Raw genomic sequence first — 55,597 nt, 5'->3', positions numbered from 1 at the left:
GACATGCCGGGCACGCTGGGCCGGCTGGTGGTCACGCCGCAACTGCACCGGTTCCACCGCGGCTATCCCGACATCGACCTGATGGTCAGCCACAGCGACCGGATCGTCGACCTGATCCAGGACGGCGTGGACTGCGCCATCCGCGTCGGCGAGCTCGACGATTCCAGCCTGATTGCGCGCCGGCTGGGCGAAATGCGGTTTTCCACGGTGGCGTCGCCGGCTTATCTGGCGCAATACGGTATTCCGCGCACTTTGTCCGATTTGCAGCACCATACCGCCATTCACTATGTATCCAATAGAACCGGCCGGATAATCGACCTGGCTTTTATGGTGAACGGGGAAATGACGGAAATCCGCATGCCCGGAAAAGTCAGCTTCAACGATGCCGATTCCTACGTCACTTATGGATTGAGCGGCACCGGATTGCTGCAGGCGCCGCGCTTCATGCTCAAGGAATATCTGCAATCGGGCGCGCTGGTGGAGATCCTGCCGCAATGGCGCCCGCGCTCGCTGCCGATCTCGATCGTCTATCCGCAGAACCGGCACCTCGCGCCCAAGGTCCGGGTCTTCGTCGACTGGGTGGCGCTGGTGTTCGAGGAATGTCCGCTGGTGGGCGACGACTGCGCCACGATGCCCGCGGACCCGACGCTGCTGGCGATGACCGAGCCGCGGCCCGCGTAGAGGCGGATGCGGTACGGGCCAACACGGGCCATGCGGGCCAACGCGGGCCGGCGCCCGCCGCGCCGCTACTCCATCGCCGCGACGAGGTTGGCTCCCGCGCCGGCGCCCTTGACCGGCGCCGTATCGGCCTCCCGCACCAGCGCGAACGCCAGCACGCCGGCAATGGCCGCCACCGCCGCGGCAACGAGGCTCGCCGCGGCGAAGCCGCCGGCGAACGCGCCGGCGGCCGCGGCATGCACCTGCGCCTGCAATCCGGCGGGCACGGCACCGAGGACGCCCGCCGTGTCGCCGGAAGCCACGCGCCTTGCGGCTGCCGCCGCCACGCCGGGATCCAGCCCCAGCGCCGCGCCGGCCGCCACGAAGCGCTGCGTGACGCCGTGCGACAGGACCGCGCCGAGGCCGGCCACGCCGAGCAGCAGTCCGACGAAGCGCGTGGTCGCCGACAGCCCCGACGCCATGCCGGCGCGCTGCACCGGCACCGCGCCCTGCATGACCTTGGCCGTTTCGCTGTTGAGCAGCCCGGCGCCCGCGCCGGCCACCAGCATGCTGGCGACGAACAGCGGATACGCCGCGTGCGCGGAGGCGAACGCCCACAGCAGCAGGTCGCCGCCCACGGTGGTCGCCAGTCCGAGCGCAAGCAGCGTCCGGCCCGAATGGCGCGTCGCCAGCCCCGCGCCGAGCCGCGGCGTGAGGAACATCGGCAGCGCGAACGGCAGCATCGCCAGGCCCGCCGCCGCGGGCGCGAAACCGTAGGTGTTCTGCAGGTATAGCGGCAGGAAGAAGATCAGCACCTGCGCGCCCGCGGCATAACCGAGCATGGCGAACGCGGCGCCAAGGAACGTCGGCTGCCGGAACAGGCGGAAATCGACCATCGGCCGCGCCTGCCGCAGCTCGATCGCGACGAAGGCGGACAGCAGCGCGGCCGAGCCCGCGATCCGGCCCAGGATCGCCGCCGAGGTCCAGCCCGCGCCGGTGCCGTCGATCAGCGCCCAGATCAGCAGGAAAAGCCCGCTGCTGAAGGTCAGGATGCCGGCGAGGTCGAGCCGCTTGGCGTCCGGGTCGCGCGATTCGGTCAGCACCGCGGCGGCCGCGACAAAGAGCACCGTGCAGATCGGCAGGTTGATGAGGAAAGCCCAGCGCCAGCCGAACAGATCGGTGATCACGCCGCCCACGACGGGCCCGCCCGTGATGGCGATGCCCAGGCACGCGCCCCAGAACGCATAGGCCCGCGCGCGCTCGGCGCCGGCGAAGGCGTGGTTGATGATGGCCAGCGAGGCGGTCAGCAGCAGGCTCGCGCCGATGCCCTGCAGCGCGCGCGCCAGGTTCAGCATCAGGGCGGTCGACGCCAGCCCGCACAGGCCGGACGCCACCGTGAAGACGGCCAGCCCGATCAGCGTGGCGAGCTTGCGCCCGTGCCGGTCCGCATACGAGCCCGCCGCCAGCAGCAGCGCGGCGAAGGTGAGCACGTAGGCGCTCACCACCCATTCGATCTCGGTGAAGTTCGCCCCCAGCGTCTTCGCGATCGACGGCAGCGAGACCGCCACGATGTTGGAGTCCAGCATGATCAGCGAAGACACCAGTCCCGCCGTCAGCAGGACCAGGAATTTCTTCTTCTTGTCTGCGGCCGCCTCGTCGGGCTCGGGCCGCTTTGCATCCGTGACCATGGCGGCCTTTTTCAATGTGGGGTGGGACCGTTCTAGGCCGGGTTGACGAGGGTCTCGTCGGCGGCGATGTCGAGCAGCACCGCGCGCAGCGCCGCCGCTTCCGCCACGCCGAAACGCTGCTCGAAGCGCTTCTGTACTGCCTGCCAGAGCCGCCGCGCTTCGGCGAGCCTGGCGCGTCCCTGCGCGGTAAGGACCACATGCTTGCTGCGGCGGTCCGTCTCGCTGGCCGCCAGCGCGACCAGGCCGTCGCGCTCCAGCGGCCCCAGGTTGTGGCCCAGAGTGGAGCGGTCCATGACCATCGCGTCGGCCAGCTCGCGCATGGTCGGCGGCTCGCCGCGCCGCCTGATCTCGGCCAGGATGGAGTACTGGGTGGACTTCAGGCCGGTCGGCGCCAGCGCATTGTCATACATCTGCGACAGCCGCCTGGAGGCCTTGCGCATGGCCGTGCAGTTGCACGGGCTGGCTTCCGGGATGTCTGGGGAGCTTGTCATGTATCCGGTCGGGTGCGGTTAGGTGTATATGCACCTTTTAAGAGGGTATATGCCCGTATTGGGGGAGTCAAGGGATTTCGCCGCGCGTGCCCGGTGCCGGCGGCGAGGACCGGCGCCGCATTTGTAGATGAGTGCAGTCCCGCAGGAAGCGTCAGTGGCCAGCCTGATTGGCGCAACCAGCGCCGCGGCCGGACGCGCGGCGACACGGGCCAGCCCCCGGTCGGCGCTATACTTCCGCGTTTTCATTGTCGCCGCCAGGCCCAAGGATGACCCATGAGCACATTGCCCTCTTGCCCGAAATGCAACTCCGAGTTCACGTATGAGGACGGCGGCGTCTACATCTGCCCGGAATGCGCGCATGAATGGTCGGCGCAAGCCGCCGCGCCGGCCGAGACCGGCGAGCGGGTCTATCGCGACGCGGCCGGCAATGTCCTGCAGGACGGCGATACCGTCACCGTCATCAAGGACCTGAAGCTGAAGGGCTCGGCCGGCGTGGTCAAGATGGGCACCAAGGTGAAGAACATCCGGCTGGTGGACAGCGATCACGACATCGATTGCAAGATCGACGGCTTTGGCTCGATGAGCCTGAAGTCGGAGTTCGTCAGGAAGGCCTGATCGCGCTCGCGCGCATGGCGCGTGGCGGCTGCGGGGGCGGTCATTCCTGCCGGCGCAGGTCCGCCGGAAGGTCGATGCCGCCGATGCCCTGGCGCTCGCGCGCGAAACGGCCCGGCGGCTGGCCCACGTGCCGGCTGAACGCGGTGCTGAAGGTGCTGGCCGAGCCGTAGCCGACGCGCTCGGCGACCTCGGCGATGCCGCAGTCGTGGCGGCGCAGCAGGTCCTTGGCCACCGCCATGCGCCAGGCGAGCAGGTATTCCATCGGCGGCATGCCCACGGCGCGCAGGAAGCGCTCGAAGAATGCCGAGCGCGACAGCGCGGCTTTCCTGGCGAGCTGCGCCACCGTCCACGGGCGCGCGGGATCGGCGTGCATGTGGCGCAGCGCCTGGCCGAGCCGCGCGTCGGCCAGGCCGCGCAGCAATCCGGGCGGCGCGTCGTCGCCCGAGGTCGCGCGCAGCGCTTCGATGAGCAGCACTTCCACCAGGCGCGTGAGCACGAGCTCGCGGCCCGAGCGCCGTTCCCCCGCCTCCTCGCCGACTAGGCGCACCAGCACCGACAGCCGCGCGGCGCCGCGCACGTGCACGAGCGCCGGCAGCAGCGGCACCAGCAGCTCCGCATCGGACGAATCGAAGACGAAATAGCCGCCGAGCAGCCGCACGTCGGGGCGCCCGCCGCGTGTGCCGTGGCGGACTTCGCCGGCCGGCGCGGGCTTTACCTTGGGGTCGATGCGCTCGGGCGTCACCGGCGCGAAGCCCGACAGCACGAAGCCCGGCGTTGCCGGCAGCAGCACGAAGTCGCCCGCCTCGAGCGTGAGGGGCGGCTGGCCGTCGACGGCGAGGCGGCAGCTTCCCTCGAGCACGGCGCAGAAGCTCGGCTGGCCGAAGTCGGCGTAGCGCACGCCCCAGCGGCCGGCGCCGCTGATGGACTTCGAGAACACGGCGCGCGGCTGAAGCAGCGAGATGACCTGCGAGAGAGGGTCGTTCATGGCTGGAATGGGCTGGAAGGATTGGACGATGGCAAACGAAATCTGGACTTTCCATTGTAGGAAGTCCGCCGTGCCGACGCTATCGTGGCGGACATCGCAACCACCAAGGGATGTCTGATGAAAACCGTGCTGATTACCGGCTGCTCCTCCGGCTATGGCCTGGAGACTGCGCGCCATTTCCACGCGCAGGGCTGGAACGTCGTCGCCACCATGCGCACGCCGGACGAGGATGTCCTGCCGCGCTCGGACCGCCTGCGCGTGCTCGCGCTCGACGTGACGAAGCCGGCGAGCATCGCCGCCGCGCTGGAGGCGAGCGGCCCCGTCGACGTGCTCGTCAACAACGCGGGCATCGGCCTGTTCGGCGCGTTCGAGGCCACCCCGATGGCCACGGTGCGCGAGGTGTTCGAGACCAACACCTTCGGCGTGATGGCGATGACGCAGGCGGTGCTGCCCGAGTTCCGCGCGCGCGGCGCGGGCGTGGTGGTGAACGTGACTTCGAGCGCGACGCTGGCGCCGATGCCGATGGTGGCCGTCTACACCGCGAGCAAGACGGCCATCGAGGGGTTCACCGCGTCGCTGGCGTTCGAGCTCGAAGCGTTCGGCGTGCGCGTGAAGCTGGTCGAACCGGGCTACGGGCCGGGCACGCGCTTCACCGCCAACGGCGGCGCGCGCATGGCCGGCCTCGTTCCCGAAGCCTACGCGCCCGCCGCGCAGCGCATCTTCGCCGCACTGGCGCAGCCGGCCGCGCTGACCACCGAGGCCGAGGTGGCCGAGGCGGTGTGGCGCGCGGCGAACGACAAGTCCGGGCTGCTTCGGTTTCCGGCGGGCGCCGATGCGGTGGCACTGGCCAATTCGAGGTAGACGGCGGCAATTGCAGAGAAGGGGCCGGCGCGTGGCGGTGGTGGCGGCATCCGGTCTCGGCTTGCCCGCCGGGACAGGCCGCCGTTTGCGCTAGGCCGTCTTCGCCGCCCAGTAATGCGACTCGACTTCGCGCAGATGCTCCAGCATCGCGGTTTCCGCCGCGTCCGGCTGGTGCGCGGCGATGGCCGCGTGGATGCGCTCATGGGCCCGGAAGGCGGCCTGCTCGGCGCCGGCCGATTGCAGGGAGGTCGCGCGCTGTTCTTCGAGCCAGCGGGCCATCGCGGTATGCAGCGCCAGGAAAATGGGATTGTTCGGAATCCTGGCAATGGCCAGATGGAATTCGACGTCGGTCCTGGTGAATTCCGCGGCGTTGCCCAGCGCGTTCCGGTTGGCTTCGAGCGCCTGCCCGAGCGCCGCGATGTCGTCGGCCGAGGCGTGCTGCGCGGCGTAGCGCACCAGCGAAATCTCGTGCATGGTCCGCGCCTGCTGGAAGTCCCGCACGCCTTCCGCGGTCGACAGCAGATGGCGCACCGCGCCCGACAGCTCTCCCACGAGGGCGTCGGCGGACGGCCGCGTGACATAGGCGCGCTCGCCGTTGCGGATCACGACCAGCCCCATCTTTTGCAGCGCGAACAAGGCTTCCCGGATGGACGAGCGGCCTACCTCGAACGTGTCCATCAGCTCGCGCTCGGGGGGGAGGGTGTCGCCCGGGCGCAGCACGCCGCTGAGCATCATCGATTCGAGGCGCGACGCGACCTCTTCGTAGAGCTTCTTGCGGCGAATCGGCTGGTTGGGGATCGAAGATTGCATCTTGTGCGGTAACTAGGTCGGCTGTCTGCCTATTAGACCATAGGCCCAACCTTCTGTGGGCCTGCCCGGCGCCGTGGTTCCGCGCCAGGCCGCGCGCGCCGCCACGGCCATCCGGCGGACGATGCGCCACGCGAAACCGCTTCCTTTCCGTCCGCCCGAGGGTATACCCGGTTTTGCGCAAAGATCCCTGGCGTTTGGTCTGATAGGTGGATAGGATGTGGTCTGATAGGTCCGAACAAGTCCGATTAACAGACGCTCGAACGCATTGGAGACGGCATGAAAGCGCGGAAGAAACTGATCATCGAGGCACGTATCAACGAGTACATGCCCAGGTCCGAAAATCCGAACATCCCCTACACCCCGGAGGAGATCGGACGGGAGGCCGCCAAGGCGCGAGAGGCCGGGGCCAGCATCATCCATTTCCACGCGCGGCAGCCCGACGGCAAGCCGGCCCACGACGCGGAGACTTTTGCCGCCTGCATCCGTGCCATCCGCGCCAACTGCGACTGCTTGGTGTTCCCGACGCTCGGCCAGATTTCCAACGAAGGCGAGATGAGCCGGCTCGCCCATATCGAGGTGCTCGCGCAGTCGCCGGAAACGCAGCCCGACCTGGCGCCGATCGACTGCGGCAGCACCAACATCGACCGCTTCGACTACATCGCGAACCGCTACCTGACGGGCCATCTGACCTACAAGAACGAGACCAGGATCCTCGAGGCATTCGCGCGGCGCCTGCCCGAGCTCGGCGTCAAGCCGCAGTTCGTGAGCTGGACGGTGGCGTTTACGCGCTGCTTCAGCGCGCTGCGCGACATGGGGCTGGTGAAGGACACGCCGTACTTCATGTTCGAGCTGACCGACCACGGCATCCTGGGCGGCCACCCCGGCACCATCCAGGGCCTCTACGCGCATCTGCCGTTCCTGCCCAAGGCGCCGCTGGAATGGACCGTGTGCAACAAGATCGGCAATCCCACCGCGCCGGCGGTGGCGGCGATGGAGCTCGACGGCCACATCGCGATCGGCCTTGGCGACTACGGCTGGCCGGAACTCGGCACGCCCAACAACGGCGACGTGATCCACCATTTCGCGAAGATCGCCAGGATGATGGGACGCGAGATCGCCACGCCCGCCGAAACCCGCGAGATGTTCCGCATGGCATAGGCAGCAAATCAAAATAAAGGAGACAAGACAATGCAGAAGCATCAAAAGATACTGGCCGCGGTAACGCTGTCCTTCTTCAGTGTGGTCGCTGCCGCGCAGGATTACCCCACCAAGCCGATTTCGCTCATCGTCCCGTTCTCGCCCGGCGGCACCAACGACATCGTCGGCCGGCTCGTGGCCAAGGACATGTCCACCACGCTGAAGCAGTCGATCGTCCCGGAAAACCGTCCCGGCGCCAGCGGCACCATCGGGGCCAACTACGTGGCGAAGGCGCCCAACGACGGATACACGCTGCTGGTCACGGACCTGTCCTTTGCGATGGCGCCGGGCCTGTACAAGCACCTGCCCTTCGATCCGGTCAAGGACTTCTCGCACATCACGACGGTGGCATCGGTGCCGTTCGTCATGGTCGTCAACCTCGGCGTGAAGGCCAGCACCGTCAAGGAGTTCGTGGCGCTGTCGAAGGCCGCGCCGGGCTCGATCAACTACGGCTCGGCCGGGCGCGGCACCAACACCCATCTGGGCGGCGAGCTGTTCCGGCTCAAGACCGGCGCCGATCTCACGCACATCCCGTACAAGGGCGCGTCGGCGGCGATGCAGGATCTGCTCGGCGGCCGCATCCAGGTCATCTTCACCGCGCTGCCGACCGCGCTGAACTTCATCCAGTCGGGCAAGGTGCGCGCGCTGATGGTCACGGGCGACAAGCGCGTGCCGATGCTGCCCAACGTGCCGACCGCCAGGGAGGCGGGCGTGCCCGACATGGCGCTCAAGTTCTGGGTCGGCATTGCCGCGCCGGCCAGCACGCCGCCGGCGGTCGTGGATAAGCTGAACAAGTCCGTGCTCGCGGGGCTTGCCGACCCGGAGGCCAAGAAGACCTTCGCCGACATCGGCATGGATGTGATCGGCGACAACCCGGCGCAGGCGACGAAGTTCGTGGAGACCGAAGTGAACAACTGGCGCCAGGTCATGAAGGCGGCAAACATCACCGCGGAATAACGCGCGCTTGAGGCCGGGCGGCCGCGCGCTCGCGCGCGTGCGCGGGCCGGTCATCGAAGGCGCCCCGGCTGCCGGGGCGCCCTGGGGATAGTCAATTCGTGGAAGGAAGGGCGAAGCATGGAAGCCGCAAACACAGTTCGCGTGAGCGAATCGAGCTTGAAGACATACTGCGTGGAGATTCTCACGCGCGTGGGCGTGCCCGCCGGCGAGGCAGTTGAGATCACCGACAACCTCGTCGAGGCGGATCTGCGCGGCGTCGATTCGCACGGGGTCGTGCGTTTCCCGATCTACATCAAGCGGATCCTGGACGGGGGAACGAACGCCACGCCGAAGATCTCGCTGGTCCGCGATGGCCTGACCAGCGCGGTCATGGACGGAGACAACGGACTTGGCCATCTGGTCGGGATCCGCGCGATGGCGCTCGCCATCGAGAAAGGCAAGGGCGGAAACTGCGCGTTCGTGGCGGTGCGCAACAGCAACCACTTCGGCGCCGCGGCGTACTACTCGGAGATGGCCGCGCGCAACAACATGATCGGCTTCAGCTTCACCATCGGCGCGATCAACCACATGACGCCGTGGGGCGGCGCGGAAGCCGTGCTGGGCAACAATCCGTTCGCGGTCGCCTTCCCGACCCCGGGGGCGTTCCCGATCGTGCTCGACATGGCGTGCAGCATCGCCGCGCGCGGAAAGATCATCGTCGCCGCCAAGGAGGGCACGCCGATTCCGGCGGAATGGGCCACCGGCCCCGACGGCCTGCCGACCACCGACGCGGTCGAGGCGCTCAAGGGCTTCGTGGTGCCGGTGGGCGGCCCCAAGGGATATGCGCTGACGCTGATCGTCGGCCTGCTCAGCACCATGCTGTCCGGCGCGTTCTTCGGCCGCGACGTGGGCGATCTCTACGAGAAGACCACCACCGCGCAGAACAGCGGCCACCTGTTCGGCGTGCTGCCGGTGGACGCCTTTGATGACGTCGATGCCTACATGCAGCGCATGCAGAAGGCCATGACCGACGTCACCGGCGCCCGGCGCGCGACCGGCGTGGAGCGCATCTACCTGCCCGGAGAGCGCGAGTACATTTCCCTGGGCGCGCGCCGCCGCGACGGCATTCCGCTCGGCAATTCCCTTCTCGGGGAACTGCAGGAGCTCGGCGCGCAATACGGCGTTCCGCTGCCGCTGGCCTGACCGTTCGACCCTGGCGCGCGCGCCCCGGACGGCCCGGGGCGTGCCGCCGCAAGCATGGCGATCCGCCTTTCTCCTGAACCTCCACCGACAACGAGGTTACGCATGCACGCAGTCGTCGTGACTATTGAGGTGCTCCCGGAAAAGCGCAATGCGTTCCGGGACGCGATCCTGACCAATGCCGCACAGTCCCTTGCCATCGAGCCGGGCTGCTTCACCTTCGACGTTCTCGAGAGCCCCACGGAGCCGGCGTTCCTGCTGTACGAGATCTACCGGGATGCCGCGGCGTTCAAGGACCATCTGGCGATGCGCCATTTTCACGATTTCGATCGCGCCACCAGCGCATGGCTGGTGAGCAAGAAGGTCGCCGAATATGGCAGGCTCGAAAGCGAAAGGCTCGAGAGCAAGCCGTAGCCGCGGCCGGCCATTGCTGCCGATGAGAAAAAGATAGACCGCTGTTTTCGATTCGCCGAAAGCCCCCGCGATATTTCCATCCTCGTTCCCGCCCCGGGAACGGATGCGCCTTTCCCGTCCAATCCAATTGGCTGCCGGTCCGATGCCGGAGGACCCTGCTTTCCCGCGGGGCCCGGCATGCCGGCCGCCGCCGCGGTCTTGTCACCGGAGAAACACATGAGCTTGCGTCGTGAACGCCACACAAAGATCGTGGCGACACTCGGGCCCGCCTCGTCGACCCATGAGGCGATCCGGCAGTTGTTCCTGGCGGGCGCGGACACCTTCCGCCTGAACTTCAGCCACGGCACGCAGGAAGACCACGCGATGCGCCTGCGCCTGATCCGCGAGATCGAGTCCGAGGTGGGCCGGCCGATCGGCGCGCTGCTCGACCTGCAGGGGCCGAAGCTGCGGCTGGGCACCTTTGCCGCGGGGCCGGTGGCGCTCGCGGCCGGCCAGCCGTTCAGGCTGCAACTCGCGCCGGTGCCGGGCAGCCAGGAGGTGGTTCAACTGCCGCATCCGGAAATATTCGAAGCCCTGCAGCCCGGCAACGCGCTGCTCATCGACGACGGGCGGGTCCGCCTGCGCGTGACCCGCTGCGGCGCGGACTTCGCGGAGACGACCGTGGAGACCGGCGGCAAGGTCTCGGACCGCAAGGGCGTCAATGTGCCGGACTGCGCGCTGAAGCTGTCGGTGCTCACCGAGAAGGACCGCCGCGACCTGGCCTTCGGCCTGCAGCTCGGCGTCGACTGGATTGCGCTGTCGTTCGTGCAGTCGGCCCGGGACATCGCGGCGCTGCGGCAGCTCGTCGGCCCCGGCATCGGCATCATGGCGAAGATCGAGAAGCCCGCCGCCCTTGCCGACATCGGCGCCATCGTCGCCGCGGCCGACGCGATCATGGTGGCCCGCGGCGATCTCGGCGTGGAAATGCCGCCCGAGGAAGTGCCGGCCATCCAGAAGCGCCTGACGCGCCTGTGCCGCGAAGCCGGCAAGCCGGTGGTGGTGGCGACCCAGATGCTCGACTCGATGGTGAGCGCGCCCGCGCCCACCCGGGCGGAGGCGTCGGATGTCGCAACTGCCGTCTATGATGGTGTGGATGCGGTCATGCTGTCGGCCGAATCGGCAAGCGGCAGTTATCCGGTGGAGTCCGTCCAGATGATGGCGAGGATCATCCGCAACACCGAGAAGGACCGGCTCCAGCGGGACATCATGGGCGCCGTTGCCGCCACGCGGCACGCGGACGCCATCGATGCCATCGGGGCCGCCATCCGCACCGTCGCGGACGTGCTGCCGCTTTCCGCGTGCGTGACGTACACGCTCTCCGGCGCGAGTGCCTTGCGCGTGGCCCACGAGCGGCCGAACGTGCCGGTCATCGGCATGACGCCAAGCATCGAAACGGCGCGCAGGCTGGCGGTCGTCTGGGGCGTGCATGCCGTCCACGCGGCGGATGCCGGCAACGTGGAGGAAATGGTCAGCCAGGCGACCGACGTCGTGCGCGCCGAAGGGCTCGAGCCCGGGTCCCGCCCGTTCGCGATCGTCGCGGGCATGCCGTTCGGCACCCCGGGGTCGACGAACCTCCTGCGCATCGTTTTCCCTCCAACCGATTCCGCTCACTGAGGGTGGCACAGATGAATGCTCTCCAGACACACGCCGGGCTGGCGGCGCGCTTTCCGCGCCTCGAGGACATCCCGCCCGAATATCGCCTGCCCGGGCCGCTGCACCAGCGCACCATCCTGATCGGCGGCCAGCTGCGGGAGTGGGCGGGGCCCGCTCACACGGTGCTCTCGCCGGTGCGCGTGCGCGATCCGGACGGCGGCCTGCGGCCGTTCGAGCTCGGCAGCTATCCGATCACCACCGCGGCGGAAAGCCGCGAGGCGCTCGCGGCGGCCGTGGCGGCGTATGCGTCCGGCACCGGCCTCTGGCCGACCATGTCCGTCGACCAGCGCATCGCCCACGTCCAGGACTTCACCTGCCGCCTGTGCGAGAAGCGCGAGCTGATCGTGAAGCTGATCATGTGGGAGATCGGCAAGTCGGCGGTCGATTCGGCCAAGGAGTTCGACCGCACCGTCGACTACATCCGCCAGACCATCGATGCGCTCAAGGAGCTCGACAACAACAACTCGCGGTTCCAGGTCGCGGAAGGCACCATCGCGCAGATCCGGCGCGCCCCGCTGGGCGTGGTGCTCTGCATGGGGCCCTACAATTATCCGCTCAACGAAACGTTCACCACCCTGATCCCGGCGCTGATCATGGGCAACGTGGTGCTGTTCAAGCCGCCCAGGTTCGGCACGCTGCTGTTCGCGCCCATCCTGGAGGCCTTCCGGGACGCCTTTCCCACGGGGGTCGTGAACACCGTCTACGGCCGCGGCGAGGAGGTCGTGCCGCCTTTGATGGCGTCCGGGCAGGTCAACGTCCTGGCGCTGATCGGGTCGTCCCGCGTGGCCGACAAGCTCAAGAAGCTGCACCCGAAGACCAACCGCCTGCGCGCCGTGCTCGGACTGGACGCCAAGAATGCCGCCATCATCCTCGCCGACGCGGACCTCGACCTGGCCGTGCGCGAATGCGTGCTCGGCTCGCTCTCCTTCAACGGCCAGCGGTGCACGGCGCTGAAGACGATCATGGTCCATCGCTCGGTCGCCGAGGCATTCCTCGCCAGGTTCTGCGCCGCCATCGCGGCACTGCGCATGGGCATGCCGTGGGAGGAAGGCGTCTTCATCACGCCATTGCCCGACAGCAACAAGCCGGCCTACCTCGCCGAGTGCCTGGCCGACGCGCAGGCGAAGGGCGCGACGATTCGCAACGCCGACGGCGGCCAGAGCTGCGAATCCTTGTTCGTCCCCGCGGTGGTGTATCCCGTGGACGAGACCATGAAGCTGTACCGGGAGGAGCAGTTCGGCCCGGTGGTTCCGGTCGTGCCGTTCGACGACATCGGCACCGCGCTGTGCTACGTGGAGAGCTCCGACTACGGCCAGCAGGTCAGCATCTTCGGCTCCGACCCCGACACCATCGCCACGCTGGTCGATCCGCTGGTCAACCAGGTCTGCCGCGTGAACATCAATTGCCAGTGTCAGCGCGGGCCGGACATCTTTCCGTTTACCGGGCGCAAGGATTCGGCGGAGGGCACGCTCTCGGTGTCGGACGCGCTGCGGGCGTTCTCGATCCGCACCATGATCGCCGCCAAATCGACCGCCGCGTCCAAGGCGCTGCTCGACGAGATCGTGCTCGGCCACAAGTCCGCGTTCATCAACACGCGGTTCATTTTCTGAAGGCCGCCGCTGCGGCCGGACCTGCGGGATTTCACTGGGAAGGACTGGATAGTGTCGAGACCACTGCTGGGCTGCATCGCCGACGACTTCACGGGCGGCACCGATCTGGCGAGCATGCTCGTCAAGGGCGGCATGCGAACGATTCAGACCATCGGCATCCCGCAACGGCGGCTGACCGGGACGGATGCCATCGTGGTGGCGCTGAAGACGCGCACCATGCCCGCCGCGCAGGCGGTGCGCGAGTCGCTGGACGCCCTGCGCTGGCTCAGGCAGGAAGGCTGCAGGCAGTTCTACTTCAAGTACTGCTCCACGTTCGATTCGACGCCGCGCGGCAACATCGGGCCGGTGCTCGATGCATTGATGCGCGAGCTGGACACGCGCTTCACCATTGCGTGCCCGGCGCTGCCCGAGAATGGCCGGACCGTCTACAAGGGCCACCTGTTCGTGGGCGACGAGCTGCTGAGCGAGTCCGGCATGAGGAACCATCCGCTGACGCCGATGACGGACGCGAACCTGGTCAGGCTGCTCGCGCCGCAGACGGCGCATCGGGTGGCGCTGGTCGACCACGGCGTCGTGGCCAAAGGCCATGAGGCGATCCGGGCCGCGTTCGACCGGTGCCGGCAAGGTGACGCGCGGATTGCCATCGTCGACGCCATCGACAACGACGATCTCCATCGCATCGGCGCCGCCGCGGCGGACATGCCGCTGCTGAGCGGCGGCTCCGGCCTCGCGCTGGGCCTGCCCGAGAATTTCCGGCGGGCGGGGCTGCTCGCCGCCTCGACGCGGGCGGCGCGCCCGCGGGCGCGCCCCGGGCGGATGGTTCTGCTGTCGGGAAGCTGCTCGGTTGCCACCAACGTTCAGCTGGAGCGGTGGCTCAGGCACCGTCCGGGACTGAAGATCGACCCGCTGGCGCTGCATCGCGGCGAGGATGTGGTTGCCGGCGCCGTCGCATGGGTTCTCGGGCACGACGAACCGGTTCTCGTCTACGCGAGCGCGCGGCCCGACGAAGTCGCCAGGGTGCAGGCCGAACTCGGCGCGGGGCCGGCGGGCCTGCTGGTGGAGGCGGCGCTGTCGTCGATCGCGGCAAGGCTGCGGCAGGCGGGATTCGACAAGTTCGTCGTCGCCGGCGGCGAGACCTCCGGGGCCGTGGTCAAGGCGCTCGAAGTCACGGGCCTGCGCATCGGCGAGCCGATCACGCCCGGCGTGCCGTGGACGCAATCGATCGACGCGGCGCCGCTTTCGCTCGCGCTCAAGTCGGGGAACTTCGGCACCGCCGACTTCTTCGCGGAGGCAATGCGGCAATGTCCGTAGGGGCGTGCCCGGCGCTTTGTCTGGGCGCCGGCCCGCATTGCCCGCACCGACCTGTCACTCGCGCGAACGCGGCGTGAAGACTGTCCGCGCGAGGCTGTCCGCGTTTTCCCAGTAGCGGCTCAATGCCGCGAGCGGGACCGCCTCGGTCGCGATCTGGAGTCCGGCGGGTACGGACGCGTCGAGCACCGCCTTCACCGCATGCAGCAGGCGCGGTAGGGCGATGCTGCCGATGCCGCTGCCCAGCAGGGTGATCGGGGCGGCGCGCAGCACCGCGCCCGGCAACTGGAGGTCGGCGCCGCTGACCGAGCCGATCTGGACGAAGCGGACCGGATCCGCCTCGGCGGCGGCTTTTCCCGCGGCGATCAGCAGCGCGCGCGCTGGCGCCCCACAGGTAGTCCAGCACCACGTCCACGCCCGCGCGGAAATGCGATTCGAAGGCCCGGCTCAGGCTGCTCTCGTCCTGCTCCAACAAATGCCATTCCATATCATCGACATGTTCCGCCGCGCTATGATCCGTTACCTTGCCGCGGCCACCGCGTTACCCCGATCCTGATGAACCACCGCCCTCCACCGCATCCGGCACAAGACCAGCCTACTTCGTACTTCTGGAGCGGCGACGCCATCCGCAGCCGGCGCGTGAGCGGCGTCGTGCTGGCCGGCACGGTCGACATACCCGCGCCGCCCGCGCGGCTGCTGGCGGACTGGAGCAGGGAATTGTCGTCCCGCCTGATCCTGGAACCCGGGGACGTCGAGGCCATGCCGCTGGCCCGGGCGCGGGCGCGCTGGCCGGACTACGCGCGCTGCGTGCAGGCGATGGCCGACTGGGCGGGCGCGCTCGGGCTGCCCGGCGTGCTCGCCGCCAGCGACGTCGCGCTCATGGCCTGCCGCGGCGCGCGGTATCACCATGACGGCACGCAATACGGCGGCGCGGCTTTCTGCAATCTCTTCGTGAGCGAGGACAAGGGCCAGGACGTACATTTTCCCGCGCTGGATCTGCGCATCCCGCTGACCCGCGGCACGGCCCTGATATTCGATACCTGCCAGCCTCATGGCGTCATCCGGCGCGGCGGCAGCGGCTTTCACGCGGCCGACTTCCCGGCCGGGCCGGACTGCACCCAGCTGTTCCTGACCTGGGAGCTTCCCATCGAAGACCCCCGCGTCGGGCAGGCGCTCGGGGTTGTCTTCGACGTGGCCTCCGCGACCGCGCCGCAGCCGCAGGAAGAGCAGGTCTGGCTGAACGGCGCCAGCGCCGGCGTGTGTCCGGATTCCGGCCGGTGGCGCCCGGCTGACGAGGCATAGGTCTGGCGGTCCGACCGTGGTGTGCGGCGGCGCGCCGCTCACTTGCGCTGTCCGGCACGCCACGCCGTCGGGAAGACGCCCGCGATCCTCCTGAACATCTCCGAGAATCCCGTCGCCGATCCGAAGCCGCACAGGCCCGCGGTCTCGGCGACCGAGTCATCTGCGGCGTCCTGAATAAGGCCGGGGCCACTATCCACCGGGATGGAGGATGTTTCCACCCGGCGGCATTTATCTCCATTGCCCGCTCACTTACACTGCGACGCAGTTGAAGCGTTGCCCGCCAGGCCGCGGGCGACGGGCGGCAATGCCGCGCGCGGGCGGCGCCCGGCGCTTTTTCGCCGGCGCGCCGAATACGCGCCGGCACCGACTCCCCAGGTCCGTCATCCGTCTCGTCCCCCGCAACTCCAGCGGGTCAGGGGCCGTGCCTCGCACGCCGCCCGTCTCCCGATTTTCCGCCGCAAGGTCCCGCAAAAAGGTGATTCACATGAAAGTACACGACATAACCGGTTTTCCCAATCCGGCACGCATCCGCATCGCATTGGCCGAGAAGGGAATGGAATCGCAGGTGGAATTCGTTCGCGTCAATCTCTACGGCGCGGAACATCAGCAGGGCGCGTTTCGGGAGAAGAATCCGACCTCGACCGTCCCCGTGCTCGAACTCGACGACGGCACGTTCATCTCGGAGTGCATCGCGATCACCGAATACCTCGACAATCTCGACGGCAATCCCATCCTCACCGGACGCACCGCGCGCGAGAAAGCCGTCATCCACATGATGCAGAAGCGCGCCGACGATCAGCTGATCAACGGGATAGGCGTATTCTTCCACCATTCGACGCCCGGCCTCGGCAAGGCCAACGAAGCGTTCAAGAGCGCCGACTGGGCTTTCAGGAAGCAGTGGGGCGACAAGCACGGAGAACGCGCGATGGCGGGCATGCGGTACTTCGACGGTGTGCTGCGCACGCAGCCCTACGTGGCCGGCGAGCAGTTCTCGGTCGCGGACATCACCGTATGGGCCGCGCTGATGCACGGCGACTACGCGGGGCTCGCGGTCCCGGCGGATCACACCGCGCTGCTCGAATGGCGCGCCCGCGTCGGCGAGCGTCCGAGCGTGAAGAACCGCAGCGGGCAGGACCTGATCGCCGAGGACCTGCCATACCTGGAGCCGCTGATCGCCTACCTGAACGGGAAGGCGGAGCCGGCCGCGGCCGCCGGCTGAACGCCGGCGCGGGGGCGGTGACGCGATGACGCAATGATGAAAAGGGGACTGGATTGAACAACCTGATGGCGATCCGCGTGTTCGCACGCGTCGTCGAGACGGGCGGCTTCACCAAGGCGGCGGACTCGCTCGGCATTCCGCTGGCCACCGCCAGCAAGATCATCCAGGACCTCGAAGCCGAGCTCAAGGTCAAGCTCCTGCGGCGCACCACGCGCATGGTCGCCGTCACGCCGGAGGGCGCCGCCTACTACGATCGCACCTTGCCCCTGCTGCACGCGCTGGACGAGGTCAATGCGTCATTCGGCGTGGAAAACGCCAGCCCAGCCGGGAAGATCCGGATCGGCGTGAGCGCCTCGCTGGCCAGCAGCTTCCTGATTCCGGTGCTGCCGGCGTTTCACGCGCGCTACCCGGACGTGGAGGTGGAACTGTGCGTGCGCGACGGCTTCACCGACATGATCCAGGAAGGCATCGACTGCACGGTGCGGGGCGGCCCGATGCGCGACGAGTCTCTCGTGGCCCGGGAAGTCGGCCGTGCGAGCTGGACCACGTGCGCGACGCCGGAATACATCGCGCGCCACGGCATGCCCGCCGACATCGCGGACCTCGGCCGGAATCACATCCTGGTGGGGTATATCTCGCAACGCACCGGCCGCGTCGCGCCGTCGCCGTTCGGCGTCGGCAGCGCGGCCACCGAAGTGCAGCCGAACGCCTTCCTGAGCGTCAACGAAGGCAATGCGCACCTGGCGGCGGGCCTGGCCGGCATCGGCATCATCCACCTCTTTTCCTTCAAGGTCCGGCCGTATATCGAGAGCGGCCGGCTGGTCGCCTTTCTCGAGGACTGGCGGCCGCCGCCGTATCCGCTGCACGTGGTCTACCCGCAGAACCGGCACCTGAGCCAGCGGCTGAGGATATTCATCGACTGGCTCGTCGAGGTGTTCGACGAACTGGACCCCGGCCAGAAGCAGAAGGCGAAGGCGGGCGCGGCGAGCAGGAAGAGGGGGTGACGCATCATCCGTCGCGTCGTCCGGCCGCGGGTCAGGCTTCGTCGCGATGGTTTTTCTCGGCAGCGGCGACTTCCGTCCCGCGACCGGGCTGGCCGTCGTCGGACTCGATGCCGGCGCCAAGGCCGGCTTCCCATCCGGCACGGCGTTCCAGCGCGGCGAGCAGTTCCGGGCGCAGCCCGTCGCCGCGATGGGCCACGAGCGCATGCAGTGCGAGCAACGGCAGCATGATTGGACTCCCTCGGATCGGTGAACACGGGCCGGGAGCCGGAGCAGGATGCTTGAAGAAACGTTCAGCGGCTCCCGGCGATTGCAGGCTATGGCAATCCGCCGGCGGGCGCTCGCCGTTTCTTGCTGTGAAATCCATTTGCCGCGCCGCGCCTTTTCGGTGGCGCCGCGCGCGCCGGAACCCGGCGCGGAATTCGACCGCAAGGAGCGGAGTTCGCGCAAACGGCGGGCTTCCTACACTGGCGTCATTGCAAGCGGGCAATGCCGTCCTGCTGCGAAGGAGGATCACATCATGCAACTGTTCCTGAGCAAGCTCGCGTCGCCGCTGGGCGAGATGCTGCTCGTCACCGATGCGCAGCAGGTCATCCGCGTGCTCGATTTTGCCGATCACAAGGCCCGTCTGCATCGCGGCCTGCGCGAGCACTATGGCGAGCCGGACCTGGCGGATGCCGCCGCGCCGGCGCAGATCGCCGGGGCCATCGCCAGCTATTTCGCCGGGCACCTCGACGCACTCGACGCCCTGCCGACGGCCACGGCCGGCTCCGGGCTGCAGCGCCAGGTCTGGGCCGCGCTGCGCCGCATTCCGGCCGGGACCACCACGACCTACGGCAAGCTGGCGAAAGACCTGGGCTTCGGCGATCCGCGCGCGGCCATCGACATCGGCGCGGCCAACGGCGCCAACCCGGTCGCCATCGTCGTGCCGTGCCACCGCGTGATCGCCAGCAACGGCGACCTCAAGGGCTATGCGTGGGGCCTGCGCAGGAAGCGCTGGCTGCTCGAACACGAGAAGGCGATCCAGCCGCCGCCCGTGGTGCCCCGGACCCAGGCGCTGCCGGGGTTCTGACTTGAACGGCACGGTCGCGGCCGGTGCCCGGACCTGGACCCTGATCGGCCGGGACGGCAGGCCATATCGGAGCCGCACGCCGGGCACGCTCGGCGGCCATCGGCGCGGCCGGATCTATGGCCGCCTCGACTGCCGCACTGCCTTGCGGGCCGTCGCCCGTGGCGGCTATGTGAAGCACCGCGTGTTCTTCGCCGACGAAGCCACGGCGCTCGCCGCGGGCTACCGGCCCTGCGCCGTCTGCCTGCCCGAGCGGTATGCGCAGTGGAAGGCCAGCGCAACGGCTGGCGGGCGCGCGTGGCCGTGACTTCAGCGGCGCCGTTTCTGTGATGGCGATGATGGCGATGCCAGCGTGTCCGCGAGCACCGCTTCGATTGTCGTGGCGGCAAGCGTCCTGCGAACGCTGTCGTCGATCGACGCATAGACGTGGCCCAGCGCCGGGCCGATGCCGCGTCCGATCGGGCACGCCTGGCTGGGCCTGGAAGGGTGCAGTGCGAAGTGCGCGCCTTCTTCCAGCGCATCGAAGACGTCGAGCAGGCTGATGGCGTCCGCGCCGCGGGCCAGGCGCCATCCCGCGTTGGCGCCGCGATAACTCTCGACCAGGCCGGCTTTCGCCAGCAGCCCGAGCGTGCGGCGGATCACCACCGGGTTGGTGTTGACGCTGGCGGCGATCCGGTCCGACGTGACCGGTTCAGGATGGTTCCGCGCGACGAGCGCCATCCACGCGAGGATGTGGGTCGCCACGGTCAGGCGGCTGTTGGCGCTCATGGCAGGCCTGTGATAGTCGGTTTGGTTGTAACCATATTCGTTACGGCATCGGTTGTCAATCCGGCTCGCCGGCAGCGAACGTTCACGACGAAAGACTTGTGCCGGCGGCGCGGATGGTTTATGTTGTAACCGATATTGTTACATCGAAGGTGGCGCGGCGATACCCGCGGGCCTTGCGACGTGCCATAGCCAGTCGAAACCGAGCCACCGCTCCTTTCTTCTTCCGTACCCTGTTCCACACCGAAACGAGAAACCCGCAGATGTCCTCACTCTTCGATCCCGTCCAGATCGGCGCGCTGAAGCTGCCGAACCGCATCATCATGGCCCCGCTCACGCGCATGCGCGCGTTCGCCGAGCGCAGCCCGGGTCCCATCAACGCGCGGCACTACGCGCTGCGCGCGAGCGCCGGACTCGTCATTTCCGAAGCGACTTCGGTCACGCCCCAGGGCGTCGGTTATCCCAACACGCCGGGCATCTGGACCGAGAAGCAGATTGCCGGCTGGCAAGAGGTGACGGCAGCGGTGCACGCCGCGGGCGGCCTGATCGTCTCGCAGCTGTGGCACGTCGGGCGCGTCTCCGATCCGGTCTACCATGACGGTCAGCCGCCGGTCGCCCCGAGCGCCATCGCGCCGGAAGGCCACGTCAACCGCGTGCGCCCGCAGCGCCCGTACACCGTGCCGCGCGCGCTGGAGACCGAGGAGATTCCCGGCATCGTCGAGGACTTCCGGGTCGGCGCCGCAAACGCGAAGCGCGCGGGCTTCGACGGCGTCGAGCTGCACGCGGCAAACGGCTACCTGTTCGACCAGTTCCTGCACGACGGCTCCAACCAGCGCACCGACCGCTACGGCGGCACCATCGAGAACCGCGCGCGCTTCCTGCTGGAAGCCGTCGACGCGCTGCTCACGGTCTGGCCCGCGGACCGCGTCGGCGTGCACCTGAACCTGATGTCGAGCTCCTACTCCATGCGCGACTCGAACCCGCGCGCGCTGTTCACCTATGTCGCCGAGCAGCTCAACGCGCGCCACCTCGCCTTCATCTTCGCGCGCGAGTCGCTCGACCGCGGCGAGAACCGCATCGGCCGCGACGTGCGGCGCATCTTCAAGGGGGCCTACATCCTCAACGAAGGGCTGACGCGGGAGAGCGCGGAGGCCGCCATCGAACGCGGCGAGGCGGACGCGGCGGCGTTCGGGCGCCCGTTTATCGCCAACCCCGATCTGGTGGAGCGCTTCCGCCGCGGCGCGCCGCTCAACGCGGTCAACGCGGAGACGATCTACGCGGACGACGAAACGGGCTACAACGACTATCCGCTGCTGGACGAAGCGGTCTGAGCGGACGGCGTCCGCCGATGCCCCCGTGTTTCAGCAGACGCTCGCCGGACGCTCCTTGAACTTCGCCGCGGCGGCTTCGGCGCCGCGCGCGAGCATCACCATGTCGACCGCCACGGCGACGAACAGCGCGCCAAGCGCCAGGCATTCCCTGGCGCGCGCCTCGTCGACCATCAGGATGCCGGGCGCCTTTCCGCAGGCGGCAACGCGCCGGATGGCCCTGTCGATCTCGGCACGGACCGCGGGATGCGCCGGCTGGCCCGGATACCCCAGGCTCGCGGCGAGGTCCGCAGGGCCGATGAACACGCCGTCCACGCCGTCGACGCCGGCGATGGCTTCCAGGTTCTCCAGCGCCTGCGCGGTTTCCACCTGGACCAGCAGGCAGATGTCGTCGCCGCACTGCTGCATGTAGTCGCGGGTGCGCCCGAAGCGCGTGGCGCGCACCGTGGCGCCGCCGACGCCGCGAATGCCGAGCGGCGGATAGCGGACCGCCCGGACCGCGGCCGCCGCTTCCTCCGCCGTCTGCACATAGGGAACGAGCAGCGTCTGCGCGCCGATGTCGAGGAAGCGCTTGATCAGCACATGGTCGTTCCAGGCCGGCCTTACCACCGCGGCAGTCTTGCGGTCCGGATCGGCGGCCACGGCCTGGAGCTGTTGCAGCACCATCGGCACGTCGTTGGGCGCATGCTCGGTATCCAGCATGATCCAGTCGAATCCCGCGCCGGCGAGGATCTCCGCGGTATAGTGGTTCGCCAGCGCCGACCAGATGCCGATCTGCGGTCGTCCCGCGCGCAGCGCCTGCTTGAAATGATTGGCGGCAATCGCCATTGCGGTGCTCCCCGAAGTCAACTGAAGTAGCACGAGACCGTGCCGAAGTCGCCATAGTCGGCGATGATCGTGTCGCCCTTCGCGACCTCCAGCGGGCGGATGAACGAGCCGGCGAGAATCACCTGGCCGGGCGCGAGCGCCACGCCGTAGCGGTGGAGCCGGTTGGCGAGCCACGCCACGCCATAGCCGGGATGATTGAGCACCCCGGCCGCCAGGCCGGTTTCCTCCACTTCGCCGTTCTTGCTGACGATGGCGCCGATGCGGCGCAGGTCGACGTCCTGCACGGCGGGGCGGAACGGGCGCCCGCCGAGCACGAGCGCCGCGTTGGCGGCGTTGTCGGAAATGGTGTCGAGCACGGTGCGCGTGCGCTGCGTCTGCGGGTCCACGCGCTGGATGCGCGCGTCCAGGATCTCCAGCGCCGGCGTGATGTAGGCGGTGGCGTCCAGCACGTCGAACAGCGTGCAGTCCGGGCCGGACAGCGGCTTGTCCAGCACGAACGCCAGCTCCGCCTCGATGCGCAGCTGCATGAAGCGCTCCGAAGGAATCGCCGCGCCGTCGCGGTAGAACATGTCGTCGAGAAGCACGCCGAAATCCGGCTCGCCGATGTTGACCGCCCGCTGCATGGCCTTGGAGGTCAGGCCGATCTTGTGTCCCTTGATGGTGCGGCCGTTCTCCTGCTTGAGGGCCATCCAGGCGTGCTGGATGGCGTAGGCGTCCTCTATGCGCATCTCGGGATAGTCGAGCGAGAACTGGCGGCAGGGCACGCGCGTGCGCTCCGCCTGTTCGAGCCGCAGCGCGGCGTCCTTGAGCTGCCCGGGCGTCATGGCCGCACCTCCTCGGCGCGCACGACGTTGGAGAGCACGCCGACGCCGGCGACCTCGACCTCGACCACGTCGCCCGCGACCAGGAAGCGCGGCGGGTCGAAGCGCACGCCGGCGCCGATCGGCGTGCCGGTGGCGATGATGTCGCCGGGATTGAGCGTGGCGAACTGCGACAGGTAGGCGATCAGCGCGTCGAACGGGAACATCAGGTTCGCCGTGGTGTCGTCCTGGCGCACTTCGCCGTTGACCCGGGTCGTCAGCCGGATGTCGCCGAAGTCCGGGAATTCGTCCGCGGTGACGATCCACGGGCCGATCGCGCCGGAAGCGTCGAAGTTCTTGCCCTGCGTCACGTTGAACTTGCCGTGGTGCAGCCAGTCGCGGATGGTGCCCTCGTTGATGCAGGTCAGGCCCGCGACATGGGCGCGCGCCTCCGGCCTGGCGATGCGGCGCCCGGTCTTGCCGATGACGATGCCGATCTCGCCTTCGTAGTCGAGCTGCTTCGATTCCGGCGGCAGCAGCAGGGATTGCCCGTGACCGGCGAGCGAGGCCGGCGCGCGCATGAAGACGCTCGGATACCTGGGCAGGTCGCTGTTGTCCTTGTACTCCGCGTTGCGGTGCGCGTAGTTGACGCCGATGCAGAAGATCTTCTCGGGGTCCGGCACCGGCGGCAGCAGCTGCACCGACGACAGCCGGTGGTCGATGCGCGCTTCGGCCGCGGCTTGCCTGGCGCGCGCGAGCAGGGGTTCGCCGCCCGCGAGCAGTGCCTTGACCGAGTGGATGCCGGGCAGGCGGCGCGCGAGGTCGACCACGCCCGCGGCGGCGCCTTCGCCGACCACGGCGCCCCAGGAAATGCCGGCGTCCACGCTGAACGTTGCGAGTTTCATGCTTCGAATCCGAAGAAGTTGGCGGGATTGTCCACAAGGATCTTGTGGCGCACGGCGGCGTCCGGCGCGAAGCGATACAGCAGCTCCAGCAGCTCGCCCTCGTTCGGCGGCTGCTTGACGGAAACCGGATGGGGCCAGTCGCTGCCCCAGACGCAGCGGTCGGGTGCGGCCTCGATCAGCCTCTGGGCGAGCGGCACCACGTCGTCCCAGGGCGCGCCTGCGCGGGAGATCTTCTCGCTGAGCGAGAGCATGACCCAGTAGTTGCCGCGCGCGAGCCGCTCCAGGACGGCGGCGAGCGTCGGGTCCGCATCGCCCCTGGCGGGATCGGCGCGCCCCATGTGGTCGAGCAGGATCGGCACGTCGAGCTTGTCGTAGGCGGCCAGTTGCGCGGCGATGCCATCGGGCTCCGGCTGGAGCTTGACGTACCAGCCCAGCTCCCTGATGCGCGCGAAGGCCTTGTCCTGTTCGGCCGCGCTCATGCTGATGCCGAGCCCGGCCCGCGTAAAGCGCGCGCCGCGCACGCCGGCGTCGTGCAGCCGCGCCAGATAGGCGTCGTCGCATTCGGTCAGCACGGCGGCGTTGGCGCATCCGAGGTAGGTGCGCGGTCCGGTGGCGGGGTTGAGATGCGCCAGCGCGTCCAGCACGACGGCGTGGTCGGCGCCGTAGGTGGTCGCCTGCACGATGACGCCGCGGCCGATGCCGAGCGTGCGATGCAGCCGCTGGGCAACCTGCCATGTCGCGCTCGGCATCTCGTAGGCCGCGCCGGGCCGCACCGGAAAGCGCTCGCGCGGGCCGAACACGTGGAACTGGCTGTCGCAACTGCGCGCGGGCGGCAGCGGCACGGGCGCGCGCGGATTCGGATCGAAGGGAAGATAGTCTGGCATGTCTGCTGGGTGGAAATGTGGGCCGGCTTCGGTGAAGAAGCCATCTTTGTCGAACTGGCCTGGCGCGCGCCACGCGCTCACGTGGCCATGCGCTCATGCGCTCATGCGCTCATGCGCTCACGCAATGTAGGCCGTGAAGTCGCATTCGATCAGCTTTCCCATGTCGAGGTCGGCTTGCATCGTGTGCCGCGCCGGGCGCGATTCCGGATCGGGGAACATCTCCAGCCAGGGCTTGTTGAGTGCCGGGCGCTGGTTGCGGTCCTGCATCCAGACCGTGAGCTTGACGATGTCGCCGGTGGTGCCGCCGGCCGCCTCGACGATGCGCCTGACGTTGGCCAGCATGTACTCGCATTGCGCCTCGATGGTCTGCGCCGGTTTCCCCGTGGCCGGATCGTTGCCCTGGATGCTCCCGCTCATGAGCAGCGGGCCGATGCGGCAGCCGGCGGGAATCGGGTTCTTGTGGCTGAACCCGGCCACGTAGATGCTGGCGCGGCGCGCCGGGGAGGCCGGCGCTTCCGCACTCATTCCGCGGTGATGTTGGCTTGCTTGATCAGCGGTGTCCATCGCTTGTCCTCATTGGTCAGGAATTGCTTGAATTGCTCCGGCGTGCTGCCGCGCGCTTGCGCGCCCAGCGCTTCGAACTTGCCCTGCACGTCCTTGTCGGCAAGGATCTGCCGCAGCGCGCCGGACAGTTTCTGCACGATGTCCTGCGGCGTGCCGGCCGGCGCGAGCAGGCCGGTGAAGGTTTCCACCGTCATGTCGGGGAAGCCGGATTCCTGGAAGGTCGGCACGTTGGGCAACTGCGGCAGGCGCTTCGCGGAGCCCACGGCGAGGGCGCGCGTGCGGCCCTGCTGGATGAAAGGCAGCGCGACGGAAAGCTGGTCGAAGTTGAACTGGACCTGGCCGCCGAGCAGGTCGGTCGTCGCCGGCGCGTTGCCCTTGTAGTGCACGGTGATCCAGTGCGCGCCGGTCTTGTGCTGCAGGTATTCGCTCGCCAGGTGGTTCTGCGTGCCGGCGCCGGGCGAGGCCATCGTCAGGTCGTTGCCGGGCTTCCGGGCGGCGGCGATCAGCTCGCCGACGGTCTTGAACGGCACCGCGTTGTTGACCTGCAGGATCACGGGCGTGAACGACACCGAGCTGACGGGAATGAAGTCCTTCTTCCAGTCGTAGTTGTTCTTCCTGTAGATCATGGGCGAGAACAGGATCGGGCCGTTGGCGCCCAGGAACAGCGTATAGCCGTCGGGCCGCGCTCTCGCCACCGCTTCCGCGGCGATCATGCCGCCGGCGCCGGGCTTGTTGTCGACCAGGAACGGCTGCTTGAAGATCTCCTGCAGTTTCGCGCCGATGATGCGGCCGGCCGAGTCCACGTTGCCGCCCGGCGGATAGGGCACCACCACGCGGACCGGCTTGTCCGGCCATGCCTGCGCCAGTATCGGTGAAGCGAGGGAAGCCAGGATTGCGGCAACGGCGGCCCTGGCCGCGCTGCGCGCAAATTGCGCTTTGGTCATAGTGTCTCCGTTATGTCATCTGTTTGCCGGACGCTTCGATCCGGCCTGTGACAGCCTCACTTTACAAATCGGAGCGGATCTGCTGCAATGCAAAAACACCCAGATAGTCCATAAAGTGGACTATCGACGCATTGCGGGTTTCCGGCGCCACGGCCGCGTGGGCAGAATGGCCCCATTCCAACCCGAATGCAGGAGACAAGATGCAAGTCCTCGCCGAATCGCTCTCGCCGGAAGCCACCTACCGATTGATGAGCGGGGTCGTCGTGCCCCGCCCCATTGCCTGGATCACCTCGCAATCGCCCGCGGGCGTGGTCAACCTCGCGCCTTTCTCGTGCTTCACGTTCGTCTCGAACAAGCCGCCGCTGATCGGCGTCAACATCGGGCGCAAGGCCGGCGTGCGCAAGGACACCGGAGCCAACATCCACGCGAGCGGCGAGTTCGTGATCAACATCGGCGATGCCACGCAACTGCAGGCGATCCACCAGAGCAGCGAGGAACATCCCGCCGACGTGAGCGAGGTCGAAGTCCTCGGCCTGGCCACCGCGGCTTCCACCCTCGTTCGCACGCCGCGCCTGGCCGACGTTCCCGTCAGCATGGAATGCAGGCTGGAGCGCGTCATCGCGTTCGGCGAGACCGGCGCCGAATTCGTCGTCGGCGAGGTCCTGGCGTTTCATATCCGCGACGACCTGTACCAGGACGGCAAGGTCGACACGCGCGGGCTGAATCCGGTGTGCCGCATCGGCGGCCCCAACTACGCGAGCCTGGGCGAGATCGTGACGCTGCGCGCGGTGGCGCAGACGGCGAAGTCGGTCATGAGCGGGAATGGCCAGGCGGGCTAGCGCGGCGGCATCGGCGGCCGTGGCAACCGGCGACGGCGGCAACCGGAACATGGAGATCGAGGTGGTCGACGTGGCGGAGAAGGGCAGGGGCTCCGAGGGAGCGCAGAGCATCCGCCGCGCGCTTGCCATCCTGCGGATCGTCGCCGCGGGGCAGGAACGCGGCGTGCGCCTGATCGACGTGGTGACGAGCACGGGACTGAGCCAGCCCACCGTCCACCGGATTCTGCGCGTGCTGATCGAAGAGGGCGCGGCCGAGCAGAATCCGAAGACACGCCGCTACGCGATCGGCAACGAAGTCACGCTGCTGGGGCTGGCCCGCGTGGCCCGCTTTCCGCTGCGCGCGGCGGCCGAGCCATATCTGCAATACCTGAGCGAGACCCTGGGCGACACCATCTTCCTGACGATCGCGAACGGCGACGACTCCGTCTGCATCGGACGCTGGCCGGGCAGCTATCCGGTCAAGGTGCTGTCGATCGACGTCGGCGCGCGGCGCCCGCTCGGCGCCGGCGTAAGCGGGCTGGTGCTGCTGTCGTCCCGGACGGATAGCGAGATTCAGGCCGTCGTCCAGCGCAACGCGAGGCGGCTGGCCGCCCTGAAGGTCGATCCCGCCGCGCTGATCGAGCGCGCGCACGAGGTCCGCGAACAGGGCTACAGCTATACCGCCAAGGGCGTGGTGCAAGGTTCGAGAGCGGTAGCCGTGCCGGTCTACGACGGCACCGGCGCCGTCGTCGCCGGGATCGCACTGGCCACCATCACGGCGCGCCTGCCCGCCAGCCGGCTCTCGCCGGTGATTCAGGAAATGCAGAAGCAGGCGGAACTGCTGCGGCAACGCATCGCGGAGATCGGGCGCTCGCGCATCTGAGCCGCGCTCCGGCCACGGAAGATCACGGAAGATGCTGGCCGGCATCGCGGGCGGGCTGGCGGTCTCGACGGCGCGCGGCGGGGCTGGCGGCGGCTGGTTTTCACGAACCGCCGAACCAGTTGTAGCTCTGGTCCACCCAATACCCGCCCGGATAGGTATTGGTCACGAACAGTTCCATGATGTGCTTGGGGTTCTTGTAGCCGAGCTTGGTCGGCATCCGCAGCTTCATCGGGTAGCCATACTTGGGCGGCAGGCGCTCGCCGTCGTAGGTGAAGGTCAGCAGGGTCTGCGGATGCAGCGCCGTGGCCATGTCGATGCTTTCGTAATAGTCGTCCGCGCATCTGAAGCCCACGTATTTCGCCGTGGTGTCCGCGCCGATGCGCCGGAGAAAGCCCGCGAACGGCGTGCCGCCCCAGCGCCCGATGGCGCTCCAGCCCTCCACGCAGATATGCCGGGTGATCTGCTCGGCCTTGGGCAATGCGTAGAGCGCGTCGAGCGTCCAGTTGCGCTTGTCCTGCACCAGGCCGCCGACCTTGAGCCGGAAGTCGTCGCCGTTCACCACGGTCACTTCGTCGATGCCGTAGAACGCATTGAACGGAAACGGGCGCGTGATCTGCGCTTCGGTGTAGGTGGGCGCAAGCCGGTTCGGGTCGAACAGCCAGCCCTGCACCTTATCGTTGACGCGCGAGACGCGCGTGAGGAAGGTCTCGACCGATGCCTCGTCGCTCAGGCTGCAGCCGGTGAGCATGGCGAGGCCGCCGAGCGTGAGGAGGCGCTTGCCGAACAGCCGGCGCGCGGGCTGGTCGAGTTCGCGGCGCACGTCGATGATCAGCGACGCGCGGTCGATCGCCGCGCGCTTCGGCCCTGGAGGTTTCGGGTTCACGGTTCGGGCTCCTGTGTCCTGGGTGGCGATGCGGTGATGCGGTGATGGGGCGATGGGACGATGTGGCGATGTGGCGATGGGGCGTCAGCGTCCGCGAATCATCGTCAGCAGGCTGCGCGGCACCAGCGCCACCATCACCAGATGCACGACGACGAAGGCGGCCAGCAGCGACATGGCGCAGAAATGGACCACGCGCGCGAAGTCGTAGCCGCCCATGAGCTCGCGCAGCAGCGGAAACTGCACCGGCTTCCAGATCGCGATGCCCGACAGCACCAGCACGAGCAGCACGGCCATCACGAACAGGTAGGCCAGCTTCTGCACCGCGTTGTACCGGCTCGGGTCGGCGTGGGAGAGATGGCCCTTCAGCGCGGCCGCCAGATCGCGCAGCACGGCACGCGGCGTCACCGGAAAGAACTTCCTGGCGAGCCGTCCCGTGACGATGTTCATGGCCAGGTAGAACAGCCCGTTGAAGAACAGCAGCCACATGGCCGCGAAGTGCCATTGCAGCGCGCCGCCGAGCCAGCCGCCCAGGGTGATGCCGTCTGCAAAGCGAAAGCCCGGAAAAACCGGCGAAGCGTTGTAGATGCGCCAGCCTGACAGCAGCATCACCACTGCGGCCAGCGCGTTGAGCCAGTGCGCAATGCGCACCCAGCCGGGCTGGATCACGTGCGGGGCGGAGGGCGGGGCGATCGCGTGAGGAGCGGTTTCCATCTCGGTCTCCAGAGTCCGGGCACCGCGCGAGGCCTGTCCCCGCGGCACCCGGTCCAGCCTGTTGGTCCTGCCTTACTTGCCGGCGCCGCCGGACATGGCGTCGCCGTCCTTGCCCATCTTGTCGTGCGGCTTCGACTTGCCCATCTTGTCCTTGTGCATGGCGTCCTTCGACATCGCGTCCTTGGCCATGCCATCCTTCGACATGGCATCCTTGGACATCGCGTCCTTCGACATGCCTTCCTTGGCCATCGCGTCCTTGGCCATTGAGCCGCCGGTCTGGGCGAATGCCGGGGCGCCGCCCATCAGGAAGGCGGCGGAAAACACGGCGATTGCGATCTTGTTCATTCGTAACTCCTCATTGTGGTGACATCGGCCGGGACTGCCCCGGCCTCCGGAACGTCGTGCCGGCCAAAGGGGGTGGCCGGGGCCAGATTCACACGCTGTCGTGTGCGTCTGAAAGGGAATTCGCCGCCGGCGCGCGGGCGGTTACAGCCGGCGGAAATTTTTTCGCGGGCACGCCGTCCGGCCATTTCCTGGTGAAGCGCCTCGCACCACACACGACGGCAAGTGCGGCGTAGAATTCGGGCAAATCAACCGGCCCGGTGTAACCAACGCGAGCGATGGACCGAACTACAGACCAGGGAGCACTGCAAAGGCGCGAGGCGCACCTGCAGTCTCTCTTCGCGAACGGTTTGGCGGGAGATCAGGCCGCCTACGCGCGCTTCCTGGCCGAGCTGGCCACGTTGCTGCGCGGTTATCTGCGCAACCGGCTGCGGCGGCAGCCCGAAGACGTCGAGGATCTGACCCAGGAGGTCCTGCTGGCCGTGCACAACGCACGGCACACTTACCTGCCGGGCCAGCCGCTGACGGCGTGGGTGCACGCCATCGCGCGCTACAAGCTGGCGGACCACTTCCGCGCGCACGCGCGCCACGACGCGCTGAACGATCCGCTGGACGAAGCGCACGACCTGCTGGCCGCCCCCGATCTCGAGCCGGCGCAGGCCCGGCGGGACCTGAACGTGCTGCTCGACGCGCTGCCCGACAAGCAGCGCCTGCCGATCGTGCACGTCAAGCTGGAGGGGCTCTCGGTCAGCGAGGCCGCGCGCATGACCGGCTTGTCGGAGTCGGCGGTGAAGGTGGGGGTGCACCGCGGGCTGAAGGTGCTCGCGGCGAAGATGCGAGGAACGCGATGAAAACGGACGACCTGATTTCCATGCTCGCCACCGGCGCCACGCCGGTGGAGCGGCACCCGCTCGCGCGCCGCTTCGGCACCGCGATCGCCGCGGGCGCCGCGATGGCGGCCGTCCTGGTCGCCGCCACGCTCCACGTTCGCGCCGACCTTGCCGAGGTCGCGGCCACGCCGCTGTTCTGGGCGAAGGTGGCGCTGCCGTTCTCGCTGCTGCTGGGCGCGCTGTGGATGGCCACCCGGCTGGCGCGGCCCGGCGTGGCGCCGGGCGCCAGCTGGCTCGGCATCGGCGTGCCGTTCGCGTCGATCTGGCTGGCCGCGCTGTACGTGGCCGCGCGGACGCCGGACGGCGAGCGGATGGCGGCGGCATTGGGGCAGACCTGGCGGGTCTGCCCGTTCAACATCGTCATGCTGTCCGTGCCGGTGTTCATCGCCGTGTTCTGGGCGCTGCGCGGCCTGGCCCCGACGCGGCTGGCGCTGACCGGCGCCGTGGGCGGCCTGCTGTCCGGCGCGGTGGCCACGCTGGCCTACTGCCTGCACTGTCCCGAGATGGGCGTGGCGTTCTGGAGCGTCTGGTACGTGCTCGGCATGCTGCTGCCCACGGCGATCGGCGCGCTGCTCGGGCCGCGGTTGCTGCGCTGGTGAGCCGGCGGCGGCGCCGGCCGGGCGCTGTCGGGCTTTGCGCAGATCATCGCATCGCATGACGGCCGCCGGCGTGGCGGGAAGCGGATACCGCTAAGATATGGATGTTCTTGGCAAGGTATCCGCACATGACTACGTTAGCCGGCCGCCCCAACACAGCAGTCATCGTCATCGGTCTCGGCGGGGTCGTCGATCCGTCGACGCCGATTTCGCGCTCCGCGCTTCCTGACGCGAAGGCGTGACGACCGCATGACGGCTTCCGATTCCACCCCCCAACCCCCCGCCATCGGCCTCGGCAGCGCGGCGCGCGACCTCTATCGCGCGCTCTGGCGCCACGCGCACGGCGTCCGGGCCCACATGCTCGGCGCGGCCGGCCTGCTGTCGGCGGCGCAGTTGCTGCGGCTGACCATGCCGTGGCTGGCGGCGCAGGCGATCAACGCGCTGCAGCGGGACAGCATGGAGACGGCCGGGCGCTGGATCCTCTACCTCATCGGCATCTATCTGTTGTCGTGGCTGCTCCACGGCCCGGGCCGGGTGCTGGAGCGCAACGTTGGCGTGCGCGTGCGCGAGCGGCTGGCCGACCAGCTTTATGCGCGCATCGCGGCGGCGCCGCTGGCGTGGCGCGACGGCCGCCATTCGGGCGAGCTGCAGCACCGCGTGGTGCAGTCCAGCCGGGCGCTGTCCGACTTCGCGCAGAACCAGTTCGGCTACCTGCAGAGCGCCTTCAACTTCGTCGGCCCGCTGGTCGCGCTGGCCTTGCTGTCGCGCACCAGCGGCGTGATCGCGGTGAGCGGCTACATGGTCATCGCGCTTATCATCCTGCGCTTCGACCGCGCGCTGATGCAGCTAGCGCGCGCCGAGAACGACGCGGAGCGCCACTATGCCGCCGCGCTGCTCGACCTCATCGGCAATGCCGGCACCGTGATCGGCCTGCGGCTGCAAGCCGCCTCGCGCAAGCTGCTGGACCGCCGCATGGCGGCGGTGATGGCGCCGCTGCGCCGCGCGGTCATGGTCAACGAAGGCAAGTGGTTTACCGTGGACCTGCTCGGCATGGGGCTGACCTGGATCCTGGTGGTGGTCTACGTGCTGCAGTCGCGCCAGCCGGGGCAGGCGGTGCTGCTGGGCACGATCTTCATGATCTACCAGTACGCGCAGCAGGCCGCGTCGGTGGTCGGGGCGATGGCTTCGAACTTCCAGAGCTTCGCGCGCATGCACACCGACTATGGCAGCGCCGGGCCGATCTGGGAAGTGCGCTGCGATCCGGATGCGCCGGTGCCCGCCGTGGTGCCCGACGCGCCCTGGCACACGCTGGAGCTGCATGGTGCCAGCTGGCGCCACGGCGACGACGCGCGCGGCGGACTGCATGGCATCGACCTGCTGCTGCGGCGTGGCGCGCGCGTCGCGCTCATCGGCCCGAGCGGCGGCGGCAAGAGCACGCTGCTGCGTTTGCTCGCCGGCCTCTACCGCCCGCAGCACGGCGAACTCCGGCGCGACGGCGCGGCCCAGGACTGGACCGAACTGCGCACGCTCGCCACGCTGATCCCGCAGGAAGCCGAAGTGTTCGAGGCCAGCGTGCGGGAGAATCTCACCTTCGGCGAGCCGGCCGACGCGGCGGCGCTGGACGCCGCGGTACACACGGGCGTGTTCGACGAGGTGCTGCAGCGCCTTCCCGAGGGCTTCGCCAGCGCGCTCAGCGAGCGCGGCGCCAACCTCTCCGGCGGCCAGCGGCAGCGGCTGGCACTGGCCCGCGGCGCGCTGGCGGCGCAGGGAAGTTCGCTGCTGCTGCTCGACGAGCCGACCAGCGCGCTCGACCCGCAGGCCGAAGGCCGGGTGTTCGACCGCATGTTCGCCGCGTTCCCGGCGGCATGCATCGTGGCTTCGGTGCATCGGCCGGGCTTGCTCGCGCGGTTCGACACGATTGTCGTGGTGGAGGCCGGGCGCGTGGTCGATGCGGGGCCGCGGGACGAGGTGCTTGCCAGGCGCGCGGGATGACTGGCAGGACAAGCGGGATGCGCATTGGGCGCGGCCCGGTCATCCACACCGCATCAAGCGCGCATCTGGACATCCTGTACTGACATCACGTGGAGCGGCGGGGCCGCAATCCATGCCGGAACCGAACGTCCCCGCGTATGTTCCGCTCAGTAAGCCAGCCGCGCCTGGATGTACACCATGCGGGGCGCGCCGACCATGCGGCCGCCGTTGGTGTCGACATTGCGCGAGTAATAGCGCCGGTCGAACAGGTTGTTGATGCCGAAGGCGAGGTCGCTGCCTTTCCTGCCCGGGATCTTGTAGTTCACCTGCGCGTTCCACACGCTGAAGCCTGGCACCCGGCCATTGGTTGCGTCGGCCGATTCCTGCACGGTGTTGGCCGTGTCGGCGTATTGGCTGCTCTGCACCGTGGCAAACACGTTGAGCGCCCAGTTCTGCCTGGTGTAGCGTCCGCCCCATGTCGCCGTCTGGCGCGAGTAGAACGGCACGTCCTTGCCGTCGAAGTCGCCCGACTTCTGAATCGCGCGCACATAGGTGTAGTTGGCGTACAGGTTCAGGCCGGCGAGAAGACTCGCCTTGTCGAAGTCGTAGTCGATGGCGAATTCCACGCCGTTGTGGTTCGTCGCGCCCAGGTTGCGGAACACGGCGGGGTTGGTGCCGGGAATCGAGAGGATCTGGTTGTCGAAGCGCAGGTCGAAGGCCGTCAGTTCGGAGTGGACCTGTTCGCCGGCGAAGCGCGCGCCGACCTCCACCGTCTTGGCGACTTCCGGCTTCAGCGGATTCGCCGCCGACATCGAGTTCAACTGCGTGTACTGCACGGCGCCGAACGACGTGCTGTACGAGGTGTAGAGCGTGAGCTTGTCGTTGACCAGGTAGGCGACGTTCAACGAGGGCAGCCCACGGCTATTGCCGACGTCGAAGGGGGTGTCGTTGGTGGTCCCGCTCGGTTGCCGGTCGCTGCTGATTTTCTCGTAGCGGATGCCGGGCGTGACGCGCCAGCGCCCGTAGGCGATCCGGTCGTCCAGATAGACCGAGTGCGCGTTGGTCCCGTTGTCGAAGACCTGCGACGGACCGACCTGGAGCCCGGTGGCCAGCGACGTGGCGTAGCGCGTGTCGGTGCCGCTCTCGTGGATATAGCGGTAGCCGACCGTGAAGTCGTGCGTGGTGGGGCCGAACTGCAGGCGCTGCGTGTAGCGCGGCTCGATGCCCAGCACCTGGTTGTCGCGCGGCTGGAAGTCGTTGCGGCCCTGGTCCGGGTTGATCAGGGAGCTCTTGCGCGAGCTCTCGTAGTAGTAGCTGCGGATCTCGAATTCCTGCGTGTCGGAGATCGAGTTGACGTAGCCGATGTCGACCTGGTCGCGCTTGCCCCGCCAGGAGTCGGTGGGGTGGGTATTCTGGAACGGATTCTGCCGGTACTGCGCCGCGGTCAGGCCGCCCGGCGTCATCGACTTGACGTCGTAGTGCGAGAGCTTGCCGTAGACCTCGGAGGTCGGGCTGATGGCGTAGCGCCATTTCAGTGCCACGTCGTTGTAGTTGTCGTGGCTGCCGTCCCGCCACTGCTCGCCGTCCAGGCCCGAATAGAGCAGCGCCACGCCGAAGCCGTTGTCCATCTGCGTGCCGGCGAACGCGCTGTACTGCTTGTTGGATCCGCCGTGGCTGTAGATGTTGTAGCGCGCGGACCCGTCCGCGGTCAGGCCCGGCGCGTTCGGAATCGCGCGGGTCTTGAAGTTGATGATGCCGCCGACGTTCTGCGGGCCGTAGCGCACGGCGCCGCCGCCGCGGACGACGTCGATCGAGTCGAGATTCCCCATGCTGACCGGCGACATGACCAGGTTGGGCTGGCCGTAGGGCGCCATGGCCAGGGGAATGCCGTCGATCAGCATGGTGGAGCGGAACGAGTTGCGGGGGTTCAACCCGCGAATCCCGACGTGCAGGCCGACCGAGCTGCCGGTGGCGCTGGTGCTGCCGCTGATTTGCACGCCCGGGATGCGGCGCAGCACATCGGAGATGTTCGACGCGCCGCTGTTGACGATCTCATCGCGTTTCACCAGCGTGCGGGCGCCGCCGAACGTCTGCACGCTGTTTTCCAGGCCGGTGCCAAGCCAGTCGCCGCTGACGGTGATGCCTTCGAGGGTGGAGACATCGGATTGGGGATTGGCCTCGGCGGCCGCCTGCGCGCGGGCGGCTCCGTTTGCCGGAGCCTGGCCGGCCTGGATCACGAAGCCTTCGCGAGCTTGCGGTACGGCCCGCAGGCCGGTGCCCGCCAACAGCGCCGCCAGGCCCTCGGCCGCCGTGTACCGGCCCTGCACGCCCTTCGTGGTCAAGCGCGCCGCATCCTCGGGGCGGAAAGACACCGTGACGCCGGCGTCCCTGGCGAATGCCGAGAGCGCGTCCGCGAGCGGGCCGGCGGCAATCCGATAGTCCCGGGTTTCCTGCGCGGCGGCCTGCGCATGCGCCTGCGGCGCGTGCATCGCGGTACCGGCCGTGATGCAGGCTGCAATTGCCGTCAGCGCGAAACGCCCGACGGTCTTTTTCCTGACGCGGCGTGCTCCGGCTGCGCTCCCAATGGCTTCAAAATGCGACGGCACCACTTCGTTTCCTCTCTGTGTACTTCGTTGACGCCCTGTATGCCGAACGACCGGGGCAAAAGGGGACACGAAGTCGGGCAGGAAACGAAAAAAAATCCGGGCGTCCTCCCGCTCACCGGGTATTGGATGTCACCGTGACCCAGTACGCGGTGCGTCGGACGATCCGCACGGGAAGCGTCTCGCCGATGATGTCGAGGATGTGGTCGGTATCCCCGAGCACGAACATGCCGGAGACCCGGAGGCCCGCCACCTCCGGCTCGCAGCGCAGGATCCCCGGGCGGTAGCGCGCCAGCTCCCGCAGGAAGGCGTCGAGCCGCGCGTTGTCCGCCTGCAGCATGCCTTTGGTCCAGCTTGGCGCGGCGGCGGACGGCTGGCCGGGAGGCTGCCGCGGGGACTCCGCCGCTTCGAAGGCCTGGTCCGAGAAGACGACGGTTTCACCGGCGCCGACGATCCTGCGCGAGCCGCTCGACTTCAACGTGATTTCGACGCGATGCTCCAGCACGGTCAACGCGGTCACGTCCTTGTCGCCCTGCGCCAGTTCCCTCACCACGAACCGCGTGCCCAGCGCGCGCAGGCGGCCCTGCCTGGTTTCCACCAGAAACGGCCGTGACGGGCTTCGGATATCGGCGGCGGTCTCTATATAGATCTCTCCTTGCCGCAATTGCAGCACGCGAGCCTCGTCGGAATAGCGCACCGCGATGTCGGTCGAGGTATTGAGCTGCACCAGGCTGCGATCGGCCAGGGCGACGCGCCGGTTCTCGCCCACGGCCGCGCGGTAGACGTCGCCGGTTTCGCCGCGCCACAGGCTGGCGCCCAGCCATCCGGCCGGCGCCACCACGCCCAGGATCGCGAGCGTCTTCACCACGGCACGCCGGTTGACCGTGCCCTGGCGCGTGAGGACGGGCACGCCGAGCGCGGGAGATACCGCCCCGAACTTCGCGCTCAGCTTTTCGGCGCGCTCCCAGGCCCGTTCGTGATCCGGGCTGGCGCGGCGCCAGCGTTCAAACGCTTCATGGTCCGCGGGACCCGCTTCCCCGGAATGGAGGCGCACCAGCCAGCCCGCGGCCTCGCGAATGACGGCAGGGTCCAGCGCGGTGGTGGAATCGGGGGTGGGCACGGCAGGTCAGCGCATCAAGTCAGCACATCAGGGTCAGGCACAACGTGAAGCCCTGCGCCATGTAGCGCTTGACGGTGCGGTCGCTCAGCCTGGTGCGATCGGCGATCTGCTTGTAGGTGAGGCCCTCGAGCTGCGACAGCACGAAGACCTCGCGGGCCTTGGGGGCCAGCTCGGCGAGCATGGCGTCCAGATGCTGCAGCTCTTGCTGCATGGATACCAGATTCTCGGGGGACACGGCCATTTCGACGGGCAGCGCGGCCAGCGCTTCCAGCCAGGCTTCCTCGAGGGAGCGCCGGCGCCAGTGGTCGTTCAGCAAGCCGCGGGCGATGGTGGTCAGGAAGGCGCGCGGCTCGCCGATGCCGGGGACTTCGTCCGGCCGGCGGAGCAACCGCAGGAAGGTGTCGTGCGCCAGGTCCACGGCTTCGTCGCGGCAATCGAGCCGGCGGCGCAACCATTGGCAAAGCCAGTCATGGTTGTTCTCGTACAGAACTCGAATGGTGGTGGACATGGTCGTTGACCGGAGACACGGTGCTGAGCGCTGGATAATATCGAGAATTGTTCTTATTTGCAATACGGGGCCGGGGCGATTTGCTGGGACGATTCGGAGCGCTGCCCCGTGCTGGCCGCTCCCCGGCATGGTCGGAGCGGCACTCACCCCATCTGATGATATTTACATATTGACATATCTCAATATGTAAATTAGAGTGAAAACACAGCGCATATGGATGGCGCTAGCTTCCTGGGCCCGGAACGGCAGAGCAGTCGGGGCCCTGTTCTCAAACTTCTGGAGGTACGCAGTGCAAACCTTGAAAGACATTCCGCCGAGCTATGTTCCGGACCGCAGCTATGGCCTGTTCATCGACAATCAGTGGGTTGATGGTGCAACGGGCGAGACGCTGGATAGCATCAATCCTGCCAACGGTGAGTTCCTTACCCGGATTCCGAACGCGTCCGCGGAAGATGTGGATCGTGCCGTGAAGGCAGCCACCCGTGCATTCCGCACGTGGCGTACAACCACAGCGATCGAGCGTTCCACCGCGCTGCTGAAGATCGCCGACCTGCTCGAGGCGGATGCCGAGCGTTTCGCCACGCTCGAAACGCTCGATGTGGGCAAGCCCATCCGTGAAAGCCGGGCTATCGATGTGCCGCTCGCCATCGATCATTTCCGATACTTCGCTGGCGTCATCCGAAGCCATTCGGACGAAGCGGTGATGCTCGATGAGAAGACGCTCAGCATTGTGCTGAGCGAGCCGCTAGGCGTTGTAGGGCAAGTCATTCCATGGAACTTTCCCCTTCTGATGGCGGCCTGGAAGATTGCTCCGGCAATTGCGATGGGCAACACCGTTGTGATCAAGCCGTCCGAGATGACGCCCGTCACCATCCTTGAACTGGCAAAGATCTTTGCCAAGGTGCTACCCGCGGGCGTCGTGAACATCGTGACGGGTACGGGTGTTTCGGCCGGCCAGCCGCTGCTCGACCATCCCGACATCGGGAAGCTGGCGTTCACTGGCTCGACCCGTATCGGCGAGGCCGTTGCCGTCGCGGCTGCAAAGAAGATCATTCCCGCCACGCTGGAGCTGGGAGGGAAATCCGCCAACATCGTGTTCCCCGATGCGAACTGGGACAAGGCTGTGGAAGGCGCCGCGCTCGCGATTCTCTGGAACCAGGGCCAGGTCTGCGAATCTGGCGCCCGCCTGTTCGTTCATGCGTCGATCTACGAGCGGTTCCTCGAAGAGCTGAAGGAGAAGTTCCGGGCAGTGCGTGTCGGCGATCCGATGTCGCCGGAGACGCAAATGGGTGCTCAGGTCAGCAAGACGCAGATGGAGCGAATTCTCGGCTACATCGATATCGCCCAGGCTGAAGGTGCCCGCGTGCTCGTTGGCGGCGGCCGGCTCGTCGGTGGTGACCATGACGCCGGATATTTCATTCAACCCACCATCCTGGTGGACGTGCGAAACGACATGCGCGTTGCGTACGAGGAGATCTTTGGACCGGTTCTTTGCGTCATCCCGTTCAAGGATGAAGCAGAAGTCATCGCCATGGCGAACGATTCCGAGTACGGGCTGGCGGGGGGTGTCTGGACACAAGACCTCAACCGTGCGCTGCGGGTTGCCCGCGCCGTGGAAACCGGGCGGATGTGGGTGAATACCTATCATGACATTCCTGCTCACGCGCCGTTCGGTGGCTACAAGAAGTCCGGTCTGGGGCGCGAGACGCACAAGTCCATGCTGGAGGCGTACAGCCAGAAGAAGAACATCCTCGTGAGTCTGAGCGAGACGCCGCACGGTCTGTTCTAGGCAACGATGCTTTTCGACCCTAAACATCTATTATTCTCAATATCTAGGAATGTGAAAATGAAAGCTACCTCACTGTTTTCCGCGACCAGCCTGGGGCCATACAGGCTGAAGAACCGGATCGTGCTCCCGCCGCTGACGCGCTCGCGGAGCACGCAACCGGGCAATATTCCCAACGATCTGATGGCGACCTACTACCGTCAGCGCGCCGGGGCTGGTTTCATGGTCACGGAGGGTACGCAGATCGAACCTCGCGGCCAGGGCTATGCCTGGACGCCAGGCATCCATAGTCCCGCGCAGGTTGAGGGATGGCGGAAGGTCACCAAGGCGGTTCACGACGAGGGCGGCGTCATTTTTGCGCAGTTGTGGCACGTCGGACGGGTTTCGCACACCTCGCTGCAGCCGGGCGGCGAAGCGCCTGTGGCACCATCGGCCATTCCGGCCCAACAGGTCAGTGTTTTCATCGAAACCGGCCCCGGGGCAGGCACTCTGGCGCCGCCTTCCGAGCCGCGTGCCCTGACCACCGCGGAAGTCAGGGAGCTGGTCCAGCTCTATGCGCAAGCCGCCCGCAATGCCCTGGAGGCGGGGTTTGACGGTGTCGAACTCCATTGCGCCAACGGATATCTGGTCAACCAGTTCATCTCCGCGCATAGCAACAAGCGTGATGATGAATATGGCGGCTCGCTGGAGAACCGTCTGCGGTTCCTGCGCGAGATCGTGACGGCCGTTGCGGAAGTGGTCGGCAAGAATCGACTGGGCGTGCGGTTCGCGCCGTTGTTCGAAAGCACGGACGAAGATCGCGTTTACCTGGGTCTTGTCGAAGCGGATCCGCATACCACGTACATCGAAGCCATCAAGCTCCTGGAGCAATCGGGCATTGCCTATCTGTCGATTGCCGAGGCCGATTGGAACAACGCTCCTGACCTGCCAGAAGACTTTCGGCGAGCAGTCCGCGAGACGTTCAGCGGTCGCATCTTCTACGCGGGCCGATATACCGCCGAACGCGGTGTGCGCCTGTTGGATGCCGGTCTCGCGGATCTCATCGCTTTCGGTCGCCCATTCATCGCCAACCCGGACCTGCCGGCACGCATCGCGAACAACTGGCCGCTGAATCCGGTAGATCCCGGCACCATGTACGGAGGCACGGAGAAGGGCTACACGAGCTATCCGACCTATCAGGAGTAAGAGCCGGGTCCTTGTCCTGCATCAGGGCAAGGACCCGATTGGGTTCGGGTCGGACCTCGAGCCATAGCCGCTTTTCGTGGAGACGTGGCGCCAAGAAGTTCGTAGGCAATCTGGTGAGGCGTACAAATCTTTCCTGCAATCGTTCGACATCGATCTTGATACTTCGCCATCGTTGCCGCCGTTACCGATGCATTTGGGATATAGGCCCGGAGCGGAATATGTTTTCGAATTGCCGGAGGCGTTTCGGAGCGTCGGCGTGGATCGTATTATGTTGAGTTTAAAGTACGGTCGCCGGCCCGCGGGTGAGGTCATGGAAAAAAATGGTGCAAAAATCCTGACCCGATTCCATAAGTCATTTTGAAATTGTTAATGATGACAGGATGTGATGCATCGTTTGCGCGGGCAAGGAGCTTGGCATTCTCATCCCGTGAGGCGGTTGCAGGTTACTATCGCATTGCGATCATCAGCCGACATCGGGGCCGACAACGCGAGCATTGGGTAACGGTCGCTTCTGGTGAGGCCTGGCGCGGGGTTGCTGTCGTAATGGCACGCAGGCCGTCGTTGCCGTCCTCGGCGCGATGGTAGCGATGCCTGATACTATACAGTCCGGAGGGATGGTATCGATCCCAGGTTTATTTTTCTCAGGTTAATGTGCAACTTATGAGCATCGATGTCGGCGAGGTACTGAAGGCTCTGGATAATCCAACTCGTCTGGCGATATTGGGTTGGTTGAAAGACCCGGGGAAGAGTTTTCCAGACCAAGAGTTTGACGCGGACAAATATGGGGTCTGCGTGAGCAGCATTCAGGAGCGGGCAGGACTGTCCCAGTCCACGGTGTCCCTGTATCTCGCATCGTTGCAGCGGGCTCAGCTGGTCACTTCGCAACGTATGGGCCCGTGGACCTACTATAAGCGTGAGGAGAAGAATATCGCCGCGTTTCTGAAGAAGCTCGGGGGATTAATCTGATGCCTAAGGGGCTTGCGAGCAGATGAGGCTGGCTGTCCGACATTGCCTGGGCGGAAAGAGAGCGCCGTTACAGGCGCCGGGCAAGCTGGCGAACTCCGACGACTTACCCATGACCAGTAGCCGGCCGCAAGAATGCCATTCGGAAAATGCCGTGTTGCTTACTCGGCTGTGACGCCTGAGCTTCGGATCACCACGGCCCATTTGGTGACCTCCTGCCCCAGATGCTTGCGCATCGCCTCGGGCATCCCGCCTTCAGGGGACGCACCCAGGGCAGCCAGATTGCTGCGCACGGAAGCTTCCTGCAAGGCGGCATTGATCTGCTGATTCAGCGCGTTCACGATGGCCGGCGGCGTGCGGGCCGGGGCAAACAGCCCATACCACGACTTCACCTCGTAGCCCGGCAGCGCCGAACCGCTTACCGTTGGCACCTGCGGCGCAAATGCCTGCGGCTGGCTGCTGGTAACGGCAAGCGCGCGCAGTTTGCCACTGCGGATGAACGGCAGCACCGACGGTGCGTTGTCGAACATCACCTGAACCTGGCCGGCCATGAGGTCGGTAAGGGCCGGCGCACTACCTTTGTACTGGACATGCTCCATCTTGATGCCAGCCATCGACTTGAACATCTCCGCTGCCAGGTGCGTGGACGAGCCGATTCCCGAGGACCCGTAGTTCACGCCGTCCGGGTGCGACTTCGCGTAGGCGATGAACTCGCCAACAGTCTTCACAGGCAGTGCGGGATTGACCACCATGACGTTCGGGAAACTTGTCACCAGAGCGACGGGAGCGAAATCCTTCTGAATGTCGAAGGTAAGCTTCTTGTAGAGCGTGGTATTGATGGCATTCGCGTTGGACCCAAGGAACAGCGTGTACCCATCGGCAGGCGCGCGTGCGACGCCGCTGGCGGCGATGCTGCTAGCTGCTCCGGGGCGGTTCTCGACCACGAACGATTGTCCCATCTGGATCGAGAGTCGGTTGGCGAGCAGGCGCGCGACCGTATCCGCCGATCCGCCGGGTGCGTAACCCACTATGATCTTGACAGGTTTGGACGGGTAGGCGGGTTCGGCGCTTGCGAGAGCCGTCGTGGTTGCGGCCAATATAGCCAATGCAATGCGGGAAACGTGCTTCATGGCGGGACGATGGATCTGATGTTGCAGGGAATGGGATGGAATGCGCGGCTCACGCCACAGGCAGGTATCGCTCGACCAGCCGGGCCCAGAAGGCGGCGCCAATCGGGAGGTTCGCGTCGTTGAAATCGTAACGCGGGTTGTGGACCATGCAGCCTCCCTCGCCCATGCCCTGGCCGATGCCGTTGCCGAGTCGCAGGAAACACCCGGGGCGCTGCTGCAGCATGAACGCAAAGTCCTCGCTGGCCATGACCGGCTCGAAGGCCGCGTCGACATCGGCATCGCCCACAAGCTCACGCGCCACTTCGATGGCGAAGGCAGTCTCGGCGTCGCTGTTGACGACGACCGGGTAGCCGAGGACATAGTCAATCTCGACCGTGGCGCCGTAGCCGTGAGCCTGGGCATTGGCCAGCGCTTCGATGCGCTGGCGCAGCAGTTCACGAACCCGCGGGTCAAATGCACGAACACTCAGTTCCAGCCTGGCCGAAGCGGGAATCACGTTGTTCGCGGTACCGGCCTGGAGCACGCCTACCGTGACCACCGCCGCGGCGCCCGGATCGACATTGCGGGCCACGACCGTCTGCAATGCCATGACGATGCTCGACGCCACGACAACCGGGTCCACGCTCAGGTGCGGGCGTGCCGCGTGGCTCCCTTTCCCGCGCACCGTGATCGTGACCTTGTCTCCGGAGGCCATGAACGGCCCGCTCCGAAACAGGAATCTGCCGGCAGGCTGGCCGGGGTGGTTATGCAGGCCGAACACCGCATCGCAATGGAAACGCTCGAACAGTCCTTCGGCGATCATCCGCTCGGCGCCGCTGTTCACGCCGGCTTCTTCGGCCGGCTGGAAATAGAGACGCAGCGTGCCGTCGAAGCGACGATGCGTGGCGAGGTACTGCGCCGCACCCAAAAGGATGGTGGTGTGGCCGTCGTGTCCACACGCGTGCATAACGCCGGAAACCGTACTCGCATAAGGCAGGCCAGTGGCCTCCTGAATCGGTAGTGCATCCATGTCCGCACGTATGCCGATGCTGCGGCCACCGTGGCCGGCTGTCAGGGTTGCCACCACGCCCGTGCCACCAATGCCGGTTGCTACGTCATAGCCCCATCGGCCGAGCAATTCGCCAACGAGCGAAGCGGTCGCGTGTTCCCGATAGGCGAGCTCGGGGCGTTCATGGATGTACCTGCGGAGACTCGTCAGAGCCTCCGCCTGCGACATGAGATCTTCCACCTGACATAGGTGCGCGTCGGGCATGGCATTTCCTTCTGCATTCGATGGCCGCTGTTGTGTACAGCATCATCGGTGCAACGGACCGTGCGATCAATGTATGATTTCGGTGAGTTTCGTTGCTCTAAAGTCAACAGTAGAGGTCGGCGCAATGACTGCGGGAACGCTGAATGAAAAGCGGCTGGGATATTTCTACGAAGCCGCCATGTGCGGATCGGTGCGGGGCGCTGCGGACAGGCTCAACGTTGAGCCGTCCGTGGTCAGCCGGCAGATCCAGTTGCTGGAACAGGATCTGGGAGTGGCGCTGTTTGAGCGCAAAGGCCGCGGGATCATTGCCACCGAGGCGGCTGCGCTGGTCATCGCGCATTGCCGCAATCGCATGGCGAGCGAAGAGGCGCTGCGGGAGCGTATCGACGACCTTGCCGGGCTGCGGCGTGGCACGTTGAACGTGGTGGCCGGAGAGGGGTATATGGATCTGTTGATGAACGGCATCGTCGATACGTTCGGCCAGCAGTATCCCGGGGTGCAAGTCAACGTCGAACTGGCGAGCGCAGCGGAGGCAGTGCGGAAAGTCGCCAGCGACGAAGCGCACCTGGGTATCGCCATGAATCCGCCAGCGCATCCGGAGGTTCAGATCGTGCGGGAGCAAAGCCAGCCGGTCTGCATCATCGCCTGGCCCGACCATCCGCTGGCACGGCGTCGTGCAACCCCGTCATTGCAGGACGCGAGCCGCTACTCGCTGGCGACGATGGGCCCGGGCTTTGGCTTGCATCAGTTGATCCGGTTGGCCGAGTTCGCGGAGAATCTTCAGCTTGCGCCGACGCTCACCAGCAGTTCGATCGAGTTGCTGAAGCGGTTCGTGATGAAGCGGCTGGGCTTGACCTTTCTGTCCGCGGGAGCCGCGGCCAGCGAAATCGCACGCGGCGACCTCGTTGCGATTCGCACCACCAACGCCGCGCTCGAATCTGCCAAGATGCGCGTGATCGTGCGAGCCGAGCGGATCCAGACCGCGGCAGCTCGCTGCATGCAGGAGCTCGTTGGGGCTGCGCTGGATGCACCGGCTGTCGCAAGGTCCGCGAGGAGAGTCAGGACCTGAGGAGGCGCTTATCGATGAGGTCGACGAGCAGCGTGCAGATGGTCCCGATGGCTTCTCTGTCCAGCCTCCCGTCGTCGTCTCGCGCATTGCGCCGCAAGCCACCGGGCAGAAGATCGGCCATCCGATCGGCTGCCTCGATCGGCGCGGTGACTTCCTGCTGGTACACCGCTGGGACAAGTTCGTCGCGCGTCGGGACGTGGCGGCAGGGCGTGGCGAGCTGACGTCCGCATCGCGTGTCTTCGAGGCCGACCCCCGAGCTTTCTTACGCTCGGGACGACTTGCGCGCCGTGGATCGTCCGCGCCCGCGCGGTGCCGGGGCCGCGAACATCGACATGTCGCGCAGGATGTGGTCCAGCAGCGTGTCCGCTGCCATGCCCAGCGGCCTTCCCGTTTTCACCAGCAACCGTGCCTTGGCAGCCTCGAACAGCGGATGGGCAATCGGTAGTGTCACCAGTTCGCCCGAGGCCAGTTCGCGATAGGCGGCAAACGCGCCGATCAGCGTGATGCCGTGATGGCGCTTGACGAAGTGCCGCAGCACGGCCAGCGAATTGGTGGTCAGCGTGGGACGGATCTGGATGTTCTCGGCATACGCCAGCATCTGCACGATCTGCCCGAGCCCGAACGCGGGCGGCATCATCGCCAGCGGATAGTCGGCCAGTTCCCGCACATCGACATTCGTGCCGCGCAGTGCCAGTGGATGTTCGGCATGGACCAGCAGTACCACCGGCTGCGACGACGTGGCCACCCAGCGCACGTCGGCATGCGAGGGCGGGTTGTAGGCCAGGCCGAGATGCGCCCGGCTTTCCGCCACCTCCTGCAGCACGTTGTTGACGGGCAGGACATCCACCGTGACATCGAGCCGCGGATACTGCGCGCAGAAGTCGGTCAGCACTTCGTCCATCAAGCCATCGACGTAGCCTTCGCTCGTGGCAATGCGTACCTGGCCGTGCTGCAGGCCGCGCAATGCCTGCAGGCGGTCTTCGAACAGCTCCTGCTGCGCGCGGCACCCCCGCCAGTATTCGAGCAGATGCAGAGCCACTTCGGTAGGCTGCACGCCGCGTGCGTGGCGGTCGAATAGTGGCGCGCCCACTTCCTCTTCCAGCAGGCGAATCTGGCGCGTGACGACCGAGGGCGACGTGTTGATGCTGTCGGCCGCGCCCCGGATCGATCCGTGCGTGAGCACCTCGTGGAAATAACGCAGCCTGCGTTGGTTCAGTTCTCGCATATCGACGTCCGCCTGATGCATCGTGTTGCTGAATAGGCAACGATAACCGACTTAAGTTGCTCTTGCTATGTCGTTTTGTCTAACTCACGATGCTTGAAAACTAAAACACAGCGCCAGCACAACGTTCATCGCATCCACGAACGACCACGGGAAAAATCGTATGACTGCCACACTGCCCCCACGCACCACGCCGGCGCACGACAGCGCCGCGCAGCAGGCCCTGTACCGCAAGCTGAACTGGCGCCTGCTGCCATTCCTGCTGCTTTGCTACACCTTTGCCTACCTGGACCGCGTCAACATCGGGTTCGCCAAGCTGCAGATGCAGGGCGACCTGGGCTTTTCCGACGCCGTGTACGGGCTGGGCGCCGGCATTTTCTTCTTCGGCTACGTGCTGTTCGAAATCCCCAGCAACCTGCTGCTTCCCCGTATTGGTGCGCGCAAGACCATCAGCCGCATTCTGGTGCTCTGGGGCCTGACGTCGGCCTGCATGTTGTTCGTCCGCGACGAAACCACGTTCTACGTGATGCGCTTTCTGCTCGGCGTGTTCGAGGCCGGCTTCGCGCCCGGCATGATTTTCTACCTGACGTACTGGTACGGGCAGCAGCGCATGGCGCGCGTGATGGCCATCGTGATGCTGGCCGGGCCGCTCGGCGGCATCTTCGGCTCGCCGCTGTCGACGTGGCTGATGACCGGACTGTCCGGCACGCATGGCCTGGAAGGCTGGCAATGGATGTTCCTGGTGGAAGGGCTTCCGTGCGTGCTGCTGGGCGTGTTGGCCCTGCGCGTGCTGGCAGATCGCCCGGCCGATGCCAGATGGCTGACCGACGAGGAAAAGCGCATGCTCGCCGCCGAGCTGCACACGCCCGGCGCAGGCCACCACTCGTTCGGCCAGGTGGCGCGCGACCCGCGCGTCTACCTGCTGGCCTTCGCCTACTTCACGATGATCTGCGGCATCTACGCGGTGAGCTTCTGGCTGCCTTCCATTCTCAAGGCAGATGGCGTTACCGACACGATGAAGATCGGCCTGTATTCGATGATCCCGTATATCGCGGCCGCCATTGCCATGGTCGTCATCGGCCGGCGCTCGGACCGGCGCGGCGAGCGTCGCCTGCATAGCGCGGTGCCCGCATTCATCGGCGCCGTGGCGCTGGCCGTGGCCACGCTGTCCAGTGGCAACCTGGCGGTGTCGCTGTCCTGCATGACGATTGCCACGGCGATGATGTGGGCGGCCTACACGGTGTTCTGGGCCATTCCGTCCCAGTACCTGAAGGGCGACGCCGCGGCCGGCGGCATCGCGCTCATCAACACGATAGGCCTGATCGGCGGCTTCCTGAGCCCGACCATCATCGGCTGGGTGCGCACGGCCACGGGCAGCATGCAGGCCGGCCTGCTGGTGATGGTGGCCCTGCTGGTGGCCGGCGCGGTGACGTTGGTGGCCAACCGCATGCCCGCGCCGCAAGGCAGCCCGGCGACGGCCTGAAGATAACCATGAAGATGGAGAGTCCTGTGGTACCCCAGATCCTGATTGCCGGTTTCCAACACGAAACCAATACGTTCGCGCCGTCCAAGGCCACCTACGCCAGCTTCGAGCGCGGCGAGGGCTTTCCGGCCTTGGTGCGCGGCAACGATGTGCTGGCGCTGCGCGATGTGAATATCCCCGCCGGTGGCTTCATCCAGGCCGCGCAGCGCAATGGCTGGTCCCTGAGCCCGGTGATCTGGGCCGGCGCAAGTCCGTCGGCGCACGTGACCGAGGATGCGTTCGAGCGCATCGCGGGCGAGATCGTCGCGGCCGCCCGCGCGGGCGGCTTCGATGCCATTTACCTGGACCTGCATGGCGCGATGGTGGCCGAGCATGCCGACGATGGCGAAGGCGAACTGCTGGCACGGCTGCGCGACGTGATCGGCCCGGACGTGCCGCTGGTGGCGTCGCTCGACCTCCACGCCAACGTCACGCAACGCATGCTCGATGCCGCGGATGCGCTGGTGGCCTACCGCACGTATCCGCACGTCGACATGGCGGAAACCGGCGGGCGCGCCGCGGCACTGCTGAAGACCTTGCTGGCCGGCCCGCGCCGCTGGCGCGCTGCCGCCCGCCGCCTGCCGTTCCTGATTCCCATCAACGGCATGTGCACGATGCTGGAGCCGGCGCGCGGCTTGTACGCGGCGCTGGCCGAACTGGAGTCCGGCGCAGTGGCGTCGCTGTCGTTCACGCCAGGCTTCCCGGCGGCCGACTTTCCCGAGTGCGGACCTGTGATCTGGGGCTATGGCGAGGATGACGCCGCCGCCGAAGCTGCCGTGCAGTCGCTCTACGACAGGATGCTGGCCGAGGAGTCTGCCTGGGAGGTACCGTTCCTCTCGCCTGACGACGCGGTGCGCGAAGCCATGCGCATGGCGGAGGGGGCCACGCGTCCGGTGGTCATCGCCGATACCCAGGATAACCCCGGTGCCGGCGGCGATTCCAACACGATGGGCATGCTGCGCGCGCTGCTGCGCAACGGCGCGCGGGGCGCGGCCATCGGGCTGATCTGGGATCCGGCGGTGGCTGCGGCCGCGCATCGCGCAGGCGTGGGTGCGATGGTCGACGCGGCGCTTGGTGGCGTGTCGGGCGTGCCCGGCGACGAGCCGCTGCAGGCGCGTTTCGAGGTGCTGGGGTTGTCGGACGGCGTGTGCCGTTTTGGCGGCCCGATGATGCACGGCATGCAGGCCGATGTCGGGCCCGTGGCGCTGCTGGGCATCGAAGGCGTGCAGGTCGTGGTCAGCGGCGGCAAGGCACAGATGCTCGACCGCAATCTCTATCGCGTTGGCGGCGTCGAGCCCGAGGCGATGAAGATCCTGGTGAACAAGAGCTCGGTCCATTTTCGCGCGGACTTCCAGGGCATCGCGCACGCGGTGCTGGTGGCAAAGGCCCCCGGGCCGATGACCGCCGATCCGGCCGATCTGCCCTGGACGCGCCTGGCGCCCGGCATCCGCCTCAAGCCAATGGGCCAGCCGTTCGGCGGCTGACGTCCGGCGCAATTCCCATTGCACGCTCGCCCGGTCGATGCCGGATCGCTGGCCGGCGGAGCCCCCGGTGGCTTCGCCGGCATTGCGCCGTCACCGGCCCGTGCCCAGCGGTACTCCGGGAATGTCGTGCCGCTGTTGACCTCGTCATACGCCGCGGAGAGGGCCGCGGGGCCAGTCGCATAGACGAGGCTGCCGCCATGTTCGCGGCCGAGCTTGCTGCTGCCTCGTCGTGATGACAGAAGCGGCAAGGTATCTCTGGAGGTCGACACCTGTTCTGCATACTATGACCTCACTTTCAGAGGAAAAAAACATGCAGCGGACGACCTTGGAGAAGCAACTGAATTTTCTGAGAGAGATCGATCGGTTGAAGTCCGTCATGCGGCAATCACCGCTACTCGATAAAAGTCGAAAGGAGAATTCCGCCGAGCACTCATGGCACCTGGCAATGTACGCACTGGTGTTGAGCGAGTATGCCAATGGGCCTGTGAACGTGTACCGCGTGATACAGATGCTCCTGCTGCATGACGTCGTCGAAGTTGACGTCGGCGACTTCCCGATTCACGGGAAGGTGCGTGGAGAATTGCAGGCTGAACAAGAATTCAAGGCTGCGGTACGGCTGTTCGGGCTTTTGCCGCTGTCGCAACGAGACATGTTTCTCGATCTGTGGCAGGAATTTGAGCGTGCTGAGACTGAGGACGCGAAGTTCGCGAAGGCGCTTGATCGCTTTCAGCCGCTGCTCATCAACATATTCACCGGCGGCGGGACCTGGACGGAGAATGGCGTCTCGCTTGAGCAGGTTATCTCCCGATATGGTCCCGTCATCAAAAGGGGGGCACCCGAGCTATGGGACATTTGCGAGCGGTGGGTAACGCAACATTTTGCCGGACGTGGGGCGGGGAAAGTCGATGCGCTGCCCGGCGACGGAATCTGACATCGCAAAGCCACGTCCCGGAGGCCGCGTGACGTCATTCCGGTCGGGATGGATCAACAACGACCATCCGAAGGATTGACACGGAACCGACCAACTAGTAGATTGGCTGGGTTGGTTGAGATAGCAAGCGCGCATGACACATTCCATGCATGCCTTATAAGTAACTCGGATGAGTATCCATGAGCGTTGATCTGTCCCCCCGGGCGACCGAAATTGCAGAGCACACGAAGCAACTGCTTGTCGCAGGCGGCTATCACGGGTTCAGTTATGCGGATCTGTCCAAACTGGTGCACATCGGAAAGCCCAGCATCCATCATCATTTCCCGAGCAAAGCGGACTTGGTGCTGACGGTGGTCACGCGGCACCGGCAGCAGGCTCGGGAAGGATTGGCAGCTCTCGACCGGAACATCGAGGATCCCTTGGCACGATTGATGGCCTACGCCAATTATTGGGCCGAATGCATCCGCGATGGCACATCGTCAATGTGCATTTGCGTCATGCTTGCTACAGAATTGCCCATGATCCCGCAAGAGATTGCGGACCAGGTCAGGGGTTATTTCAACGACTTGACGACCTGGATCGCCACGGTTCTGGACAGTGGTGTGGCAAGGTCTCAGTTCAAGTTGTGCGATAGCGCGTTTGTTGAGGCTCAGACCTTCATGTCCACGATACATGGCGCGATGCTGACGGCAAGAGCCTTGGGCAATGCGGAGTCGTTTCAGGCCATTTCGAGAGTGGCAATAAGTCGCTTAAGCGCGGTCAGTTGAACATCCACCACCCATGCGGGCGCTACGGCGCCTAATTTTTGAATTGCTGTATCGACCAACTAGTTGGTTGTTTGTTTTGTAAGTCGTCATTGTCGCCCGTGCATTCATCCATGCTGTCGCCCGCGTTGCGGCGATCGGGGGGCCTTTCTTACCTTCAGAAGGAGTCATTGTCCTATGCCTCATCCCATCTCCGCGTTGGGCGCGAGTCACACCATTCTCAGCCTGGCGACTTTCGCAGCGGGTCTCTATAGCTTCGCCCGATATCAGAAAATGGATAGCACCAACCTGTCCACCAGGATCTACTTGTCCGGCATGGTGGTCTCGGTACTCACATCGTTTGGCTTGTCCAGCACAGGCGGTTTCAATGTCGGCCACGCACTGGGCATCGTTGCGCTGGTTGCGATATTGGGCGGCGTATTCGTTCCGCGGATAGGAATCCTGGGGCATGCGCGGCGATACCTGTCCCAGTTCGCATTCACGTTCAGTTTCTTTCTGTTGTTAGTCCCCGGGATCAATGAGACGCTGACGCGGTTGCCTGTCAGCCATCCCCTGGCGAGTGGTCCTGAGTCCCCCGTCGTGCGTGGCGCGCTTGCCGCGTGGCTGGGGATTTTCTTGCTGGGATCGTTATTGCAGTTCCTGTTGCTTCGTTCGTACCGCGGCCGTGCATAAGCGGAGTTTTGCGCCAACGACATTTCCCGACCCGATCTTGTCGGGAAATGAAGTGCGATCCATCGATCCTCTGGACTTCACGCCGCATCGATGCGGAGGCATGAATCTGGGAGCGAACCATGCATGCTGACAATGGCATAGTAGAGAACAACGGGAATCTGGAGAGCATGAAAATCATGCTTGACGATGGCGAAGCTTTGGAGGGCGTGGAGGCGTGGCTGAATGGGCAAGGATTGACCATCAAACTAAGCGCAGGATACCCGGGGCGAAAAGCTGACGAGTACGTGGAGTCGTGCGCGGGTTGGTTGCTGCGCCTGATACAACATGCGCGCGCGGCAAACAACAAATAGCTGGCTGGCGGCCCGGGCAACTACGTGTATTTCCGTATCTTGTATCAGGGTATTGGCTGTTTCCGATGCCGACAAAACGCCACTGGCGCGAGAATCGAATGCGCGCGTCTGGTCCACCGGAAAGACATGGAGTCTCTATGGAAGAATCGTCGGCACACGGGGTCTTGCAGGACGCCTCTGAGAGAGCCATATCGTACTTGCAGTCAGTAAAAAATCGGTCGGTAATCGCCTCGCCCGAGGCCATGCGCCGTCTCGACGAACTGAGGCATGCGCTACCGCAAAAGGGCGTTGATTCGATCGAAGTCCTGCGACGCCTCGACGAGATCGGATCTCCTGCGACTGTCGCCACCGCAGGTGGACGTTATTTCGGTCTGGTGATGGGTGGCGCTTTGCCAGTTACCGTCGCGGCGAGCTGGCTGGCGACGGCGTGGGACCAGAATGCCTGCTTCCGATGGACTTCTCCGATTGCGGCGACGCTGGAAGATGTATCGCTGCAATGGCTTCGCGACTTGTTCGGCATGCCGGAAGGCGTCGCAGGGGCGTTTGTCAGTGGCGCATCCATGGCCAGCCTGACCGGGCTGGCATCCGCGCGCCACGCGCTTCTTTCGCGTCTGGGTTGGGACGTGGAAGCCAAAGGCATCTATGGGGCGCCCGAACTTCGCGTTGTTGTCAGTGAAGAGGTTCACGTGACGGTGTTGAAGGCGCTCTCGTTACTCGGCCTCGGGCGCGAGCGCGTTATCCTGGTCCCGACCGACCGCCGCGGGCGGCTCAAAGTCGATAGCATGCCGGCGCTCGATGGCCGCACAATTGTCTGCATCCAGGCTGGTAATGTGAACACCGGTGATTTCGATCCGGCGGCGGAAATCTGCCTTCGTGCAAGGCAGGCCGGCGCCTGGGTCCATGTCGATGGTGCTTTCGGTCTCTGGGCACTTGCGAATCGGAATTTCGATGTGTTGACGGCTGGCCTGGCCGAGGCGGATTCCTGGGCGACGGACGGCCATAAGTGGCTCAACGTTCCTTATGATAGTGGCATCGTCCTTGTTCGGAACGCAGCGGATCTACGGGCAGCAATGTCGGCGAATGCGGCGTACCTGGCCGAGGGTGCCGAGGAGGGACGTGAGCCTTCCCACTACACACCGGAATCGTCCAGGCGGGCGCGTGGCGTCGAGATATGGGCCGCGTTGCTGCATCTCGGCCGCGACGGTATTGCCGAGCTCGTCGAGCAATTCTGCCGCCTTGCACGTCAGTTCGCTGACGGCCTTTCGAGTCACGGATACGAAATACTCAATGATGTCGTGCTTAACCAGGTGCTCGTATCATTCGGATCGTCCGAGGCAACGCGAGCCGTCATCGATTCGCTCCAGGCAGAGGGTGTCTGCTGGTGTGGCGGAACATCATGGCAAGGCCGCACTGCAATGCGCATCAGCGTTGCGAATTGGGCAACGACCGAGACAGACGTCGACCTCAGCATTCAAGCCATGGTAAGGGCCGCGACGGGTTCCCCGTGCGTGTGAGTGCTTGGAGCCTGTTTCGAGATTCGAGGATGGGCGATTCTGCGCAGCAGCACACCGCCCATCGCGATATAGCGCGTCGCCTCGGATACATCCGGGCGTCGCTCGCGGTTCCTCACGAGACGACGCCAACGCACCGTCTGCCAAGGCCAGAATTCCTGGGCAACATGCGCCAGCCGCAACCGGAGCGCACCAGGTAGCACGGTGCATTGATCACCTCGCGCAGATAAGGCGAGTGTTTCGGGCGTTCTCATCAAATCGATCGTTGTCGTGCGCGCCCGGTGCGCCCTGGCGGGCCAAGACTTGCCTCGTCGACGACGCCGGCGATGCTGGACTCGTGGGAGTCGCTGGTTTCGGGCGGCATCCGGCCCCGATCCGCCGCCGCCAGTCCTGCGCCTGGCTCTCTTCCATGACGATGCCGCCGTGCGGCCGGCGACCGATCCCTCCCCGCAGGTCCCGGCCGCGATCAGGGCGTGCGGCGTGGCCGACGCCAACCTCTTCCTTGGGGAACGACAGCCGCCGGTGTGCTTCCACAAGCACAAGTGTCGCCATTCATGGGAAACGTTTCCTCAAAATGACGGGCGACGCTCAATTGGCCGCCATGCTGTCTGGCGGAAGATCAGCGCATACCCACGGAAATCAGGGATAAATAGGGGTAATCCCGGGCATCGTATGGTTTGACTTCCATGCCTGATGCGGCGAATATGAGAAAACGTTTTCTCAACAGGCTTTCCCCAGCCCAAAAAAGTCCCGATGCGTACCTCCCGCTTTCCCGCCGACACCCTTCCCCCCACTGGTAATCTGATCAACGGCAACTGGGTCGACTCCGGCGACCGCTTCGACGTGGACGACAAGTTCACCGGCGAGACCATTGCCACGCTGTCCTCCGCCACGCGCGAGCAGGTCTCGCAGGCCGTGCGCATTGCCAAAGAGGCGGTCGATGCCGGCCCGCAGGCGCCCTACGACCGCAGCTTGGTGCTGCGGCGCGCGGCGGATCTGCTGGAAGCGTGGCGCAGCCGCTTTGTCGATGCGATGACCACCGAAGCCGGCTTTACGCTGGTCGATGCCAACAACGAGGTCGACCGCGCTAAGGTCACGCTGACCCTGTGCGCCAACGAATCCACGCAGTTGACCGGGGAAGTGGTGCCGTTCGCCGCCAGCCCCGGCGCGCACAAGCGCATCGGCTTCACGCAGCGTTTTCCGGTGGGCGTGGTGTGCGCCATCACCCCGTTCAATTCGCCGCTCAATACCGTGCTGCACAAGGTGGGGCCCGCGTACGCGGCAGGCAACGCGGTCGTCCTCAAGCCGTCGGCCTTCACGCCGCTGACCAGCGCGCTGCTGGGCCAGGTGCTGCTGGAGGCCGGCATGCCGGCGCCGTTCCTGTCGATCCTGCAAGGCGAGGGCGACACGGTGGGAACGTGGTTGCTGGAAGAGCAGGACGTGGCCTTCTACACGTTCACCGGCAGCACGCGCGTCGGCCGCATCATCCAGCGCGCGGCCGGCCTGCGCCGCACGCAGATGGAGCTGGGCAGCATTGCCAGCACGTTCGTCGCGGCCGATGCCGATCTGGATCGCGCCATTCCCAGGATCGCCAATGCCGGCCTGCGCAAGGCCGGGCAGGTCTGCACGTCCGTGCAGCGCCTGTATGTGGACCGCCGCATTGCCGACGAGGTCGCGCAGCGCCTGGTCGCGTTCGCCGGGACGCTGGTCGCCGGCGATCCGCGCGATCCGGCCACGCGCGTGGGGCCGCTGATCAGCGAACAGGCGGCGATCCGCGCCGAGACGTGGATTGGCGAGGCCGCCGCCGCGGGCGCGCGCGTGCTGTGCGGCGGCGCGCGCCGGCGCTCGGTCATCGATCCGGTGGTCATGACCGACGTGCCCGACGAAGGCCGCGTGTGGTGCCAGGAAGCGTTCGCGCCGCTGATCGCGCTGCGGCCGTTCGACGATTTCGACGCGGCGCTGGCCAGCGCCAACAGCACGCCGTTCGGGCTGGCGGCGGGCATCTTCACGCAGGACATCGATCGCGCCATGAAGGCGGCGGCAACGCTGCGCTTCGGCACGGTGCAGATCAACGAGACGTCGAGCGCGCGCTCGGACGTGATGCCGTTCGGCGGCGTCAAGGACAGCGGCTTCGGCAAGGAAGGGCCGCACTACGCCATGCGCGAGATGACCGAAGAGCGTCTCGTCGTCTTCAATCCTTGATGAGGCCCGCCATGACATCGCGCGCATCCGGCCGCCGCATGGTCCTCAAGGCGGGCGGCGCGGCGGCGCTCGCCTTGCTCTCGGGCGGCGCCTTCGCACAGACGTATCCCGCCAGGCCGCTGACGCTGATCGTGCCGTTCGCGGCGGGCGGGCCCA

At 66.5% G+C, this 55,597-nt stretch carries 56 protein-coding genes and 2 pseudogenes (1 of these 58 cut by a window edge); 33 read left to right on the top strand and 25 right to left on the bottom strand.

The genetic code is table 11. From position 1 onward, the window contains the following. Window positions 1-681, top strand: partial view of a LysR family transcriptional regulator gene (locus K206_RS0101950; RefSeq protein WP_081651292.1) — the 3' portion only. It extends 288 nt beyond the left edge of the window; the window shows 681 of its 969 coding nt (coding positions 289-969); its start codon lies beyond the left edge, outside the window; it ends in the stop codon at window positions 679-681. Window positions 682-746: 65 nt separating this feature from the next. On the opposite strand, the gene K206_RS0101945 is transcribed toward K206_RS0101950, so the two are convergent. Both K206_RS0101945 and K206_RS0101940 read right to left on the bottom strand, forming a co-directional pair. Next, on the bottom strand, window positions 747-2,345 hold the full coding sequence (locus K206_RS0101945; RefSeq protein ID WP_020200723.1) for an MFS transporter: 1,599 nt from the start codon (window positions 2,343-2,345) through the stop codon (window positions 747-749). 32 nt (window positions 2,346-2,377) lie between these two features. Continuing rightward, window positions 2,378-2,836, bottom strand: coding sequence for a MarR family winged helix-turn-helix transcriptional regulator (locus tag K206_RS0101940; RefSeq protein WP_029043119.1), 459 nt, complete (start codon window positions 2,834-2,836; stop codon window positions 2,378-2,380). A gap of 273 nt (window positions 2,837-3,109) precedes the next feature. Between K206_RS0101940 and K206_RS0101935 the strand changes: the two genes are divergently transcribed. Beyond that, entirely contained in the window at window positions 3,110-3,451 is a 342-nt protein-coding gene (locus tag K206_RS0101935) for a zinc ribbon domain-containing protein YjdM (protein WP_020200721.1), read from the top strand. Between the two features lie 40 nt (window positions 3,452-3,491). On the opposite strand, the gene K206_RS0101930 is transcribed toward K206_RS0101935, so the two are convergent. Further along, window positions 3,492-4,436 carry an AraC family transcriptional regulator gene (locus tag K206_RS0101930; RefSeq protein WP_020200720.1) on the bottom strand — a complete coding sequence of 315 codons (945 nt, stop codon included), beginning with the start codon at window positions 4,434-4,436 and terminating at the stop codon, window positions 3,492-3,494. Between the two features lie 117 nt (window positions 4,437-4,553). Here K206_RS0101930 and K206_RS0101925 point away from each other — a divergent pair, with 117 nt between their 5' ends. Continuing rightward, the gene (locus K206_RS0101925) at window positions 4,554-5,297 is read left to right on the top strand and encodes an SDR family oxidoreductase (protein ID WP_020200719.1); all 744 of its coding nucleotides are present in this window, start codon (window positions 4,554-4,556) and stop codon (window positions 5,295-5,297) included. 90 nt (window positions 5,298-5,387) lie between these two features. On the opposite strand, the gene nanR is transcribed toward K206_RS0101925, so the two are convergent. Next, on the bottom strand, window positions 5,388-6,107 hold the full coding sequence (gene nanR / locus K206_RS0101920; RefSeq protein ID WP_020200718.1) for a transcriptional regulator NanR: 720 nt from the start codon (window positions 6,105-6,107) through the stop codon (window positions 5,388-5,390). 276 nt (window positions 6,108-6,383) lie between these two features. Between nanR and K206_RS0101915 the strand changes: the two genes are divergently transcribed. The 7 genes from K206_RS0101915 (at window position 6,384) to otnK (ending at window position 14,467) form a co-directional block, all read left to right on the top strand. Beyond that, window positions 6,384-7,265: a 3-keto-5-aminohexanoate cleavage protein gene (locus K206_RS0101915; RefSeq protein WP_020200717.1), complete on the top strand. Its 882-nt coding sequence runs from the start codon at window positions 6,384-6,386 to the stop codon at window positions 7,263-7,265. Window positions 7,266-7,295: 30 nt separating this feature from the next. Beyond that, window positions 7,296-8,261, top strand: coding sequence for a tripartite tricarboxylate transporter substrate binding protein (locus K206_RS0101910; RefSeq protein WP_020200716.1), 966 nt, complete (start codon window positions 7,296-7,298; stop codon window positions 8,259-8,261). 117 nt (window positions 8,262-8,378) lie between these two features. Then, a complete protein-coding gene (locus K206_RS0101905) occupies window positions 8,379-9,443 on the top strand; it encodes an Ldh family oxidoreductase (RefSeq protein WP_029043118.1) in 1,065 nt (354 codons plus the stop codon). A gap of 102 nt (window positions 9,444-9,545) precedes the next feature. Beyond that, window positions 9,546-9,854 (top strand): putative quinol monooxygenase, encoded by a 309-nt coding sequence (locus tag K206_RS0101900; RefSeq protein ID WP_020200714.1) that lies wholly within the window; start codon window positions 9,546-9,548, stop codon window positions 9,852-9,854. A 222-nt stretch (window positions 9,855-10,076) separates the two neighbouring features. Further along, complete coding sequence (gene pyk / locus K206_RS0101895; RefSeq protein WP_029043117.1) at window positions 10,077-11,507, top strand: pyruvate kinase; 1,431 nt, start codon at window positions 10,077-10,079, stop codon at window positions 11,505-11,507. 11 nt (window positions 11,508-11,518) lie between these two features. Further along, window positions 11,519-13,156: an NADP-dependent glyceraldehyde-3-phosphate dehydrogenase gene (locus K206_RS0101890; RefSeq protein WP_020200712.1), complete on the top strand. Its 1,638-nt coding sequence runs from the start codon at window positions 11,519-11,521 to the stop codon at window positions 13,154-13,156. Window positions 13,157-13,207: 51 nt separating this feature from the next. Continuing rightward, window positions 13,208-14,467, top strand: a complete 1,260-nt coding sequence (otnK, locus tag K206_RS0101885) for a 3-oxo-tetronate kinase (RefSeq protein ID WP_020200711.1) — start codon at window positions 13,208-13,210, stop codon at window positions 14,465-14,467. A gap of 54 nt (window positions 14,468-14,521) precedes the next feature. On the opposite strand, the pseudogene K206_RS44205 reads toward otnK, so the two are convergent. Next, window positions 14,522-14,936 (bottom strand): annotated as a pseudogene (locus tag K206_RS44205) (zinc-binding alcohol dehydrogenase family protein); the annotation flags it as partial. An 83-nt stretch (window positions 14,937-15,019) separates the two neighbouring features. On the opposite strand from K206_RS44205, the gene K206_RS0101870 reads away from it, so the two are divergent. Further along, the gene (locus K206_RS0101870; protein ID WP_043365073.1) at window positions 15,020-15,766 is read left to right on the top strand and encodes a hypothetical protein; all 747 of its coding nucleotides are present in this window, start codon (window positions 15,020-15,022) and stop codon (window positions 15,764-15,766) included. 38 nt (window positions 15,767-15,804) lie between these two features. Here the strand turns inward: K206_RS0101870 and K206_RS44735 are convergent, their stop codons facing one another. After that, complete coding sequence (locus tag K206_RS44735; RefSeq protein ID WP_020423629.1) at window positions 15,805-15,963, bottom strand: helix-turn-helix domain-containing protein; 159 nt, start codon at window positions 15,961-15,963, stop codon at window positions 15,805-15,807. Between the two features lie 287 nt (window positions 15,964-16,250). Here K206_RS44735 and K206_RS37320 point away from each other — a divergent pair, with 287 nt between their 5' ends. Both K206_RS37320 and K206_RS0101855 read left to right on the top strand, forming a co-directional pair. After that, entirely contained in the window at window positions 16,251-16,985 is a 735-nt protein-coding gene (locus tag K206_RS37320; protein WP_081651290.1) for a glutathione S-transferase family protein, read from the top strand. Between the two features lie 53 nt (window positions 16,986-17,038). Continuing rightward, a complete protein-coding gene (locus tag K206_RS0101855) occupies window positions 17,039-17,989 on the top strand; it encodes a LysR family transcriptional regulator (protein ID WP_020200705.1) in 951 nt (316 codons plus the stop codon). A 31-nt stretch (window positions 17,990-18,020) separates the two neighbouring features. Here the strand turns inward: K206_RS0101855 and K206_RS42560 are convergent, their stop codons facing one another. Continuing rightward, window positions 18,021-18,215, bottom strand: coding sequence for a hypothetical protein (locus K206_RS42560; RefSeq protein ID WP_020200704.1), 195 nt, complete (start codon window positions 18,213-18,215; stop codon window positions 18,021-18,023). 291 nt (window positions 18,216-18,506) lie between these two features. Between K206_RS42560 and K206_RS0101845 the strand changes: the two genes are divergently transcribed. Together K206_RS0101845 and K206_RS0101840 are read left to right on the top strand one after the other, a co-directional pair. Then, window positions 18,507-19,058, top strand: a complete 552-nt coding sequence (locus K206_RS0101845) for a methylated-DNA--[protein]-cysteine S-methyltransferase (protein WP_020200703.1) — start codon at window positions 18,507-18,509, stop codon at window positions 19,056-19,058. A gap of 1 nt (window position 19,059) precedes the next feature. Beyond that, window positions 19,060-19,362, top strand: coding sequence for an Ada metal-binding domain-containing protein (locus tag K206_RS0101840; protein ID WP_020200702.1), 303 nt, complete (start codon window positions 19,060-19,062; stop codon window positions 19,360-19,362). Between the two features lie 2 nt (window positions 19,363-19,364). On the opposite strand, the gene K206_RS0101835 is transcribed toward K206_RS0101840, so the two are convergent. Then, a complete protein-coding gene (locus K206_RS0101835; protein ID WP_020200701.1) occupies window positions 19,365-19,823 on the bottom strand; it encodes an Rrf2 family transcriptional regulator in 459 nt (152 codons plus the stop codon). A gap of 260 nt (window positions 19,824-20,083) precedes the next feature. On the opposite strand from K206_RS0101835, the gene K206_RS0101830 reads away from it, so the two are divergent. Continuing rightward, on the top strand, window positions 20,084-21,151 hold the full coding sequence (locus K206_RS0101830) for an alkene reductase (protein ID WP_020200700.1): 1,068 nt from the start codon (window positions 20,084-20,086) through the stop codon (window positions 21,149-21,151). A gap of 30 nt (window positions 21,152-21,181) precedes the next feature. Here the strand turns inward: K206_RS0101830 and K206_RS0101825 are convergent, their stop codons facing one another. The 6 genes from K206_RS0101825 to K206_RS0101800 all read right to left on the bottom strand — a co-directional run bounded on the left by K206_RS0101825 (window position 21,182) and on the right by K206_RS0101800 (window position 26,073). Then, window positions 21,182-21,976, bottom strand: a complete 795-nt coding sequence (locus K206_RS0101825) for an aldolase/citrate lyase family protein (protein ID WP_020200699.1) — start codon at window positions 21,974-21,976, stop codon at window positions 21,182-21,184. A 17-nt stretch (window positions 21,977-21,993) separates the two neighbouring features. Continuing rightward, window positions 21,994-22,800 (bottom strand): 2-oxo-hept-4-ene-1,7-dioate hydratase, encoded by an 807-nt coding sequence (hpaH, locus tag K206_RS0101820; RefSeq protein WP_020200698.1) that lies wholly within the window; start codon window positions 22,798-22,800, stop codon window positions 21,994-21,996. After that, entirely contained in the window at window positions 22,797-23,681 is an 885-nt protein-coding gene (locus K206_RS0101815; RefSeq protein ID WP_020200697.1) for a fumarylacetoacetate hydrolase family protein, read from the bottom strand. The genes hpaH and K206_RS0101815 overlap by 4 nt, the downstream gene beginning before the upstream one ends. Then, a complete protein-coding gene (locus tag K206_RS0101810; protein ID WP_020423628.1) occupies window positions 23,678-24,565 on the bottom strand; it encodes an amidohydrolase in 888 nt (295 codons plus the stop codon). The genes K206_RS0101815 and K206_RS0101810 overlap by 4 nt, the downstream gene beginning before the upstream one ends. Window positions 24,566-24,682: 117 nt before the next feature. After that, on the bottom strand, window positions 24,683-25,090 hold the full coding sequence (locus tag K206_RS0101805; RefSeq protein WP_020200695.1) for a RidA family protein: 408 nt from the start codon (window positions 25,088-25,090) through the stop codon (window positions 24,683-24,685). Beyond that, on the bottom strand, window positions 25,087-26,073 hold the full coding sequence (locus tag K206_RS0101800) for a tripartite tricarboxylate transporter substrate binding protein (protein WP_020200694.1): 987 nt from the start codon (window positions 26,071-26,073) through the stop codon (window positions 25,087-25,089). Before K206_RS0101800 ends, K206_RS0101805 begins: the two co-directional genes overlap by 4 nt. A gap of 200 nt (window positions 26,074-26,273) precedes the next feature. Between K206_RS0101800 and K206_RS0101795 the strand changes: the two genes are divergently transcribed. Further along, window positions 26,274-26,912: a flavin reductase family protein gene (locus tag K206_RS0101795; protein ID WP_020200693.1), complete on the top strand. Its 639-nt coding sequence runs from the start codon at window positions 26,274-26,276 to the stop codon at window positions 26,910-26,912. Window positions 26,913-26,961: 49 nt separating this feature from the next. Then, window positions 26,962-27,774: an IclR family transcriptional regulator gene (locus tag K206_RS0101790; protein WP_196812829.1), complete on the top strand. Its 813-nt coding sequence runs from the start codon at window positions 26,962-26,964 to the stop codon at window positions 27,772-27,774. Between the two features lie 100 nt (window positions 27,775-27,874). Here the strand turns inward: K206_RS0101790 and K206_RS0101785 are convergent, their stop codons facing one another. The 3 genes from K206_RS0101785 to K206_RS0101775 form a co-directional block, all read right to left on the bottom strand. Further along, window positions 27,875-28,657, bottom strand: a complete 783-nt coding sequence (locus tag K206_RS0101785) for a molybdopterin-dependent oxidoreductase (RefSeq protein WP_020200691.1) — start codon at window positions 28,655-28,657, stop codon at window positions 27,875-27,877. An 84-nt stretch (window positions 28,658-28,741) separates the two neighbouring features. Beyond that, a complete protein-coding gene (locus K206_RS0101780; protein ID WP_020200690.1) occupies window positions 28,742-29,368 on the bottom strand; it encodes a cytochrome b/b6 domain-containing protein in 627 nt (208 codons plus the stop codon). Between the two features lie 72 nt (window positions 29,369-29,440). Beyond that, window positions 29,441-29,713, bottom strand: a complete 273-nt coding sequence (locus K206_RS0101775) for a pentapeptide MXKDX repeat protein (RefSeq protein WP_020200689.1) — start codon at window positions 29,711-29,713, stop codon at window positions 29,441-29,443. Between the two features lie 275 nt (window positions 29,714-29,988). On the opposite strand from K206_RS0101775, the gene K206_RS0101770 reads away from it, so the two are divergent. The 3 genes from K206_RS0101770 (at window position 29,989) to K206_RS0101760 (ending at window position 33,188) form a co-directional block, all read left to right on the top strand. Beyond that, the gene (locus tag K206_RS0101770; RefSeq protein WP_029043116.1) at window positions 29,989-30,561 is read left to right on the top strand and encodes a sigma-70 family RNA polymerase sigma factor; all 573 of its coding nucleotides are present in this window, start codon (window positions 29,989-29,991) and stop codon (window positions 30,559-30,561) included. Beyond that, window positions 30,558-31,199, top strand: a complete 642-nt coding sequence (locus K206_RS0101765) for a DUF1109 domain-containing protein (RefSeq protein ID WP_020200687.1) — start codon at window positions 30,558-30,560, stop codon at window positions 31,197-31,199. Before K206_RS0101770 ends, K206_RS0101765 begins: the two co-directional genes overlap by 4 nt. Window positions 31,200-31,445: 246 nt before the next feature. Then, a complete protein-coding gene (locus K206_RS0101760) occupies window positions 31,446-33,188 on the top strand; it encodes an ABC transporter ATP-binding protein (protein ID WP_020200686.1) in 1,743 nt (580 codons plus the stop codon). Window positions 33,189-33,334: 146 nt separating this feature from the next. On the opposite strand, the gene K206_RS0101755 is transcribed toward K206_RS0101760, so the two are convergent. The 3 genes from K206_RS0101755 to K206_RS0101745 all read right to left on the bottom strand — a co-directional run bounded on the left by K206_RS0101755 (window position 33,335) and on the right by K206_RS0101745 (window position 37,398). Next, window positions 33,335-35,656, bottom strand: a complete 2,322-nt coding sequence (locus K206_RS0101755; RefSeq protein WP_020200685.1) for a TonB-dependent siderophore receptor — start codon at window positions 35,654-35,656, stop codon at window positions 33,335-33,337. A 229-nt stretch (window positions 35,657-35,885) separates the two neighbouring features. Next, window positions 35,886-36,890: a DUF4880 domain-containing protein gene (locus tag K206_RS0101750; RefSeq protein ID WP_020200684.1), complete on the bottom strand. Its 1,005-nt coding sequence runs from the start codon at window positions 36,888-36,890 to the stop codon at window positions 35,886-35,888. A 19-nt stretch (window positions 36,891-36,909) separates the two neighbouring features. Then, a complete protein-coding gene (locus tag K206_RS0101745) occupies window positions 36,910-37,398 on the bottom strand; it encodes a sigma-70 family RNA polymerase sigma factor (RefSeq protein ID WP_029043115.1) in 489 nt (162 codons plus the stop codon). A gap of 289 nt (window positions 37,399-37,687) precedes the next feature. Here K206_RS0101745 and K206_RS0101740 point away from each other — a divergent pair, with 289 nt between their 5' ends. The 3 genes from K206_RS0101740 (at window position 37,688) to K206_RS0101730 (ending at window position 41,335) form a co-directional block, all read left to right on the top strand. Next, on the top strand, window positions 37,688-39,187 hold the full coding sequence (locus K206_RS0101740) for an aldehyde dehydrogenase family protein (RefSeq protein WP_020200682.1): 1,500 nt from the start codon (window positions 37,688-37,690) through the stop codon (window positions 39,185-39,187). A gap of 57 nt (window positions 39,188-39,244) precedes the next feature. Continuing rightward, entirely contained in the window at window positions 39,245-40,369 is a 1,125-nt protein-coding gene (locus K206_RS0101735) for an alkene reductase (protein WP_020200681.1), read from the top strand. Window positions 40,370-41,029: 660 nt separating this feature from the next. After that, complete coding sequence (locus tag K206_RS0101730; RefSeq protein ID WP_020423627.1) at window positions 41,030-41,335, top strand: helix-turn-helix transcriptional regulator; 306 nt, start codon at window positions 41,030-41,032, stop codon at window positions 41,333-41,335. Window positions 41,336-41,493: 158 nt separating this feature from the next. On the opposite strand, the gene K206_RS0101725 is transcribed toward K206_RS0101730, so the two are convergent. Together K206_RS0101725 and K206_RS0101720 are read right to left on the bottom strand one after the other, a co-directional pair. Continuing rightward, entirely contained in the window at window positions 41,494-42,462 is a 969-nt protein-coding gene (locus K206_RS0101725; RefSeq protein ID WP_020423626.1) for a tripartite tricarboxylate transporter substrate binding protein, read from the bottom strand. 49 nt (window positions 42,463-42,511) lie between these two features. Then, window positions 42,512-43,714, bottom strand: coding sequence for a M20 aminoacylase family protein (locus K206_RS0101720; RefSeq protein WP_020200678.1), 1,203 nt, complete (start codon window positions 43,712-43,714; stop codon window positions 42,512-42,514). 73 nt (window positions 43,715-43,787) lie between these two features. On the opposite strand from K206_RS0101720, the gene K206_RS0101715 reads away from it, so the two are divergent. Continuing rightward, a complete protein-coding gene (locus tag K206_RS0101715) occupies window positions 43,788-44,783 on the top strand; it encodes a LysR family transcriptional regulator (protein WP_231401522.1) in 996 nt (331 codons plus the stop codon). On the opposite strand, the gene K206_RS42555 is transcribed toward K206_RS0101715, so the two are convergent. Continuing rightward, complete coding sequence (locus tag K206_RS42555; protein WP_020200676.1) at window positions 44,773-44,949, bottom strand: hypothetical protein; 177 nt, start codon at window positions 44,947-44,949, stop codon at window positions 44,773-44,775. The two genes, K206_RS0101715 and K206_RS42555, sit on opposite strands and share 11 nt — an antisense overlap. Window positions 44,950-45,045: 96 nt before the next feature. Next, window positions 45,046-46,008: a LysR family transcriptional regulator gene (locus K206_RS0101705; protein WP_029043113.1), complete on the bottom strand. Its 963-nt coding sequence runs from the start codon at window positions 46,006-46,008 to the stop codon at window positions 45,046-45,048. 160 nt (window positions 46,009-46,168) lie between these two features. Between K206_RS0101705 and K206_RS0101700 the strand changes: the two genes are divergently transcribed. From K206_RS0101700 to K206_RS41285, 7 genes are all read left to right on the top strand, one after another. Then, window positions 46,169-47,488 (top strand): MFS transporter, encoded by a 1,320-nt coding sequence (locus tag K206_RS0101700; protein ID WP_020200674.1) that lies wholly within the window; start codon window positions 46,169-46,171, stop codon window positions 47,486-47,488. 14 nt (window positions 47,489-47,502) lie between these two features. Then, entirely contained in the window at window positions 47,503-49,011 is a 1,509-nt protein-coding gene (locus tag K206_RS0101695; protein WP_043365080.1) for a M81 family metallopeptidase, read from the top strand. 310 nt (window positions 49,012-49,321) lie between these two features. Beyond that, window positions 49,322-49,942 (top strand): HD family hydrolase, encoded by a 621-nt coding sequence (locus K206_RS0101690; RefSeq protein WP_020200672.1) that lies wholly within the window; start codon window positions 49,322-49,324, stop codon window positions 49,940-49,942. A gap of 179 nt (window positions 49,943-50,121) precedes the next feature. Next, complete coding sequence (locus K206_RS0101685) at window positions 50,122-50,709, top strand: TetR/AcrR family transcriptional regulator (protein ID WP_020200671.1); 588 nt, start codon at window positions 50,122-50,124, stop codon at window positions 50,707-50,709. 174 nt (window positions 50,710-50,883) lie between these two features. Further along, the gene (locus tag K206_RS0101680; protein WP_020200670.1) at window positions 50,884-51,378 is read left to right on the top strand and encodes a hypothetical protein; all 495 of its coding nucleotides are present in this window, start codon (window positions 50,884-50,886) and stop codon (window positions 51,376-51,378) included. A 119-nt stretch (window positions 51,379-51,497) separates the two neighbouring features. Further along, window positions 51,498-51,728, top strand: coding sequence for a hypothetical protein (locus K206_RS42550; RefSeq protein ID WP_155887911.1), 231 nt, complete (start codon window positions 51,498-51,500; stop codon window positions 51,726-51,728). 137 nt (window positions 51,729-51,865) lie between these two features. After that, on the top strand, window positions 51,866-53,242 hold the full coding sequence (locus K206_RS41285) for an aminotransferase class V-fold PLP-dependent enzyme (protein ID WP_081651286.1): 1,377 nt from the start codon (window positions 51,866-51,868) through the stop codon (window positions 53,240-53,242). 110 nt (window positions 53,243-53,352) lie between these two features. Here the strand turns inward: K206_RS41285 and K206_RS44730 are convergent. Further along, window positions 53,353-53,465, bottom strand: a pseudogene (locus K206_RS44730) (transposase); the annotation flags it as partial. 527 nt (window positions 53,466-53,992) lie between these two features. On the opposite strand from K206_RS44730, the gene K206_RS0101670 reads away from it, so the two are divergent. Then, on the top strand, window positions 53,993-55,441 hold the full coding sequence (locus K206_RS0101670; protein ID WP_020200668.1) for an aldehyde dehydrogenase family protein: 1,449 nt from the start codon (window positions 53,993-53,995) through the stop codon (window positions 55,439-55,441). Window positions 55,442-55,597 lie beyond the last annotated feature (156 nt).

It is taken from the genome of Cupriavidus sp. WS (assembly GCF_000395345.1).
GTDB classification, from domain to species: Bacteria; Pseudomonadota; Gammaproteobacteria; order Burkholderiales; family Burkholderiaceae; genus Cupriavidus; species Cupriavidus basilensis_B.
This window is presented reverse-complemented; position numbering and strand designations above follow the sequence as displayed.

Coding starts and splice junctions, on each gene's coding strand:
- K206_RS0101945 (WP_020200723.1), bottom strand. CDS start 2,345: ATGGTCACGGATGCAAAGCGGCCCGAGCCCGACGAGGCGGCCGCAGAC.
- K206_RS0101940 (WP_029043119.1), bottom strand. CDS start 2,836: ATGACAAGCTCCCCAGACATCCCGGAAGCCAGCCCGTGCAACTGCACG.
- K206_RS0101935 (WP_020200721.1), top strand. CDS start 3,110: ATGAGCACATTGCCCTCTTGCCCGAAATGCAACTCCGAGTTCACGTAT.
- K206_RS0101930 (WP_020200720.1), bottom strand. CDS start 4,436: ATGAACGACCCTCTCTCGCAGGTCATCTCGCTGCTTCAGCCGCGCGCC.
- K206_RS0101925 (WP_020200719.1), top strand. CDS start 4,554: ATGAAAACCGTGCTGATTACCGGCTGCTCCTCCGGCTATGGCCTGGAG.
- nanR (WP_020200718.1), bottom strand. CDS start 6,107: ATGCAATCTTCGATCCCCAACCAGCCGATTCGCCGCAAGAAGCTCTAC.
- K206_RS0101915 (WP_020200717.1), top strand. CDS start 6,384: ATGAAAGCGCGGAAGAAACTGATCATCGAGGCACGTATCAACGAGTAC.
- K206_RS0101910 (WP_020200716.1), top strand. CDS start 7,296: ATGCAGAAGCATCAAAAGATACTGGCCGCGGTAACGCTGTCCTTCTTC.
- K206_RS0101905 (WP_029043118.1), top strand. CDS start 8,379: ATGGAAGCCGCAAACACAGTTCGCGTGAGCGAATCGAGCTTGAAGACA.
- K206_RS0101900 (WP_020200714.1), top strand. CDS start 9,546: ATGCACGCAGTCGTCGTGACTATTGAGGTGCTCCCGGAAAAGCGCAAT.
- K206_RS0101890 (WP_020200712.1), top strand. CDS start 11,519: ATGAATGCTCTCCAGACACACGCCGGGCTGGCGGCGCGCTTTCCGCGC.
- K206_RS0101870 (WP_043365073.1), top strand. CDS start 15,020: ATGAACCACCGCCCTCCACCGCATCCGGCACAAGACCAGCCTACTTCG.
- K206_RS37320 (WP_081651290.1), top strand. CDS start 16,251: ATGAAAGTACACGACATAACCGGTTTTCCCAATCCGGCACGCATCCGC.
- K206_RS42560 (WP_020200704.1), bottom strand. CDS start 18,215: ATGCTGCCGTTGCTCGCACTGCATGCGCTCGTGGCCCATCGCGGCGAC.
- K206_RS0101845 (WP_020200703.1), top strand. CDS start 18,507: ATGCAACTGTTCCTGAGCAAGCTCGCGTCGCCGCTGGGCGAGATGCTG.
- K206_RS0101835 (WP_020200701.1), bottom strand. CDS start 19,823: ATGAGCGCCAACAGCCGCCTGACCGTGGCGACCCACATCCTCGCGTGG.
- K206_RS0101830 (WP_020200700.1), top strand. CDS start 20,084: ATGTCCTCACTCTTCGATCCCGTCCAGATCGGCGCGCTGAAGCTGCCG.
- K206_RS0101825 (WP_020200699.1), bottom strand. CDS start 21,976: ATGGCGATTGCCGCCAATCATTTCAAGCAGGCGCTGCGCGCGGGACGA.
- hpaH (WP_020200698.1), bottom strand. CDS start 22,800: ATGACGCCCGGGCAGCTCAAGGACGCCGCGCTGCGGCTCGAACAGGCG.
- K206_RS0101815 (WP_020200697.1), bottom strand. CDS start 23,681: ATGAAACTCGCAACGTTCAGCGTGGACGCCGGCATTTCCTGGGGCGCC.
- K206_RS0101810 (WP_020423628.1), bottom strand. CDS start 24,565: ATGCCAGACTATCTTCCCTTCGATCCGAATCCGCGCGCGCCCGTGCCG.
- K206_RS0101805 (WP_020200695.1), bottom strand. CDS start 25,090: ATGAGTGCGGAAGCGCCGGCCTCCCCGGCGCGCCGCGCCAGCATCTAC.
- K206_RS0101800 (WP_020200694.1), bottom strand. CDS start 26,073: ATGACCAAAGCGCAATTTGCGCGCAGCGCGGCCAGGGCCGCCGTTGCC.
- K206_RS0101795 (WP_020200693.1), top strand. CDS start 26,274: ATGCAAGTCCTCGCCGAATCGCTCTCGCCGGAAGCCACCTACCGATTG.
- K206_RS0101790 (WP_196812829.1), top strand. CDS start 26,962: ATGGAGATCGAGGTGGTCGACGTGGCGGAGAAGGGCAGGGGCTCCGAG.
- K206_RS0101780 (WP_020200690.1), bottom strand. CDS start 29,368: ATGGAAACCGCTCCTCACGCGATCGCCCCGCCCTCCGCCCCGCACGTG.
- K206_RS0101775 (WP_020200689.1), bottom strand. CDS start 29,713: ATGAACAAGATCGCAATCGCCGTGTTTTCCGCCGCCTTCCTGATGGGC.
- K206_RS0101770 (WP_029043116.1), top strand. CDS start 29,989: ATGGACCGAACTACAGACCAGGGAGCACTGCAAAGGCGCGAGGCGCAC.
- K206_RS0101765 (WP_020200687.1), top strand. CDS start 30,558: ATGAAAACGGACGACCTGATTTCCATGCTCGCCACCGGCGCCACGCCG.
- K206_RS0101760 (WP_020200686.1), top strand. CDS start 31,446: ATGACGGCTTCCGATTCCACCCCCCAACCCCCCGCCATCGGCCTCGGC.
- K206_RS0101755 (WP_020200685.1), bottom strand. CDS start 35,656: ATGCACGCGCCGCAGGCGCATGCGCAGGCCGCCGCGCAGGAAACCCGG.
- K206_RS0101745 (WP_029043115.1), bottom strand. CDS start 37,398: ATGTCCACCACCATTCGAGTTCTGTACGAGAACAACCATGACTGGCTT.
- K206_RS0101735 (WP_020200681.1), top strand. CDS start 39,245: ATGAAAGCTACCTCACTGTTTTCCGCGACCAGCCTGGGGCCATACAGG.
- K206_RS0101730 (WP_020423627.1), top strand. CDS start 41,030: ATGAGCATCGATGTCGGCGAGGTACTGAAGGCTCTGGATAATCCAACT.
- K206_RS0101725 (WP_020423626.1), bottom strand. CDS start 42,462: ATGAAGCACGTTTCCCGCATTGCATTGGCTATATTGGCCGCAACCACG.
- K206_RS0101720 (WP_020200678.1), bottom strand. CDS start 43,714: ATGCCCGACGCGCACCTATGTCAGGTGGAAGATCTCATGTCGCAGGCG.
- K206_RS0101715 (WP_231401522.1), top strand. CDS start 43,788: ATGATTTCGGTGAGTTTCGTTGCTCTAAAGTCAACAGTAGAGGTCGGC.
- K206_RS0101705 (WP_029043113.1), bottom strand. CDS start 46,008: ATGCGAGAACTGAACCAACGCAGGCTGCGTTATTTCCACGAGGTGCTC.
- K206_RS0101700 (WP_020200674.1), top strand. CDS start 46,169: ATGACTGCCACACTGCCCCCACGCACCACGCCGGCGCACGACAGCGCC.
- K206_RS0101695 (WP_043365080.1), top strand. CDS start 47,503: ATGGAGAGTCCTGTGGTACCCCAGATCCTGATTGCCGGTTTCCAACAC.
- K206_RS0101690 (WP_020200672.1), top strand. CDS start 49,322: ATGCAGCGGACGACCTTGGAGAAGCAACTGAATTTTCTGAGAGAGATC.
- K206_RS0101685 (WP_020200671.1), top strand. CDS start 50,122: ATGAGCGTTGATCTGTCCCCCCGGGCGACCGAAATTGCAGAGCACACG.
- K206_RS0101680 (WP_020200670.1), top strand. CDS start 50,884: ATGCCTCATCCCATCTCCGCGTTGGGCGCGAGTCACACCATTCTCAGC.
- K206_RS42550 (WP_155887911.1), top strand. CDS start 51,498: ATGCATGCTGACAATGGCATAGTAGAGAACAACGGGAATCTGGAGAGC.
- K206_RS41285 (WP_081651286.1), top strand. CDS start 51,866: ATGGAAGAATCGTCGGCACACGGGGTCTTGCAGGACGCCTCTGAGAGA.
- K206_RS0101670 (WP_020200668.1), top strand. CDS start 53,993: ATGCGTACCTCCCGCTTTCCCGCCGACACCCTTCCCCCCACTGGTAAT.